This window comes from Corticibacter populi (assembly GCF_004217315.1).
Lineage (GTDB): Bacteria > Pseudomonadota > Gammaproteobacteria > Burkholderiales > Burkholderiaceae_C > Lampropedia > Lampropedia populi.
In genome coordinates, this window is sequence record NZ_SGWR01000001.1 from 1,198,584 (window position 1) to 1,256,254 (window position 57,671).

At 66.0% G+C, this 57,671-nt stretch carries 48 protein-coding genes and 2 tRNA genes (1 of these 50 only partly in view); 30 read left to right on the forward strand and 20 right to left on the reverse strand.

Annotated elements, in window-relative coordinates; translation table 11 throughout:
• Window positions 1-894 (reverse strand): MurR/RpiR family transcriptional regulator, encoded by an 894-nt coding sequence (locus tag EV687_RS05435; protein ID WP_122226792.1) that lies wholly within the window; start codon window positions 892-894, stop codon window positions 1-3.
• Window positions 895-1,242: 348 nt separating this feature from the next.
• Here EV687_RS05435 and EV687_RS05440 point away from each other — a divergent pair, with 348 nt between their 5' ends.
• The 5 genes from EV687_RS05440 (at window position 1,243) to EV687_RS05460 (ending at window position 5,702) form a co-directional block, all read left to right on the forward strand.
• A complete protein-coding gene (locus tag EV687_RS05440) occupies window positions 1,243-2,040 on the forward strand; it encodes a transporter substrate-binding domain-containing protein (protein WP_122226793.1) in 798 nt (265 codons plus the stop codon).
• 176 nt (window positions 2,041-2,216) lie between these two features.
• A complete protein-coding gene (locus EV687_RS05445; protein ID WP_122226794.1) occupies window positions 2,217-2,873 on the forward strand; it encodes an amino acid ABC transporter permease in 657 nt (218 codons plus the stop codon).
• Window positions 2,874-2,897: 24 nt separating this feature from the next.
• A complete protein-coding gene (locus EV687_RS05450; RefSeq protein ID WP_122226795.1) occupies window positions 2,898-3,557 on the forward strand; it encodes an amino acid ABC transporter permease in 660 nt (219 codons plus the stop codon).
• A 177-nt stretch (window positions 3,558-3,734) separates the two neighbouring features.
• Entirely contained in the window at window positions 3,735-4,517 is a 783-nt protein-coding gene (locus EV687_RS05455; RefSeq protein WP_122227249.1) for an amino acid ABC transporter ATP-binding protein, read from the forward strand.
• A gap of 213 nt (window positions 4,518-4,730) precedes the next feature.
• A complete protein-coding gene (locus EV687_RS05460; RefSeq protein ID WP_122226796.1) occupies window positions 4,731-5,702 on the forward strand; it encodes a GMP reductase in 972 nt (323 codons plus the stop codon).
• A gap of 176 nt (window positions 5,703-5,878) precedes the next feature.
• On the opposite strand, the gene EV687_RS05465 is transcribed toward EV687_RS05460, so the two are convergent.
• From EV687_RS05465 to EV687_RS05480, 4 genes are all read right to left on the reverse strand, one after another.
• Window positions 5,879-6,916, reverse strand: a complete 1,038-nt coding sequence (locus tag EV687_RS05465) for a DsbA family protein (protein ID WP_122226797.1) — start codon at window positions 6,914-6,916, stop codon at window positions 5,879-5,881.
• Between the two features lie 17 nt (window positions 6,917-6,933).
• Complete coding sequence (locus EV687_RS05470) at window positions 6,934-7,854, reverse strand: hydroxymethylglutaryl-CoA lyase (RefSeq protein WP_122226798.1); 921 nt, start codon at window positions 7,852-7,854, stop codon at window positions 6,934-6,936.
• Window positions 7,855-8,113: 259 nt separating this feature from the next.
• Window positions 8,114-8,452 (reverse strand): P-II family nitrogen regulator, encoded by a 339-nt coding sequence (locus tag EV687_RS05475; RefSeq protein WP_122227251.1) that lies wholly within the window; start codon window positions 8,450-8,452, stop codon window positions 8,114-8,116.
• A 183-nt stretch (window positions 8,453-8,635) separates the two neighbouring features.
• On the reverse strand, window positions 8,636-10,357 hold the full coding sequence (locus EV687_RS05480) for an NAD+ synthase (protein WP_122226799.1): 1,722 nt from the start codon (window positions 10,355-10,357) through the stop codon (window positions 8,636-8,638).
• Window positions 10,358-10,428: 71 nt separating this feature from the next.
• On the opposite strand from EV687_RS05480, the gene EV687_RS05485 reads away from it, so the two are divergent.
• Together EV687_RS05485 and EV687_RS05490 are read left to right on the forward strand one after the other, a co-directional pair.
• Entirely contained in the window at window positions 10,429-11,640 is a 1,212-nt protein-coding gene (locus tag EV687_RS05485; RefSeq protein WP_122226800.1) for a GNAT family N-acetyltransferase, read from the forward strand.
• Between the two features lie 122 nt (window positions 11,641-11,762).
• Window positions 11,763-11,839, forward strand: a tRNA-Arg gene (locus EV687_RS05490).
• Between the two features lie 158 nt (window positions 11,840-11,997).
• Here EV687_RS05490 and EV687_RS05495 read toward each other — a convergent pair.
• The 5 genes from EV687_RS05495 to EV687_RS05515 are packed head-to-tail and all read right to left on the reverse strand — an operon-like array spanning window position 11,998 to window position 17,672.
• Window positions 11,998-13,680 carry an amidohydrolase gene (locus EV687_RS05495; protein WP_242612473.1) on the reverse strand — a complete coding sequence of 561 codons (1,683 nt, stop codon included), beginning with the start codon at window positions 13,678-13,680 and terminating at the stop codon, window positions 11,998-12,000.
• A gap of 7 nt (window positions 13,681-13,687) precedes the next feature.
• The gene (locus EV687_RS05500) at window positions 13,688-14,518 is read right to left on the reverse strand and encodes an ABC transporter permease (protein ID WP_122226801.1); all 831 of its coding nucleotides are present in this window, start codon (window positions 14,516-14,518) and stop codon (window positions 13,688-13,690) included.
• Window positions 14,515-15,324 (reverse strand): ABC transporter ATP-binding protein, encoded by an 810-nt coding sequence (locus EV687_RS05505; RefSeq protein ID WP_122226802.1) that lies wholly within the window; start codon window positions 15,322-15,324, stop codon window positions 14,515-14,517. Before EV687_RS05505 ends, EV687_RS05500 begins: the two co-directional genes overlap by 4 nt.
• Window positions 15,325-15,329: 5 nt before the next feature.
• The gene (locus EV687_RS05510) at window positions 15,330-16,346 is read right to left on the reverse strand and encodes an ABC transporter substrate-binding protein (protein WP_122226803.1); all 1,017 of its coding nucleotides are present in this window, start codon (window positions 16,344-16,346) and stop codon (window positions 15,330-15,332) included.
• 57 nt (window positions 16,347-16,403) lie between these two features.
• Window positions 16,404-17,672: an acyl-CoA dehydrogenase family protein gene (locus EV687_RS05515; RefSeq protein ID WP_242612474.1), complete on the reverse strand. Its 1,269-nt coding sequence runs from the start codon at window positions 17,670-17,672 to the stop codon at window positions 16,404-16,406.
• 569 nt (window positions 17,673-18,241) lie between these two features.
• Here EV687_RS05515 and EV687_RS05520 point away from each other — a divergent pair.
• The 7 genes from EV687_RS05520 to cobA all read left to right on the forward strand — a co-directional run bounded on the left by EV687_RS05520 (window position 18,242) and on the right by cobA (window position 26,395).
• Entirely contained in the window at window positions 18,242-19,465 is a 1,224-nt protein-coding gene (locus EV687_RS05520; RefSeq protein ID WP_122227255.1) for a metallophosphoesterase family protein, read from the forward strand.
• Window positions 19,462-22,128, forward strand: a complete 2,667-nt coding sequence (locus tag EV687_RS05525; protein ID WP_122226805.1) for an AAA family ATPase — start codon at window positions 19,462-19,464, stop codon at window positions 22,126-22,128. The genes EV687_RS05520 and EV687_RS05525 overlap by 4 nt, the downstream gene beginning before the upstream one ends.
• A 138-nt stretch (window positions 22,129-22,266) precedes the next feature.
• Window positions 22,267-22,343 (forward strand) — tRNA-Pro (locus EV687_RS05530).
• A gap of 524 nt (window positions 22,344-22,867) precedes the next feature.
• Window positions 22,868-24,220 carry an LLM class flavin-dependent oxidoreductase gene (locus EV687_RS05535; RefSeq protein ID WP_122226806.1) on the forward strand — a complete coding sequence of 451 codons (1,353 nt, stop codon included), beginning with the start codon at window positions 22,868-22,870 and terminating at the stop codon, window positions 24,218-24,220.
• A gap of 155 nt (window positions 24,221-24,375) precedes the next feature.
• Window positions 24,376-24,801: a hypothetical protein gene (locus EV687_RS05540; RefSeq protein ID WP_130466461.1), complete on the forward strand. Its 426-nt coding sequence runs from the start codon at window positions 24,376-24,378 to the stop codon at window positions 24,799-24,801.
• Between the two features lie 254 nt (window positions 24,802-25,055).
• Window positions 25,056-25,400: a DUF3088 domain-containing protein gene (locus EV687_RS05545; RefSeq protein WP_122226807.1), complete on the forward strand. Its 345-nt coding sequence runs from the start codon at window positions 25,056-25,058 to the stop codon at window positions 25,398-25,400.
• A gap of 200 nt (window positions 25,401-25,600) precedes the next feature.
• Window positions 25,601-26,395, forward strand: coding sequence for a uroporphyrinogen-III C-methyltransferase (gene cobA, locus EV687_RS05550; protein WP_122226808.1), 795 nt, complete (start codon window positions 25,601-25,603; stop codon window positions 26,393-26,395).
• 25 nt (window positions 26,396-26,420) lie between these two features.
• Here cobA and EV687_RS05555 read toward each other — a convergent pair whose 3' ends face one another.
• The 10 genes from EV687_RS05555 to EV687_RS05600 all read right to left on the reverse strand — a co-directional run bounded on the left by EV687_RS05555 (window position 26,421) and on the right by EV687_RS05600 (window position 36,296).
• Window positions 26,421-26,993, reverse strand: a complete 573-nt coding sequence (locus EV687_RS05555) for a (2Fe-2S)-binding protein (RefSeq protein ID WP_122226809.1) — start codon at window positions 26,991-26,993, stop codon at window positions 26,421-26,423.
• Window positions 26,980-29,262 carry a xanthine dehydrogenase family protein molybdopterin-binding subunit gene (locus tag EV687_RS05560; RefSeq protein ID WP_122226810.1) on the reverse strand — a complete coding sequence of 761 codons (2,283 nt, stop codon included), beginning with the start codon at window positions 29,260-29,262 and terminating at the stop codon, window positions 26,980-26,982. Before EV687_RS05560 ends, EV687_RS05555 begins: the two co-directional genes overlap by 14 nt.
• A gap of 8 nt (window positions 29,263-29,270) precedes the next feature.
• Complete coding sequence (locus EV687_RS05565; RefSeq protein WP_122226811.1) at window positions 29,271-30,074, reverse strand: FAD binding domain-containing protein; 804 nt, start codon at window positions 30,072-30,074, stop codon at window positions 29,271-29,273.
• Window positions 30,075-30,084: 10 nt separating this feature from the next.
• The gene (locus EV687_RS05570) at window positions 30,085-30,603 is read right to left on the reverse strand and encodes a nucleoside deaminase (RefSeq protein WP_122227257.1); all 519 of its coding nucleotides are present in this window, start codon (window positions 30,601-30,603) and stop codon (window positions 30,085-30,087) included.
• A 41-nt stretch (window positions 30,604-30,644) separates the two neighbouring features.
• Window positions 30,645-31,454 (reverse strand): ABC transporter permease, encoded by an 810-nt coding sequence (locus EV687_RS05575; RefSeq protein ID WP_242612475.1) that lies wholly within the window; start codon window positions 31,452-31,454, stop codon window positions 30,645-30,647.
• Between the two features lie 7 nt (window positions 31,455-31,461).
• Complete coding sequence (locus EV687_RS05580; RefSeq protein ID WP_122226813.1) at window positions 31,462-32,235, reverse strand: ABC transporter ATP-binding protein; 774 nt, start codon at window positions 32,233-32,235, stop codon at window positions 31,462-31,464.
• Between the two features lie 142 nt (window positions 32,236-32,377).
• Window positions 32,378-33,361 carry an ABC transporter substrate-binding protein gene (locus EV687_RS05585; RefSeq protein WP_122226814.1) on the reverse strand — a complete coding sequence of 328 codons (984 nt, stop codon included), beginning with the start codon at window positions 33,359-33,361 and terminating at the stop codon, window positions 32,378-32,380.
• A gap of 48 nt (window positions 33,362-33,409) precedes the next feature.
• A complete protein-coding gene (locus tag EV687_RS05590; RefSeq protein WP_242612476.1) occupies window positions 33,410-34,249 on the reverse strand; it encodes an alpha/beta fold hydrolase in 840 nt (279 codons plus the stop codon).
• A 7-nt stretch (window positions 34,250-34,256) separates the two neighbouring features.
• Window positions 34,257-35,210: an isopenicillin N synthase family dioxygenase gene (locus tag EV687_RS05595; RefSeq protein WP_122226815.1), complete on the reverse strand. Its 954-nt coding sequence runs from the start codon at window positions 35,208-35,210 to the stop codon at window positions 34,257-34,259.
• A gap of 162 nt (window positions 35,211-35,372) precedes the next feature.
• The gene (locus tag EV687_RS05600) at window positions 35,373-36,296 is read right to left on the reverse strand and encodes a LysR family transcriptional regulator (protein WP_122226816.1); all 924 of its coding nucleotides are present in this window, start codon (window positions 36,294-36,296) and stop codon (window positions 35,373-35,375) included.
• A 247-nt stretch (window positions 36,297-36,543) separates the two neighbouring features.
• Between EV687_RS05600 and EV687_RS05605 the strand changes: the two genes are divergently transcribed.
• From EV687_RS05605 to ureC, 16 genes are all read left to right on the forward strand, one after another.
• Window positions 36,544-37,944 carry a nitrate regulatory protein gene (locus EV687_RS05605; RefSeq protein WP_122226817.1) on the forward strand — a complete coding sequence of 467 codons (1,401 nt, stop codon included), beginning with the start codon at window positions 36,544-36,546 and terminating at the stop codon, window positions 37,942-37,944.
• A 363-nt stretch (window positions 37,945-38,307) separates the two neighbouring features.
• Window positions 38,308-39,612 carry a CmpA/NrtA family ABC transporter substrate-binding protein gene (locus tag EV687_RS05610; RefSeq protein ID WP_122226818.1) on the forward strand — a complete coding sequence of 435 codons (1,305 nt, stop codon included), beginning with the start codon at window positions 38,308-38,310 and terminating at the stop codon, window positions 39,610-39,612.
• Between the two features lie 46 nt (window positions 39,613-39,658).
• The gene (gene ntrB, locus EV687_RS05615) at window positions 39,659-40,576 is read left to right on the forward strand and encodes a nitrate ABC transporter permease (protein WP_122226819.1); all 918 of its coding nucleotides are present in this window, start codon (window positions 39,659-39,661) and stop codon (window positions 40,574-40,576) included.
• A 20-nt stretch (window positions 40,577-40,596) separates the two neighbouring features.
• Entirely contained in the window at window positions 40,597-41,412 is an 816-nt protein-coding gene (locus EV687_RS05620) for an ABC transporter ATP-binding protein (protein ID WP_122227261.1), read from the forward strand.
• Between the two features lie 129 nt (window positions 41,413-41,541).
• Complete coding sequence (nirB, locus tag EV687_RS05625; protein ID WP_122227264.1) at window positions 41,542-44,091, forward strand: nitrite reductase large subunit NirB; 2,550 nt, start codon at window positions 41,542-41,544, stop codon at window positions 44,089-44,091.
• A 3-nt stretch (window positions 44,092-44,094) separates the two neighbouring features.
• The gene (nirD, locus tag EV687_RS05630; RefSeq protein ID WP_122226820.1) at window positions 44,095-44,481 is read left to right on the forward strand and encodes a nitrite reductase small subunit NirD; all 387 of its coding nucleotides are present in this window, start codon (window positions 44,095-44,097) and stop codon (window positions 44,479-44,481) included.
• An 808-nt stretch (window positions 44,482-45,289) separates the two neighbouring features.
• Window positions 45,290-49,537, forward strand: a complete 4,248-nt coding sequence (locus tag EV687_RS05635; RefSeq protein ID WP_122226821.1) for a sulfite reductase subunit alpha — start codon at window positions 45,290-45,292, stop codon at window positions 49,535-49,537.
• Window positions 49,538-50,257: 720 nt separating this feature from the next.
• Entirely contained in the window at window positions 50,258-50,860 is a 603-nt protein-coding gene (gene msuE / locus EV687_RS05645) for an FMN reductase (RefSeq protein ID WP_122227267.1), read from the forward strand.
• Window positions 50,857-52,104 (forward strand): acyl-CoA dehydrogenase family protein, encoded by a 1,248-nt coding sequence (locus EV687_RS05650; protein WP_122226822.1) that lies wholly within the window; start codon window positions 50,857-50,859, stop codon window positions 52,102-52,104. The genes msuE and EV687_RS05650 overlap by 4 nt, the downstream gene beginning before the upstream one ends.
• A 23-nt stretch (window positions 52,105-52,127) precedes the next feature.
• Window positions 52,128-53,339: a sigma-54 interaction domain-containing protein gene (locus EV687_RS05655; protein WP_122226823.1), complete on the forward strand. Its 1,212-nt coding sequence runs from the start codon at window positions 52,128-52,130 to the stop codon at window positions 53,337-53,339.
• Window positions 53,336-54,496, forward strand: a complete 1,161-nt coding sequence (gene ssuD, locus EV687_RS05660; RefSeq protein ID WP_122226824.1) for an FMNH2-dependent alkanesulfonate monooxygenase — start codon at window positions 53,336-53,338, stop codon at window positions 54,494-54,496. Before EV687_RS05655 ends, ssuD begins: the two co-directional genes overlap by 4 nt.
• Window positions 54,493-55,353, forward strand: coding sequence for an amidohydrolase family protein (locus tag EV687_RS05665; protein WP_122226825.1), 861 nt, complete (start codon window positions 54,493-54,495; stop codon window positions 55,351-55,353). The genes ssuD and EV687_RS05665 overlap by 4 nt, the downstream gene beginning before the upstream one ends.
• A gap of 94 nt (window positions 55,354-55,447) precedes the next feature.
• Window positions 55,448-56,278 carry an urease accessory protein UreD gene (locus EV687_RS05670; protein WP_242612477.1) on the forward strand — a complete coding sequence of 277 codons (831 nt, stop codon included), beginning with the start codon at window positions 55,448-55,450 and terminating at the stop codon, window positions 56,276-56,278.
• Window positions 56,279-56,350: 72 nt separating this feature from the next.
• Window positions 56,351-56,653 carry an urease subunit gamma gene (locus EV687_RS05675; protein ID WP_122226826.1) on the forward strand — a complete coding sequence of 101 codons (303 nt, stop codon included), beginning with the start codon at window positions 56,351-56,353 and terminating at the stop codon, window positions 56,651-56,653.
• A 49-nt stretch (window positions 56,654-56,702) separates the two neighbouring features.
• Complete coding sequence (locus EV687_RS05680; RefSeq protein ID WP_122226827.1) at window positions 56,703-57,038, forward strand: urease subunit beta; 336 nt, start codon at window positions 56,703-56,705, stop codon at window positions 57,036-57,038.
• Window positions 57,035-57,671, forward strand: the 5' end (the start) of a protein-coding gene (gene ureC / locus EV687_RS05685; protein WP_122226828.1) for an urease subunit alpha. 1,079 nt of this gene lie beyond the right edge of the window; only the first 637 of its 1,716 coding nucleotides appear in the window; the start codon lies at window positions 57,035-57,037; the stop codon falls past the right edge of the window. Before EV687_RS05680 ends, ureC begins: the two co-directional genes overlap by 4 nt.

The window sequence follows — 57,671 nt, forward strand, 5'->3', positions numbered from 1 at the left end:
TCAGGGCGCGGCTTCCAGGTCGCCCAGTTGCTGGTGCAGCGCTTCGATGCCCGCCAGACGCTGGCGGGTCGCACGCGGATCGCTCTGCGCCAGTGCCACGGCCATGTAATGGATCAGCGAGAACGCCGCCAGATGCGAGTCGAACAGGTGATGGCGCGGATTCGGGCAGCACAGGCTGGCATCGGCCAGCGTCACCAGGTCGGAGGCGGCGGTGTCGGTGATCAGCAACAGCCTGGCACCCTGCAGGCGCGCCGCCTGCATCCACGGCAGCAACTGGCTGGAGCGGCGCCGGAAGTCCATCACCACCAGCCAGTCACCCTTGCGCAACTGGCCGAGCAGTTCGCTGGGGCGCGCAGCAGCGTCTCCCAGCAGGTACACGTCATTGCGCAGCTGCAGCCACAGCGCCTGCGCATAGGTCGCCAGTACATGGCTGGCGCGCAGACCCAGCACGAAGATGCGTTTGGCCTTGCGCACATGGGCGACCGCGGCATCGATCTGCGTCGGCGCCAATGCCGCCTGCAAGGCGGCGAGTTGCTGGGTTTGCAGGGCGATGTGCGCAGGCCAGGCGGCATCCGGCTGCCCCCCACTGCCGGACTTGCGCGCGGGCTTTTTACCGGACGCTGGCGCGCTGCGCTCCAGCGGAGAATCACCCGGCTGCGCGCGCTGCTCGCGGCGCAATTCATGAAAGCTTTGGTAACCCAGCTTCTGGAAGAAGCGCGCCGCACCGGCTGGCGAGATCCCCGCCAGCGTCGCCAGCTCGCGCGCCGTGAAACCGGCCATCGAAAACCCGGGCTGCGTGAGCACCTGCGCGAGCTTGCGCTCGGAGTCGGACAACTGCGCCCAGTTCGCCTGGATGCGTTGTGGCAAGGCCGCGCTGGCGGACTTCGCGCTCATGCTGCAACACTCCCGGATTCGGCAAACCCTGATTGCCCCATATTGGGGACACTCGCCCTTTTTTTGTGCATCACCTCTGCCAATGCACCGATATCGTCACAAAGCTTGGCGCTCGAAAACTTCATTCGGCTCATCCAATCATGCTTCATCTGAACGCGCTCCATTAGAAATATTTATTCCATTTTGAATGACAAATGGAACACTCATTCCAATGGCAAGCACATTCGATGCCAGGGAAAAGGGAGGGATCGGAGGCAAACCGGGGTGGTGTTGGCACAGGGCTTGCATGAAGGCCCTCGTTCGTCTACCCCCTGTCAATCCCATTACTCCCTGTTGGAAAGCACGACCATGACATTCAAGCTCCCGTCTTCCCTTGCCTCCTTCGCCGCCGGCTGCCTGATGGCCTTGCCTATGGCGGCAGTCCATGCCGACGATTCGCTGGACAAGGTCCTCGCCAAGGGCAGCATCGCGATCGGCATCGCCGGCGACTTTCCTCCGTACGCCTTCGTCGGCCCCGACTTCAAGCCCCAGGGCCTGGAGATCGACCTGGCCAACTACGTGGCCGACAAACTCGGCGTCAAGCCCGATCTGGTGACGGTGACCAACCCCAACCGCATCCCCTACCTGCAGACACGCCGCATCGACGTGATCATCTCCACGCTGGGCAAGAACCCCGAGCGTGAACAGGTGATCGACTTCGGCTCTGCCTATGCACCGTTCTTCCAGGCCGTCTACGGCCCGGCCAGCATGCACATCGCGGCCATCGGCGATCTGGCCGACAAGACCGCCGCCGTGACGCGCGGCACCATCCAGGACGACATCCTCACGCAGACCGCGCCGAAGTCCCTGCGCATCCAGCGCTTCGAGGACGATGCCTCGACCGTGCAGGCCTTCGTCTCCGGCCAGACCCAGCTGCTGGTGACCGGCGTTTCGGTGGCCGACATGGTCATCAAGAACAATCCGCAACTCAAGGCCGAGTACAAGCTGCTGCTCAAGGATTCGCCCAACTTCATCGGCGTGCGCAAGGGCGAGACGGCGCTGAAGGAGCGGCTCAACGCCATCATCCTGGAAGCCAAGGAAAACGGCACGCTGGAGGCGCTGTCGCAAAAATGGCTGGGGCGCGACACGGGCGAACTGCCTCTTTGAGCCCTTCGCTTTCAGCGTCCGGCTTTGAGCGCCTGGATTTCCACGGGCCTTGGAGGCGTTGAACGAGGCGCCTGAAAACCGCGCCCAGTCACGCAGCTCCGGCCAGGGCGGCTGCGGCCACCGCAGTCGCCCCTCCCTTCCCGCGGCCCCCACCCGTCTCGCACACAGTCCATCCCATGACCCTCGACTTCATGCCCGTTCTCGCGCAGTGGCCGATCCTCTTCAAAGGTCTGCTGCTGACCCTGTTGCTGACTGCCGTCGGCACGCCGCTGGGAGTGCTGCTGGGCATTGCCTGCGGCTGGCTGCGCATGCATGGCGTGCGGCCGGTGCGCCTGGTCGTCGGAGCCTTCATCGAGCTGATGCGCAACACACCATTCATCATCCAGCTCTTCTTCATCTTCTTTGGCCTGCCGGCGCTGGGCCTCAAGCTCACGCCGCTCTCCGCCAGTCTGATCGCCATGACGCTGAACCTGGGCGCCTACAGCGCCGAGATCGTGCGTGCCGGCATGCGGGCCATGCCCAAGGGCCATGTGGAAGCGGCGCAAAGCCTGGCCCTGAACCGCTGGCAGGTGTTCCTCCACGTGGTGTTGCCGCCCTCGCTCAAGCGCGTCTGGCCAGCGCTGGTGAGCCAGATCATCCTGGTCATGCTCGGCACCTCGGTGTGCAGCCAGATATCGCTTGAGGAGATGACTTACAGCGCCAACCTGATTTCCAGCCGCACCTTCCGCAATTTCGAGGCGTACATCCTGGTAACGGCCGCCTACCTGGCGCTGGCCGTGCTGCTTCGCCACCTGCTCAACTGGGCCGGGCCGCGCTGGCTCTTTGGCCGCTGAAGCCCGCCTGAAGGAGCACACACCATGATGGACTTCCCCTTCTCCGCCATTGCCTGGCAACTGCTGCTGGCGTTTCGCTGGACCGTCGGCCTCTCGCTGATCGCCTTCTTCGGCGGCGGCCTGGTGGCCGCTCTGCTGCTGGTGGCACGCATCACCAACAAGCCCTGGCTCAACCGGATCATCGCCACCTACGTGCAGATCTTCCAGGGCACGCCGCTGCTGATGCAACTGTTCCTGACCTATTTCGGCCTGGCCATGCTGGGGTTGCAGACCTCGCCGCTGGTGGCCGCCGCCGTGTGCCTGACGCTCTACACCAGCGCCTTCCTGTGCGAGATCTGGCGCGGCTGCGTCGAAGCCATCCCCAAGGGCCAGTGGGAAGCCTCCAGCAGCCTGGCGCTCAACTACCTCGAGCAATTGCGCCACGTCATCCTGCCGCAAGCCGCGCGCATCGCCATGCCGCCCACGGCCGGCTTTCTGGTGCAGGTCATCAAGGGCACGGCGCTGGCCTCGGTGATCGGCTTCGTCGAGATCGCCAAGGCCGGCCAGATGATGTCCAACGTCACGCACAAACCCTTTCTGATCTATGGCTGCGTGGCGCTGCTGTACTTCGCGCTGTGCTACCCGATCTCGCTGTGGTCGCAGCACCTCGAAGCGCGCCTGCACCGCTCCGCCCATGGCCACTGAGAACCTGTTCACGATCTTTCCGAGGGTCACTCGGGAGGTCAAAAACGAAGTGGGCAAGAGGTCCGCCGCAGCCCGGACTGGATGTCTGCGCAAGGCGGGCAATGCAGCCCACGAGAAGAGCATGAACAGGTTCTGAGCCGCCACCACCGAATGATCGCCACCACCCAAGAGACCACCATGACAACCACCGCCCCTGCCGCCTCCCCACACGCCGCCAACGGCCTGGTCTATCCGCTCGTCTCCATCCAGGGCCTGCGCAAGAGCTATGGTGCCAACGAAGTGCTCAAGGGCGTCGATCTCGACGTCAACCGCCGCGAGGTGATTGCCATCATCGGCAAGAGCGGCTCGGGCAAGAGCACGCTGCTGCGCTGCATCAACGGGCTGGAGACCTTCCAGCACGGCAGCCTCACCGTGCACGGCCAACCCCTCAAGGCCGGCGACGCGGCCGCGATGCGCGAGCTGCGCAAGGGCGTGGGCATGATCTTCCAGAGCTTCAACCTGTTCCCGCACCTGAGCGTGGGCCGCAACATCATGCTGGCGCCCTCGCTGGTCATGAACCTGCCCAAGGACGAAGCCCGCAAGCGCGCCGAGAAGCTGCTGTCGCGCGTCGGCCTGGCCGACAAGTTCGACAGCATGCCCGAACAGCTCTCGGGTGGCCAGCAGCAGCGCGTGGCCATCGCCCGCGCACTGGCGATGGAGCCCGAGGTGCTGCTGTGCGACGAAATCACCTCGGCGCTCGACCCGGAGCTGGTCGGCGAGGTACTGCACGTGGTCGAAGGCCTGGCGCTGCAGGGCATGACCATCATCATGGTCACGCACGAAATGAACTTCGCGCGCAAGGTCAGCGACCGCGTGGTCTTCATGCACCAGGGCAAGGTGCATGAGGTGGGCGCGCCCGAGCAGGTCTTCGGCAACCCGGCGACGCCCGAGCTGCAGCAGTTCCTCTCGGCGATGCACTGACCCGCAGTCCCGAGGTTGCAGGGTGGCCGCGCCGTTGCCAAGGCGATGGCGCTGCGCGCCGATTCCCGCTAGAATTGGCCATCGGGCCGTCCCCATGGGACGGGCCGATTTTTTTCGTCCGTTTGCAGCCTCAGGGGCTGCCAAGCCGGGCGGTCCTCAGGCCAGCGCGCCCGCCAGCAAGGCGCCGCGCCGGTCCGCCTCTGGAGTATCCGAATGCAGATTTTCGATTACGACAACATCCTGCTGCTGCCGCGCCAATGCCGCGTGCAAAGCCGCGCCGAGTGCAACACCAGCATCGAGTTGGGCGGGCGGCGCTTCCGCATTCCGGCCGTGCCGGCGAACATGAAGACGGTGGTCAATGAATCCATCTGCGAGTGGCTGGCGGCCAACGGCTACTTCTACGTGATGCACCGCTTCGACATCGACAACCTGCAGTTCACCCGGACCATGCAGGACAAAGGCCTGTTCGCCTCGATCTCGCTGGGTGTCAAGAAGCCCGACTACGCCACCGTCGATGCCATGGCCGAGGCCGGCATCACGCCCGAATACATCACCATCGACATTGCGCACGGCCACGCGGACTCGGTGCGCGACATGCTCGGCTACCTGAAACAGAAACTGCCCGGCGCCTTTCTGATTGCCGGCAATGTCGGCACGCCCGAAGCGGTGATCGACCTGGAGCGCTGGGGTGCCGACGCCACCAAGATCGGCATCGGTCCCGGCAAGGTCTGCATCACCCGCCTCAAGACCGGCTTTGGCACCGGCGGCTGGCAGCTCTCGGCGCTCAAGTGGTGCGCGCGCGTGGCCACCAAGCCCATCATTGCCGATGGCGGCATCCGTTCGCATGGCGACATCGCCAAGAGCATCCGCTTTGGTGCCACCATGGTGATGATCGGCTCGCTGTTCGCCGGGCTGGAAGAATCGCCGGGCAAGACCGTGGAGGTCGATGGCGAACTCTTCAAGGAGTACTACGGCTCGGCCAGCGACTTCAACAAGGGCGAATACAAGCACGTCGAAGGCAAGCGCATCCTCGAGCCGGTACGCGGCTCGCTGGCGGGCACGCTCACCGAAATGGAACAGGACATCCAGAGCTCCATCAGCTATGCCGGCGGCACCGAACTGCTGGACATCCGCAAGGTCAACTACGTGGTGCTCGGCGGAGAGAACACGCAGGACTTGATGTAAAAACCTGTTCACAATCTCTCCCGTGGTCGTGTGAAGTCGGTCTCGGGCGGCCTGCCGCGTTGCCAATCCTCGCGATACCACCCGGTATCGCTGCGGTTTGCGCCTTGCAGCCCATCCCGATCCGCCTTCACACACCTCACGCAGAGATCATAAACAGGTTCTAAGCCGGCGGCGGCTCAGGCAGCCAGCACGGCCTCGCGCAGCATCGGCAGAGCGTCCAGGCCCCAGAGCATCCGGCCGCCGATCACAAAGGCCGGTACGCCAAACACACCAGCGGCCGCCGCGGCATCGGTGTTGTCGCGCAGGCCTTGCTTGGCGGCCTCGCTGCCCAGTGCGAATGGCCCCCTGAATTGCGGCGCCAAGGCCTGCTGCAGCGCAGCCAGGCGCGCCCCGTTCAGGGCCTCGGCACCTGCGCCACACCAGACATGCTCGAAAACCGTCTGCGCCGTGAAGCGATTGATGCTGCCATCCTCGCTGCAGGCCAGCGCCAGGCGCAGCAGCGGCAGGCTGTTGAAGGGGTGTGACGCGGGCCAGGTGAAGGCCGTCTCCTGCTGCCCGGCCAGCCAGAAGGTATGGCGGCGAATCCAGTCGTGCTTGGCCGGCACCGCCGCAGGCGCCGTGATGCCATGGTGCTTGAAAAGCCCGCCCAGTGCCACCGGCCAATAGCTCACGTGGTAGGACGTATCCAGCAAGGCCTGCGGCAAGGCCTTGAAGGCCAGAAAAGCATAAGGAGAAACGAAATCCAGGTAAAAGTCGATGTGCTTCATATCCTCTCCGGTTTCCTCTAACGGTGTGTCGAAGGCCAGTGTCTGGCACACATCGGATATTGCAGGCTGGGCGCCGCCATCGGGCCGCTGCGCAAGGCGCAGGCCGCCGCGCAACAGAATGGCGCGCCAGATGGCCCTTTTGCGCCCGGCATCCGCCTGACCCCACACGGCAATTTCACCGATGCGCCGCAGGCAACCTTGGCACAGCTCGGTGGCCTGCCCTTCTTCATCACGTGCCGGAGCCATGCGGCAAACGCCGATACAAGGCGATGGCAGCGCCTGTTCGCCCCCTTGCCGCAACAGCCCCTGCTGCAGCACGCTGTGTGCCAGCCGCACCAGTCGCACCAGCGGCCTGGGCATGCCGTCCGGACTGGGCTGGGCGGCCGCATTCGCATCCGGCACGCACCCGCCCGTGAGAAGCGGTGCCTGAAGCGGAGTCTGCGCCATCGCCCCGGCTCCCGTGTTCAGGCCGCCTGCGCCTGCGGACGCTTTCTGGCAATGGCCGTGCCCGCCCGTGACTGGGACGGCCGTCCCAGGTAGTCGCTGATGTAGAGGCCCGCATCGACCAGCTTGTCCAGATCGATGCCGGTCTCGATGCCCATGCCGTCGAGCATGAACACCACATCCTCGGTGGCGACGTTGCCGGTAGCGCCCTTGGCATAGGGGCAGCCGCCGAGGCCCGCCACCGAGGTGTCGAACTGCCACACGCCCAGTTCCAGGGCCGCCAGCGTATTGGCCACGGCCTGGCCGTAGGTGTCATGGAAATGGCCTGAAACGTCGTCCAGCGCGTAATGGCGCAGCGCGGCCTCCAGCGCCTTTTGCACCTTGCGGGGCGTGCCCACGCCGATGGTGTCGGCCACGCCGACGTGCTGCACGCCGATCTGGCGCATCAGCCCGGCCAGACGGACCACTTGCTCGGGCGCCACCTCGCCCTCGTAGGGACAGCCCACCGTGCAGGACATGGCGCCGCGCACATGAATGCCTTTTGCGCGCGCCGCCTCCACCACCGGCGCAAAGCGCTCGATGCTCCCGGCGATGGAGCAGTTGATGTTTGCCTGGCTGAAGGATTCGCTGGCAGAGGCGAACACGACGATCTCGTCGGGCCGGCTTGGCAATGCCGCCTCGAAGCCCTTCATGTTGGGCACCAGCACCGAGTAGCGCACGCCCGGACGCCGTTCGATGCCAGCCATGACCTGGGCGTTGTCGGCCATCTGCGGCACCCATTGGGGCGAGACGAAACTGGTGACTTCGATCTCGCGCAGGCCCGCCGCCTGCAGGCGCTGCACGAGGCCGATCTTGACCTCGGCGGGCACGAGCTGCTTCTCGTTCTGCAGGCCGTCGCGCGGGCCCACGTCGACCAGCTTGACCTTGTGGGGAATTGCCATGCTTTTGTCTCCTGGGTATCTGGGCGGCGTGGTGCAATTTGCGGATTTGCGATCCACAACTCACGATCAACCATGCACCCACCATCGGCCAGGCCTGGAACCGCTGCTCAGCCCGGACGCCGCATATGCCAGTGTAGGCATGGCCGCGCCGGGCAACGGAGTGCGCCTGATACATCCTCGCCATGAACCCTGCCAGAACGGTCACCGATGCTGCCGCGCTTCAAGGCGCAGGATCGGCGGGGCAGGCGCGGCGCGCCGGTCAGACTGCTTCTTCATTCTGTTCGCCAGTGCGGATGCGCAGGATCTGCTCCAGCGGCGTGACGAAAATTTTGCCATCGCCGATCTTGCCTGTGCGCGCAGCCCGGACGATGGCCTCGACGCAGCTCTCCACCACGCCCTCGTTGACGGCAATCTCTATCTTGATCTTGGGCAGGAAATCGACCACGTATTCGGCGCCACGGTACAGCTCGGTGTGGCCCTTCTGGCGCCCGAAGCCTTTGACTTCGGTGACCGTCAGGCCCGTGATGCCGGCCTCGGCCAGCGCCTCGCGCACTTCATCGAGCTTGAAGGGCTTGATGACGGCGGTGATCAGTTTCATGCTCATGGGTGTTCTCCTGCCTTTTGAAAGCCAATGGGTGGCGTTTGTCTGGAACCCGTGCGGTGTTCTTGGTGCGGGTGGAATCGGAATGCGAACGGGCTATGGTAACGCCTATTGCAAGGCATGCGGGTCGCCCCGGTTATCCATTGGCGCGCTGGTGGCATGCTCCGTCTGCGGCCCCCCTCAGCCACGATAGCGGTTGGTGATCGGGTAGCGCCAGTCCTTGCCGAAGCTGCGGCTGCCCAGCTTGGGGCCGGGCGCAGCCTGACAGCGCTTGTATTCGTTGATGCGCAACAGGCGCAGCACTTGCTCGACCCGTTCGGCGGGAAAGCCGGCGGCAACGATGGCCTCGGCACTTTGCTCCGCTTCCATGCGCAGCCTCAGGATGGCGTCGAGCATCTCGTAGGGCGGCAGGCTGTCCTGGTCGGTCTGGCCCTCGCGCAGCTCGGCACTGGGCGGGCGGGTGATGATGCGCTCGGGGATCGGGTCCGGCACCGCGCCATCGAGCGCATGTGCATTGCGCCAGTGCGCCAGCGCAAAGGCATCGGACTTGTAGACATCCTTGAGCGGCGCAAAGCCGCCGCACATGTCACCATACAACGTGCAGTAGCCCATCGCCATCTCGCTCTTGTTGCCGGTGGTCAGCAGCAGGCCGCCGAACTTGTTGGAGAGGCCCATCAGCAGCACGCCACGGATGCGTGCCTGCAGGTTTTCCTCGGTCGTGTCCTCCGGCCGCTCGCCGAACAGCGGCTGCAGGCTGCCCTTGAGGGCTTCGAAGGCCGGACGGATGCCGATCTCGTCGTACTGCACCTGCAGGCGCCGCGCCATCTCGCGGGCATCATCGAGGCTGATCGATGCGGTATAGGGCGAAGGCATCATCACCGCGCGCACGCGCTCGGCCCCCAGCGCATCGACGGCGATGGCCAGCACCAGCGCCGAGTCCAACCCTCCCGAGAGGCCCAGCAGCACATGGCGGAATCCGTTCTTTCCGACATAGTCGCGCGTGGCCAGCACCAGGGCACGCCAGATCTGCTCCTCATCGGACTGCTGGTGCGCCAGCTCGGCCTGCAGCACCAGACCTTGCGAACCACGCCGCACCGCCACCGGCCAGAGCTGCTCGGCAAAACCAGCCGCCATGCCCGCCAGCGCCCCGTCGCCAGCCAGCGCAAACGAATGGCCGTCGAACACCAGCTCGTCCTGCCCACCCACCGCATGGGCGTAGATCATCGGCAGGCCCGTCTCCTGCACGCGCTGCTGCAGCACCTGGATGCGCCTCTCGCGCTTGCCCAGCACGAACGGCGAGGCATTGACCACCAGCAGCAGCTCGGCACCAGCGGCCCTGGCCTGCTGCGCGGGCGCGGGAACCCAGGCATCCTCGCAGATCAGCAGGCCGATGCGCGCCCCCGCCACCTCCACCACCGATGCCGGGCCGGTCGCCCTGCCACCGGCAGGGCCCGCCGCTGCCGGCAACGCCGTGCTGCTGGCGAAGTAGCGCTTCTCATCGAACACACCGTAATTGGGAATCGCCTGCTTGCGGTAGGTATGGCGCAGCACGCCATCCTCGATCAGGCTGACCGCATTCCAGGCCGGCGGCAGGTAATCGCTGTCGCGCGGCAGGCTGGCACTGGCATCGAGCGCCACCGGATGGCCGATCACGATGTGCAGGCCGGGCCATTGGCCGCTGGCCGCCACCAGCATCTGCAGCGCCGCCTCGCAATCGCGCAGGAAGTTGGGCCGCAGGTACCAGTCCTCGGCTGCATAGCCAGAGACGAAAAGCTCCGAGAACACCACCAGGGTGTGCCCATCGGCATGCGCCTGGGCGGCCGCCCGAATGGCTTTTTCGATATTGCCCTGCAAATCGCCCACGACAGGGTTAAGCTGCGCAACGCATATGGAAAGACTCATGAAACCGTCTCGTCTGTGCTGGCGCGACCCCGACCGGGTCGCCATCCGTCATTCGTGAAACCACCGCAGCCATGAACGAGTCCCCGCCCAACCACCGGCCGCCGTGCGCTGCGCCGATTATCGCCCGGGTGCACCACCGCCTGCAGGAGCTGGACGCGCCGCAATGGGACGCGCTGCTGGCCACGCAGGCCCGCCCCACGCCGTTCATGCGCCATGCCTACCTGCAGGCCATGGAGCAAAGCGGCAGCGCCTCTTCTGACACCGGCTGGCTGCCCCGGCACGTCGCGCTGTGGCAGGGCGAGCGGCTGTTGGCCGCCTGTCCGCTCTACCTCAAGAGCCACTCCTGGGGTGAATACGTGTTCGACTTTGCCTGGGCCCGCGCCTACCAGCAGCATGGCCTGCGCTACTACCCAAAGGCCGTGATCGGCGTGCCCTTCACGCCAGTGCCGGGCAGCCGCCTGCTGGCACCCGATGCCGTGCTGCGCCGGCAACTGCTGCAGGCCGTGCTGGACTGGTGCCAGTCCGAAAACCTGGGTTCGCTGCACCTGCTGTTTCCAGGCGAGCAAGATCTTGTTGCCGGCGATGCGCTGGGCCTGCTGCTGCGCGAGGGCGTGCAGTTCCACTGGACCAACCCGGCCACGGCGCCGTTTCACGACTTCGAGGACTTTCTGGCCCGGCTGCAACGCGACAAACGCCGCAAGATCCGCCAGGAGATGCGCAAGGTGCGGGACGCGGGCGTCAGCTACCGCCATCTGCTGGCACCGGATATTGCCGAGGCCGACTGGGCGTTCTTTCGCTCCTGCTACCAGCGCACCTACCTGGAGCATGGCAACGCCCCTTACCTGAACGACGCCTTCTGGCAGCACATGCAGACCGACCTGCCCGGGCAATGGCTGCTGATCATCGCCGAGCGCGCCGGCCACCCCGTCGCCAGCAGCCTGATCGGCCTGCACGACAACACCCGACATGGCGGGCCTGAGCGCATTGCCTACGGACGCTACTGGGGCGCGCTCGAGCGCATCGACTGCCTGCACTTCGACCTGTGCTACTACCAGCCGCTGGCCTGGTGCATCGCCAACGGCTATCAGCGCTTCGAAGGCGGCGCCCAGGGCGAACACAAGCTCGCCCGCGCGCTGCTGCCACAGACCACGCACAGCGCCCACTGGATTGCCGATGCGCGCTTTCGCGCCGCCATCGCCGACTTTCTGCAGCAGGAGCGCGAACATGTCGGCCACTATCACGACATGCTCGACGCCCACAGCCCATTGCGACCACGAGACTGAGTGCGTGAGACCGCCCACGGGGCTCCATCGAGGCAAACGACTGCTGGTATGATGCGTGCCCTGCCCCACCCCACGGAGATGGTGTGCAACGCACCATGCCGCCGCGGACCAGCGGGGCCTGACTGCCAGTAGCTCAACTGGATAGAGCAGCTGCCTTCTAAGCAGCAGGTCGGGGGTTCGAGTCCCTCCTGGCAGGCCATGGATAACGAACACAAACCCGCGCCGGCCGCCCGATGACATGGCGTTCGGCCAGCCGATAACAGCCGTGGTGTGCCTGGAGACTGGACAGTCCGGCGCGCCGCGCGGTCTCTGGGGGTTGCGCCTGGCACGGCACGCCAGGCCTGCCCACGCAGGTTCTCAAGCGCGATGCACAATCCGACCGTCAACGAGCGTCAGTTCGGAATGGATATCTGCCAGGCCGTCATCGGCGACCGACAGCGGGTTGGCACTCAAGACCGCGATGTCCGCCAGCTTGCCCGGTGCCAGTGTGCCCTTGAGATGTTCCTCGAAGCTGAGGTAGGCTCCATTGCGTGTGACCATCTGCAGAGCCTGCAGGCGATCGAGGCGCTGGCCCGGACCAATGACTTGGCCGGTGGTGCGCTCGCGGCGCACCACCGATGCCCATACCGCGCTGAATAGGCTGACCGGAATGTTGTCGCTGCCGGCACTGACCGGCAGACCGGCTTCCAGCAGGCTGCGTTGAGGCACGAACGCATGGCCTTGATCCGGCTCGCCCAGCCGGTCGCGGCCGTTCTTCCAGAGCAGGTAGAACGGAATGCTGGTCACCGATATGCCCAGGCGTTTGAGTCTTTCGATGTCTGGGCCACTGACACGCCCGACATGCTCGACCACCCAGCGTCTGGCATGCAGGGGGAAGGACTGGTTGATGCGCTCGAAGACTTCCAGTACCTCGGCCAAGCGATCCACGACCACGCTGTGTACCCGCAAATCATGTTCGGCTGCCAGCCAGGCGTAGGCCTCGAAGTCCCCAATGCTGTTCGACCATTCGACAAAACCGGTCCAGCCGGTATTGGGCAGGGCCTTGCGCACTGCGGTTGCTGTGGCGGCATGGCCGCCCAGACCGATATAGACCCCGCTGATTCGCAGCCAGGGGTCACCCAACCCCCTGCCACGGGCAAATGCCAGCCAGTCACGCATGGCCTCCCCGGCCTCCTTCACATTCGACCAGGTTGGACTGACGCACAGGCGCGTGCGCATGCTCAACTGGCCTTCTTCCCAGAGCCTGCGGTAGACCGCGATGGTTTCGGGCGCCGAGCCATGCCCTTCGTAGATGCTGGTGGTGCCGTATGCGTGGTAGATCGGCAGGCTGCGCCGCAAACCTTCCAGCCGATCCTCGAAGCCAAACGCCGGCACCCGGGTCAGCAGCGCGAATTCCAGCAAGGGGCGTTTGTTGTGCTCGATGATCTGGCCGGTGGCGCGTCCCTGCTCGTCGCGCATCACCTCGATGCCCGTGCAGTCGGGGCACGACGCCTGGTCCATCCCGTTGGCGGCCAGCGCGAGGCTGTTGAGCACGCTGTATCCCGGCGGTACGCCCCAATTGCCGAACAGGCCGGGAATGTAGACGGGGTGGCGGGGCGCCACCGCATCGAGTTCCTCTCGCGTTGGCATGCGCTTTTCAGCCAGGTTGTCCGGCCCGCCAAAATAGAACGGCGGCTGCCCCACCGGCATGGTGATGATCCAGGATCCCTTGGGCTGGATGGCGGCCTGCTGGGCAACCACGTTCAGCACGTCGCCGACGCTGCGCGCATGGGCCAGGCTGGGCCGCAGGGTTTTCAGTCCCTCACGTTCCATGTGGGCGTGCGCATCGATCAGGCCCGGCAAGGCCGTACGGCCTTGCAGGTCGATGGTTTGGCTCGCCGAACCGACATGACGCCGGATCTGGGCATCGCTGCCGACTGCCAGGATGCGGCCCGCGCGGATGGCAATCGCCTGCTGCACCGCTCCTGCCGGCTCCATGGTCAATACGTGGCCGTTGAACAGCACGGTATCGGCCGCGCCCAATGGGTCGGGCTGGTTCACCGGGACCTCAGCGTTTGGCATCTGCGCCATACCATGGGAAGAAGCGGTGCAGCGACCAGGCGAAAAGCTGATCGACCAGAAAACCGATGGCGCCCAGGTAGATCAGGCCGACAAACATGATGTCGACCCGGAACACCAGATGGGCGAAGGAGATCAGATAGCCCAGCCCCTTTTCCGCGCCCACCAACTCTGCCGCCACGAGCACGACGAACGCCACGGCAGTCGCCTGCCGCAAGCCCGCAAAAATGAATGGCAGCGCCGCAGGCAAGGCCACCTGCAGCAGCATGGCGCCAGGCCGCGTGCCCAGCGTGGCGGCAGAGCGCAGGTAGACCTGTGGAATATCCCTGACGCCGATGAAGGTGTTGATCCAGACGGGGAAGAACGTGCCCCATGCAATCAGCATGACCTTGGAGATGTCCCCCAGTCCGAACCAGACGATGGCCAGCGGCACGATCGCGATGGCGGGAATTGCGCGCAAACCGTGCAGCACCGGATCGCTGATCTGGCGCAATACCAGCCATCGTCCGGTGGTAACGCCTACCAGGATGCCCGCGATCGACCCCAACAGAAAGCCCCATAACGCGCGCAACAGGCTGGCGCCAAGATGGGGCCAGATCTCGCCGGTCGTCCAGGTCATCTGCGCGAACACGCCCACGATGTGCGAGGGCGGCGGAAACATCTTGATGTTCACGCCCGGAATCACCCGCGGTGCCACTTCCCATGCCAGAAGAAACAGCAGAATCCCCAGACTGCCCAGCCATATCTGCTGCTGCAGCGCCCGCTGCTTCCTGGACCTGTGCCGTGCCAGGAACTCGCGCTCCAACGCCTGCTGGCTCATGCTGCAAGCCTTTCCTTTTCTGGTTCCACCGGTTTTTCAAAGCTCTGGGCGATCCGCGCATAGATCGCGCCAAAGGCAGGATCATCCCGCCTTCGGGGGTATGGCAGTGGAATGTCGATGATGTCGCGCACGCGGCCCGGATGCGGCGACATCACGACAATGCGCTGCGCCAGAAACACCGCCTCATCGATGTTGTGGGTGATGAAGAACACCGACAAACCCAGTTCCTGCCAGATGCGCAACAGCTCTTCTTGCAAGGTGGCGCGCGTCAAGGCATCGATGGCGGCAAAAGGTTCATCCATCAACAGAATGCCCGGGCGTGTGGCCAGTGCCCGTGCCACCGCCACGCGCTGGCGCATGCCTCCTGACAGTTCGAACGGATAGCGCTGCCCCGCATGCAACAGGCCGGTCAGGCGCAGCAACTCGGTGGCATAAGCTTGGCGCTGCGCCTTGGCAACGCCCTGCTGCTTCAGGCCGAACTCGATGTTCTTCTGGGCGGTCAGCCATGGAAACAACGCATATTCCTGGAACACCACGCCCCGGTCGGGCCCAGGGCCGGTAATGGCCTGCCCCCGGGCATACAACTGCCCCTTGGTAGGCCGGATGAAGCCGGCGATCATGTTCAGCAAGGTCGTCTTGCCACAGCCGCTCGGACCGATGGCGCACACGAATTCCCCTGCGGCGATATCCAGGTCGACATCGGACAGCGCCCAGTTGAGCGACTCGCCCGCCGACATGAAAAGCTGCGAGACACCACGGACCTGAACGGCAGGCACATCGCGTCGCTCGATGGAAGGATGGGGCATGCGTGTCAGACCAGCGTGACGCGTTCGGGAGCCACTGCACGCAAGGCATCCGTGTAGATCAGGCTGCGATACAGCTTGCGCAGGTCTTCGCCGGGTTGCTGCTTGACCAGCCCGGCCTCGATCGCCCATTCGCCATTGAGTACCAAGTCATCGAGCAAGCGCTCGTCCAGGCGAACCCCCACCTTTATCTTGTCCAATCCTTCTTTGGTGGATTCGATCGTGTTCTTGGTCCGCTCGGCGACCAATGCCACCGCCTCGTCCGGGTTGGATAGATAAAAACGCTCCGCATCGAGCAAGGCGCGCACGGCTTTCTCCACCAGCGCCGGGTTCTTCGCCACGGTGTCTTCCGCAGCGGTGAGCGAGTAATGGCTGAGAAACACCGACTCCAGCCCGTCATCGGGCAGGATCCGTACCTTTCCGTCGGCATCGGCAACCGCCTTCTGCGCCGAATCCCAGCCCCAGGCGAATGCGTCGATGTTGCCTTGCGCAATGGCGGTCACCGCATCGGGTCCGCGCAGGTTGACCAGGGTGACATCCCCGGGTGTCAGGCCGAAAAGCGAGAGATAGCGGCTGAGAAAGAAGTGTCCGCTGGTTCCCAGCGGCGTCGCGACACGCTTGCCCTTCAGGTCCGCCGGGGTGTCTATGCCGCGATCGGTGCGGGCAGCGACCGACATGCCGCTGGACAGCCGCGTGAACTCGGCCACGATCACGGCGCGCACGCCGTTCGCACCGGCGAGCCCCACCACGCTGTCGGTCGAGGTGGCGAACTGGGCCTTGCCCGCAATCGCGGCATCGAACGCCAGGCGCCCGGATGTGAACTGCAAGGTGCTGGCCTCGATACCGTGGTTTTGCCAGTAGTTGTTGCTGGACACCAGATACGGAATGGCCCAGCTGAAGCCCTGGCTTTCGGCAACGACGATTCGTTCCTTGTCCTGCGCACGCAAAGGCAGCGCGCTGGCGCCTGCCAGACCGGCCAGCCCCAGGCCGAACTGGCGGCGTGTCAATTGAAATGGATGAGGCATGAGAACTCCTGCGATGAACAATGAAATCAAAATGGATGGACGAATGGCCCTGTGGCGCTAGCTATAGCCGTAGGGATCGGGAATGGAGCCGGTCAAAAGCCAGTCACCAATGCTGCGCCGCCGATAGTCGAGGGGGTCGTGCAAGGTGTGCACGCGCACATTGCGCCAATAGCGATCGAAGCCATACTTGCGTGCCGTAGCGCGAGCGCCGAGCAACTCGAAGATGCGGGCCGTCACATGCAGGGCCACTTCCGCCGCATGTGCGCGTGATGCGCCCACGCTGAGGGTCAGGACGCCTCGCTCCTCTTCAGTCAGTGCAGAGCCACGCTCCCAAGCCTGCTGAAATTCATGGTTGACCTCGTTGGCCAACGCAATCGCAGATCGCAACTGGGTCCAAAGCTCACCGACACGCAACTGCAGGAACCGATCCTCGACCGCACGGTCTGCCCCCGACATCGGCCATGGCTGGACTTCCTCCTGTACGAACTTGATGGCGGCCTGCAAGGCGCCCACGGCATTGCCCAGATAGATATCCGTCAAGATCAATTGACCAATGATGTTGCGCAGCGTTGCGCGCGGGCTGGAGGCCACGCCAGGCGGCCCCAGAACCTCCTTGGGATCAATCCGAACCTGTTCGAAGGAGACGGTGCCGCTATCGGTCTGGCGTTGGCCCAGGCTGTCCCAGTCGTCGTGCACGGTGATGCCGGCGCGCCCGGTGGGCACGACGGCGAAAATGCGATCCTGTGGCCGCTCGCCCAAGGCCACTGAAACCGCCAGCACATCCGAATCCGCCGCGCCAGAGCAGTAGCTCTTGCTGCCTTGCAAAACGATCACGCCCTGCGTATCCCGACTCGCCTGCAGGCGGGTATCGCGTGCGTTCACCGCATTGCCCCAGAACCAGTTGCTCTTGACGGTCGCTGTCAAATATTCGCTCTGTTGTGCCGGGGAGCCAAACAAAAGCACACTGGCGACCTGCAGGTGCTGAAACCCGAACAAATGCGCAATGGAACTGTCCGCTTCGGCCAAGCGCCGTGTGATCGCCAGAATCAACGGCCAGCTTGCACCACCACCACCGTACTCTGCTGGAATGGCCAGATTTAATAAGCCACTTTCCCGCAGCCAGGAGCGTTGCAATCGCGCCGTGCCACCTTGCCGATCCCGATCCACAGCGGTTTCGGCGAGCTGGCCTACCAACCCCTGGACACTCTGCGCATACGGCGACCAATCCGCTGGATCCACGCCGAGAGTCAGTCTGCCGAAAGCGGTATGAGCCATATTGAAATGCGAGCTGCTGCCATATTGATGGTGAACAGCAAAATCATACACATCAAATCATTTAAAATAATGGATAGCTAATACCCTCCGATCATTAGAAAAAAATGAAATTTACTCATTGAATCAAAATCTAATACCTTTGGGAAACAAATAAATAAATGAATGGCATATCGATCCATCCCAAGAGATCGTTTCAATACCCGCAGACGCCACCCTCTTCATCGCCGCCTTCGACGGAACAAGTGCTGCGCACCCTCCCCGCTCGTACAACCCCTTGCCACATGGAGCGATCGTCAACAGGCTCTCGGAGCCTGTCCAGCCAGCCTTGGGGAAACCACGGATCGCTCCATAATGCTCCAGTCAATAGGACGCGCCATCCCGAATCCTGTACTGCCCCCCTCCCCCGCATGGATCGGCACTTTCGTCTCCCTATCGGCCAACGCGACCGCCCGACCCGGTAACGTCCATGCCTGTCATGCCGGCGCCGGTATCAACTTTGAGTCGATGCCGCAGAAGCAGAAGCCTCCTCTGCCACCGTGGCACCGTGGCACCGTGGCACCGTGGCACCGTGGCACCGCAAGCTGCACAATGACATCTTCTTGCCCAGCCAACAGCCTCCGATGATCAGAATCCTGCACACTGCCGATTGGCAGATCGGCCGGCAGTACGGGCGCTTCGCGCCCGAAGATGCCGCCGCGCTGGCCGAAGCACGCCTCGGCACGGTCGAGCGCATTGCCGCACTGGCCGGCGAACAGCAAGTCCGAGCGGTGCTGGTGGCCGGCGACGTGTTCGACGCACAGACCGTCTCGGACCGCACCATCCGCCGCCTCTTCAACGCCATGGAAGGCTTTGCGGGTCCATGGATCCTCATTCCGGGCAACCACGATGCGGCGCTGGCCGAAAGCGTCTGGAGCCGTGCGGCGCGCCTGGGCGCCATTGCACCCCATGTGCGCGTGATCCTGCAGCCGCAAGTGCTGGAACTGCCCGAGCTGGGCCTGGCAGTACTGGCCGCGCCGCTGACGCAGCGCCAAACCCACAGCGACCTGACCGGCTGGTTCGACAGTGCCGAGACCTCGTGCGGACTGCGGCGCATCGGCCTCGCGCATGGCAGCGTGCAAGGCCTGCTGGCCGACGACATCGACTCGCCCAATCCGATCGCCGCCGACCGTGCCGCGCGTGCTCGGCTCGATTACCTGGCACTGGGCGACTGGCACGGCCTCAAGTGCGTCAACGAACGCTGCTGGTACAGCGGCACGCCCGAGCAGGACCGCTTCAAGGACAACGGTGCCGGTCAGGTGCTGCTGGTCGATCTGCCTGAGAATGGTGCACCCCAGGTCGAGGCTCACGCCGTAGGCCAGTTCCAGTGGCAGCGCTGGAGCGAGGCGCTCGCCGTTGCCTCCGACCTGGACCGCCTGATCGAACGCCTCGAACAGGTACCGGCCAGCGCCGTGCTCGAGCTGCAACTGGCCGGTCAGCTCGACCTGGCCAGCCAGGCACGCCTGCAGCAAGCCATCTCCATTGCGCAGGGCCGCTGCCGCAGCCTGCAATGCGACCTGGCCGAACTGCGCCTGACCCCCACCGATGCCGACCTGGCCGCGCTGCAGGCCGACGGTTACCTGGGTGATGCCATTGCCGAGCTGCGCGAACACCAGCAGCTTGACGAAGGTGAAGCCGCCCGCGACGCGCTGGCCATTCTGGCGGGCCTGCTGCGCGAGCGGCAGAGCGGCAAAGGCGACCACGGCAGCCAGGGCCTGCCCGGTGCGCAGGAGGCGCAGGAGGCGCAGGAGAAACAGGCCGAGGCACCAGCAACTGAGCCAACGCCCATGCGGGAGGACCAGGCATGAGACTGCAGCGCCTGCGCATCGAACAGTTTCGCCAGTTCCACGGGCCCATCGAAATCGACGGGCTCGAGCCTGGCATCAACCTCTTCACCGGCCCCAACGAGTCGGGCAAGAGTACGCTGGTGCGCGCCATCCGCGCCGCCTTCTTCGAACGCCATCGCTCCAGCAGCGCCGAGGAGTTGCAACCCTGGGGAGACTCCTCGGCCTCCCCCGCCGTCGAACTCGACTTCGACTGGCAGGGCCAGCGCTGGCAATTGCGCAAGCGCTTTCTCAAGCAGAAGCGCTGCGACTTGCTGGTCGATGGCCAGGCCTTCAATGGCGACGACGCCGAAGAGCGCCTGGCCGAACTGCTGGGCTACCAGTTTCCCAGCCGCGGCGCCAGCAAGGCCGAGCACTGGGGCATTCCCGGCCTCCTGTGGATCGAACAGGGCACCGGCCAGGATCTCCATGCCGCCGTCGGCCATGCCGGCAAACACCTCCAGTCGGCTCTTGGCACCAGTCTGGGAGAAGTGGCCAGCAGCAGCGGCGATGCGCTGATCGCCCAGGTCGAGCGCGAGCGTGCCGCACTGCTCACCGCTACCGGCAGGCCGACCGGTGCCCTCGCCCGAGTCAGTCAGCAATGCGAGGAACAGCAGATGCGCCTGTCGGAACTGGACACCAGCATCGACACCTACCGCCAACAAGTGGACAGACTGGGTGGGCTGCGCCTGCAGCAGCAGGAAGACGCCACCCGCCCCTGGGAGGCCTATCGCCAGCAGGGCCGCCAGGCCGAGGCCCAACTGACCGAAGTTGCGCGCTGGCAGCACGAACAGCAGCGTGCCGAACAGGAGTTGCAAAGCGGCCTGGCCAGCCAGCAGCTCTGCCACGACCAGTTGCAGGCCTTCGAGCGGCAACAGCACGAACTGGCCGAACGCGCCAAGGACCGGCAGGACCAGGCCGCCCGGCTTGCAGAGCTGCAGGCGCGCCAAAGCGCCATCCAGACCCGCCTGGAGCAGGCCAGACTGCATTACCAGCAAAGCCGCGAGTCCCTCCAGCAGGCCCGACACGATGCGCAACGCGCAGGCATTCAAGCCGAACTGACCCAGCTGGAGCAAACCCTGAAGGACAACGAGGCCCGCCTGCAGCAGGCCCGAGCACAGCAAACTGACTTGCTGCAACGGCGCGGGCAGTGGCAGGCACTGCACATCGACGAAGCCAGCCTGCGGCAATTGCAGAAGCTCCACCAGGATTTGAGCGACTTGCGCGTCGCCGAGCAAGCCGTGGCCACCCGCCTGCAGTTCGACCTGCAGGCGGGCCAGAGCCTGCAGCTCGGACATGAAACGATCCGCGGCCAGGGCGAGCGCCGCCTGCTCCAGCCGATCGAGCTGCGTATCGCCGGTATCGGCCTGATGCGCATCCAGCCTGGCGGCGAGGACGTGGCCTCGCTGGTGCGCCGCCAACAGGCCGTGCAGGACCGGATCAACACCCTGCAGACGCACCTGCAGGTCCAGAACCTGTCGGAGGCCGAGGCCCGCGCCGAACAATGCCGCCGCCTGCAGCAGGCCATCGAACAAGACGAACTCCAGCTGCGCCACCTGGCGCCCAACGGAATCGATGCGCTCGAGGGCCAATTGACACTGGCGCGTCAACGCCGGCAGGCACTGTCGACCCAGTTGGCCGCCCTGCCACCCGCCACAGTCAACCAAACCGACTCCGACACCGGCATCCACACCAGCCTGACTGCCGCGCAAACCTTGCTCGACAACGCCACCGACCAGCTTCGAGCCGCCGAACAGGCCGAGGCCCGCTACCAGAAAGACCTGGGCCTGGCCGAACAGGCCAGCCGCATCGCCCAGGCCGAATGGCAGCGGCTGCAGAACGACATCATTGCCCCCGAGCGCCAACAACGCACGCAGCAACTGCAAACGCAACTGCTGGAGTTGCGCGCTACCGAATCGGCCCTGCGGAAGGACATGAACAGCCTCCAACAGCAGATCGAGGCGGCCCGCCCCGACATCCTGCGTCAAGACATCCAGCGCCTGGGCCGCACCGCCGAGGCGCTCGAACACGCCGCCCGCGAGCGCGAACGCGAACTAACCCGCCTGCAAAGCAGCCTCGAGGCACTGGGCGCGCAGGGGCTGGAGGAAAAACGGGCCGAGCTGGCCCAGGAACTGCAATTCAGCCACCGCCGCCGCGACGAACTGGCACGCCGCGCCGCCGCCCTCGACCTGCTGCTGCTGACGCTCAAGGACAAGCGCCAGGCGCTCACACGCCGGCTGCAGGCGCCGCTGCAGCACCACCTGCACCACTACCTGCAGCTGCTGTTCCCGCAAGCCAGTCTCGACATCGACGAGAACCTGATGCCCGCGCAACTGGTGCGCACCGGCGCCGGCGGCCACGAGGAGCGTGGCGAATTCCAGGCCCTGAGCTTTGGCGCGCGCGAACAAATGGGCCTGATCAGCCGCCTCGCCTATGCCGACCTGCTGCAAGCGGCCGGCCGCCCGACGCTGATCATCCTCGACGACGCGCTGGTGCACAGCGATCCTGAGCGCCTCGCACCCATGAAGCGCATCCTCTTCGATGCCGCGCAGCGGCATCAGATCCTGCTCTTCACCTGCCACCCGGCCAACTGGCGCGACCTCGGAGCCCCGCCCCGCGACATGCAGGCCATCAAGACCGGGGCCTGAGTGGCACCGTGTCGTGCAACAATCCATGCATCCAGACGACGGGAGGCACCGATCGCGACTTCCATCCCGGCCTCAAAAAACGGGCTATAATCACCGGCTTGCTACCGGCAATCGTGGAAATACATCGTTTGCCGGCATCGGGGTGTAGCTTAGCCTGGTAGAGCGCTACGTTCGGGACGTAGAGGCCGGAGGTTCGAATCCTCTCACCCCGACCAGGACATCACACAAAAAGCCCAAGCGACTTTGTCGCTTGGGCTTTTTACCTTGGGGCTTCATTCACCCCAATTCGGGGTACCTACTCGGTGCGGTGGTCCGTCAGAGGACAGGTCAACCTCCCTGAAAACGACCCTGGCTGTTGCCGGATGGTTCGCGGGCTTTGCCCAGCCTCCATTTCCATGCAGACAGCGGCGTGTGGCTCAGGACGCGCATGAACAGGGCCCAGGGCTGGTCACGTATTTCCGGGTGCCTTTTGGTCATACCATCTACCACAAACTCGTCAATGGCTTCATGCGTGTAAAGCAAACCGACGCGTTGGCAATGCTTTGCACAGGAAACATGCATTAGACAGCAGGCACATAGCCAAAGGCACACAGGCTGCCAACGCCACTATTGCGAACACCAACGAAGATCCTTCACAGCCATTTGTTATTTACTCATTTTGATATTTCCAAATAACAACAAACCATTAAACGATTGGGCTGCTTCTGCCATAGGATGATCCGGAAGGGATTCAATCAACATGTCCGAAGCACCACGCCAACTCACGCTCAATCTGTTTATCTACCCCAATGGTCACCATGAAGCTGCATGGCGGCATCCGCTGGCCGCGCGCGAGCGCATCCTCGACGTGCGCTATTACCAGTCGCTGGCGCAACAGGCCGAAGCCGCCAAGTTCGATGCGGTGTTCTTTGCCGATGGCCTGGGTATCGGCGACGGCATCCGCTATGCCAGCCGCTTTCACCTGGAGCCGCTGACGCTCATCAACGCGCTGGCGGCGGCTACCGAAAAGATCGGCTTCATCGCCACGGCCTCCACTTCCTTCTACGATCCGTACACGCTGGCGCGCCTGTTCGGTGCCACCGACCACTGGAGCGGTGGGCGCATCGGCTGGAACATCGTGACGTCCTCGCTCAAGAGCGCCGCAGGGAACTACGGGCTGACCAGGCACCCCTCGCATGCCGAACGCTATGAGCGCGCGCACGAATTCGTGCAGGCCGTCACGCGGCTGTGGGACAGCTGGGAGGACGAAGCCTTCGTCAACGACGCCTCCACCGGCCTGTTTGCCGATACCGATCGCATCCATGCGGCCAACTTCACCGGCAAGCACCTGCGCGTGCAGGGCGCGCTCAACCTGCCCCGCTCACCGCAAGGACGGCCCGTGTATGTGCAGGCCGGCTCCTCCGAAGACGGGCGCCAGTTCGCCGCCCAGTATGCAGAAGCAATCTTCACCGCGCATCAGACGCTCGAGAGCGCGCAGAGCTTCTACCGCGACGTCAAGCAACGCGCCGCCCAGTGGGGCCGCAATCCCGCCCACATCAAGATCCTGCCCGGACTCAGCCCCTTCATCGGCTCGACCGAAGCCGAGGCGCGTGCGCTGCAGCGGGAGTTCGACGAGCTGATCCAGACCGACTTCTCCCTGCTCCAGTTGAAGAACCAGCTCGGACTGGACATCGATCTGCGCGGCCAGGACCTGGATGCGCCCTTCCCACGTCACCTGATTCCGCACAGTGCCGACCAGCAGGAACACAGCCGCTTCCAGCTGGTGCTGGACATCGTTGACCGGGAAAAGCCCACGCTGCGCCAGCTCATCGAGCGGCTGGCCGGTGCACGCGGCCACTTCGTGCTGGCCGGCACGCCTGAGCAGATCGCCGACCATATCGAAACCTGGTTCACGCAGGGCGCGGCGGACGGCATCAACGTCATGCCGCCCTGGCTGCCCGGTGGCCTGGAAGTGTTCACCCGGGAGGTCGTGCCGATCCTGCAGCGGCGCGGCCTGTTCCGGCAAGACTACAGCGGCGACACCCTGCGCGACCATCTCGGCCTGCCCCGCCCGCCCAGCCTTTTTGCAAGCGAACAGCAGCAAGCCGCCTGAATCTGCTGACGCTCAGGCCCGCGCGCCTGGCGGCAGATACCCCGAGCGCATCGATCGGCCTCGCCGAACGCGATAAGCGCGGCGAACAGTTCGGCCAGCGCAGGCGGAAGACGCCAGCCCGTCAAGCCAGCTTCGCGCAAGGCCGTGAGATGCGGATGCAACGGTTCGTGATCGCGCTCACGCTGTATGGCGGTTGCACGGATCTCCCGAAACAAGGGCCGCAAAGGCTCGATCCGTTTGGCATGGCGGGCGTCGGGGCCTTGGCCTCAGCCTTCGGATGGATTGGGCATGGGAAATCTCCTGCCAGGAAAAACGCCCAGGAAACGAAGGGGGTAGTGGATGGGTGGCCAGCGACGTTGCCACGCAATCTCGCCCGAGAGACTGAAAAAAATCAGCGGCACATGCGCCGCACCGGAAAAACCGGCGAGCATTCACAGGAATATGCGTTGATTCGTGACCGCCACACCAATAAATGGCATGCCGCCTCGGCATCATCATGCACATGCCCATTATGGCATCGTCCCCATACTGCATTAATGCCCATTCAAATCAACCAATTATCAGCTTATTCAAATCATTGAATGCGCAGCGCTCATTCCATGGAAACAGCGATTCTCCTGTCATTTACTAATGAATTAATAATCTTTGACGCCCCCCCATCCCATTCATACCATGCGCAATGCCCGCGACCGCCACAACGTGGCATTGATTCCCGTCATTCTGGTGATGGAACCGGACGCCCCGCCTGCCCACCGGCGATCGCCACGGTACCGGCCGCACACTTTCCATGACCGATCATCCAACCCATTCTTCATTCACACTCCGAAGGAAACCCATGTCCAAACCCACGCTGTTCCTGCTGCAACCCGGCTTCGACGACGAGAAGCAACCAGGCAAGACATTCTTCTGCCCGGCGGGCACCTTCATTGAAGGCGTGCTGGCAGTCTATCCGCAGCTCAAGGACCAGATCGAGGTCCGGCGCGTGCCCTTCCCCCGGCCGCGCCAGGCCGTCATCGCCGCTGCCGGCGAAGCCAACCAGAGCCTGCCCTTGCTGGTGCTCGACGGCCAAAGCGACTCATCCCAGGTCACCGGTGAACACGAAGGCCACAGCCTTGTGGCAGGCAAGGAAGCGATTGCCGCCTATTTCGCAGAAACCTATGGCATTGACTGGTCGCACTAAAAACCCTGTTCACCACCCAAGACGTGTGATCCATCAGATCAGCCGCGCGCTTTCGCACAGGCAGGCATTGGCCATCACCGTCGTCCATCCCGCCAATGCCAACGAGAAAGATGGGGTGTCGGCTGGCCAGGAATTGGCATGCTATCTGCTTGCCAGAAGATGGGCCTGACCCCAACAACCTGCCCCATGAAGGAAGTGCCATGCCCCACCACCCCGTCTTTCTCGTCGGTGCCGGCCCTGGCGACCCGGAGCTGCTGACTCTCAAGGCCGTGCGCGTACTGGGCGAGGCCGATGTGGTACTGGCCGATGATCTGGTTGACGCCAGCATCCTCGGGTACTGTCCACAGGCACGCATCATCCGCACCGGCAAGCGTGGCGGCTGCCGCTCGACGCCGCAGGCCTTCATCCAGCGCCTGATGCTGCGCTACGCGCGTCAGGGCAAGAAGGTCGTGCGCCTGAAAGGCGGCGACCCTTGCATCTTCGGCCGTGCCGGCGAGGAGGCGCACTGGCTGCGCGAGCGTGGGGTGGCCTGTGAAGTGGTCAATGGCATCACCGCGGGCCTGGCGGCAGCCACCTCCTGCGGCATTCCACTGACCATGCGCGGCATGACACACGGCGTGACGCTGGTCACCGCCCACACCGAAGATGGCCGCGGCCCCAACTGGCCTGCGCTGGTGGCGGGCGGCACCACCCTGGTGATCTACATGAGTGTCTCGACGTTGGCAGCCACCCAGCGCCAGTTGCTCGCCAGCGGCATGCCGGGCGGCATGCCGGTCGCCTTCATCGAGAACGCCAGCCTGGCCACGCAGCGGCAACTGCACACCCGGCTGGCCGATGCAAGCCGCGATGCCGCCGCCTGGGGCTTGCGCAGCCCGGCCATCATTGTCGTTGGCGAGGTTGCGGCGCTGGCGCAATCGCCCCATGGCTTGCTCGATGCATCCAGTGCCATTGGAGCCCTGGAGCGGCAAGAGCCGACGCGCCGGGCCAACCGCTGAACACGGGACACCCGCCGCGCCCTGGTCAGCTTGTGCGCGCAGTCGCTCCCGTCGCTGACCGGTTGTCCTCGAACAGTTCACGCATCGCCCGCCGGATGCCGCCATAACCGGTGCAGCGGCAGAGGTTCCCGCACATCATGGCCTCCGCATCTGCAAAGCTGGGCCGGGGCGATTGCTGGTGCAGCCAGGTCAGGTGCACCACCATGCCGGCGGTGCAATAGCCGCACTGCACGCCACCGCAGGCATCCAGCGCATCCTTGACGGGAGCGCTGGCCGGATCCTCCCGCAACGACTCGATGGTGCGCACGGACTGGCCCTGCAACTGGTAGGCCATCAGCAGGCAGGCATTGGCCGGCGCGCCATTGAACCAGACCATGCAGGCGCCGCAGCGACCGACCTCACAGCCCGGCTTGGCGCCGACCAGGTGCCAGTATTCGCGCAGCAGCGTCAGCAGACGCGTGTCCGGCCGGCAACGGACCGACACGGCCTGGCCATTGAGCTGCATGCGAAGCACCATCTCGGCAGCCTCGGTCAGAGCGTTCGTCTCAATCCCATCGGTCGTTAGGACGCACAGCGCCGCTGGTTCATGGGTGTTCATCGGCAGTCTCCAGCAGGGCGATCACCTGCGCCGGTTGCAGTGGCAAATGGGTGACGGGGCGGCGCAAGGCGTTCGACAGGGCATTGGCGACGGCCGGCACCGCGAAGTTGACGCTGATCTCGCCAGCCCCGCGCGGCCCGACGGGATCGCCCGGCGGCAGGTTCTCGATGGCCAGCAGCTCCATCTCGGGTGCATCGGCAAAAGTGGGGATGAAGTAGGCATCCAGGTTGCGCGCGGTGTAGCGGCCGCCCACACAGGGCAATTCCTCCTGCGTGCACATCGCCATTCCCATCACCGCGCCGCCCTCCATCTGGCCCAGCAGGCCCTGGAACGACACCACCGGCCCCAGCGCCGAGCACATCAGCATCTTCTCGACCTGAATGGTGCCGTTCCAGGTGTCGATGCGCACCTGCGCGATGGCCGCGCAGGCACCAAAGACAAAATGCGTGTCATGGGCGTTCTGTGGTGGATCCTCCGGGTGCAGCTCGACCGTGATGCAGGGCCGCGCCACGCCCATGGATTCGGCCAGGCGTGCATAGTCCAGCACGCGGTCCATGCCCTGGTAGACGCCGCCCGGCCCGAGGCGCAGCGCATCGGCGGGCGTGCCCAGGCACTGCGCCGCAGCGGCGGTCAATGCTTCCGTCCACGCCTGGCGTGCGTCAGTGACGGCGCGCCAGGCCAGCGTGGTGGCGCGCGAGGCGGCGACCGGGCCGGAATCGGGCGTGCAGGCCGTATCGCCCAGCACCGGGCGCACATCCTCCGGCGCGCAGCCCAGATGCATGACACAGACGTTGCGCATGCTGCCGATCAGGTTCTGGCCCAGCTCGGTAAAGCCGCAGCGCAGTTCGATGGCGCCATCGGCGGCCAGCGCCAGCACCATGCGGCTGTGGCTGGGCCCGCCCTTGCCAAAGCCGTCGCTGCGGTGCACCAGCGCCATGCCGATGCCATGCAGATAACGCCCACCGCCAGTGCGCCAGCGCCGCTGGCCCTGCCACAGCGGCTGCTGGCGTGCCACGTCGAGCGCACGGTGCGCGCCGTCGAAGGGCACCACGGTTTGCCCCAGCGGGCCGGGGGCCGACGGGCTGGCAAGGTTCAGCGCGCGAAAGACCGCGGCATCGATGCCCACGGCGGCGGCCAAACGATCGATCTGCTGCTCCAGCGCAAACTGCACCTGCACGGCGCCAAAGCCGCGAAACGCGCCCGCCACGCCATTGTTGGTGTACGCCAGCCGCGCCTGCAGGTCCACCGCCTGGTACTGGTAGGGGCCGGGCGCGTGTTCCAGCGCGGCATCCAGCACTTCAGGACCATGGGTGGCGTAGGCACCGGTGTCGGCCAGGATGTCGGCGCAGTGGAACAGCAGCCGGCCGGCGGCATCGCAGCCGGTGCGCATGCGGATGCGCATCGGGTGGCGCTTGACGCCGAAATCGACCGATTGCGGCCGCGTCAGGTGCAAGCGCACCGGCCGCTGGGCGTGCCAGGCCAGCAAGGCGGCAATCGGCTGGATGGTCAGCTCGTCCTTGCCGCCGTAGGAGCCGCCGACCGGTGTGCCGGTGGCCTGCACCTGCGCGTGGCGCAGCCCGAGCATGTCGGCAATCACCTGGCGCTCGCGCGCCGGGTTGTGCCCGCCGAAGAAGAGCCGCAGGCCGCCTTGTCCATCGGGCTCGGCCACGCCGCCTTCGGTCTCCAGAAAGGCATGCAACTGGCGCGGCGTGGTGTAGACGGCCTCGACCACATGGGCGCAGGCGGCCTGCGCGGCGTCCAGATCGCCATGGCGGTAGGCGGCGCGGTGCAGCAGGTTGCCCCCGGGATGGACCAGCGCCTCGGGCGGAAGATCCTCGGCCAGCGCGGCCTCGGGGTCATCGATCAGCGGCAAAGGCTCGTAGACCACTTCGATGCACTGCAGCGCGGCGTAGGCGGTGGCAAGGTCGTCGGCGGCGACGGCGGCCACCGGGTCGCCGACGTAGCGCACCTTGTCATGGCACAGCATGGGCCGATCGACCTTGCGCAGGCCATACACGGCTACGCCGGGAATATCGGCATGCGTGACGACGGCATGCACACCCGGCATGGCACGCGCCGCCGCCACATCGATGCGCAGAATGCGCGCATGTGGCCAGGGGCTGCCGAGAATCAGGCCGCGCAACTGGCCAGTGGCAATACGGTCGGTCAAATAACCAGGATCGCCCGAGAGCTTGGCTTGGGCATCGGGCCGCCGGTCACATTGTGCCTCGGCAGGCCGGGCGATTTGGTGGGGTGTGTCGAAATGCATCGATGCACCTACCCTTCGGCCGCGTTCGCCAGGCAGCCGGCATGCCCGGCGATCAAACGGCTGGCGATCAACGCCAGCTCGGTAGGCAGGCTGGCCTGGCAAGCGGCGCGGATGCCCTCCAGCGTCGGCAACGCCGATGCTGCGGCCGGATCGAGCAAGGCCTCGACCGCCAGCAGCCGATGCACCGGCGTGCCCGGCGCGCCGGCGGCCACGCGCGCCACGGCCCGGCCATCGGCGCTCCAGCGCAGTGCCAGCCGGATGCGCGCTGGTGAAAAAGCCGCGCGATAGCCCACCTTCTCGAACACGCTGCGGCTCGGAGGGTGCCGGTCGGCGCGGGGCAGCCAGAACGCCGTCATCAATGGACGTACCGGGCGCTGCAGGCAGAGGAACAGGGGCTCGCGCCGACCATCCGCCAGTTCAGCCTCGGCATCGAGCGCGAGCAGCACCGGGCCGGTATCGCCCACGCCCCAGCCAACGTTGCCGCCGATGGTGCCCAGCCGGCGCACACCGGGCGCGCCCAGTTGCGCCAGCGCCGTGCACAGCAGCGGCGCATGCGCATGCACCAAGGCATTCGTGCGCACGGTCTCCAGCCGCGCGGCGGCGCCGATGCGCAGGCCTTCCTCCTCCAGCGTGATCTGCTGGGTCTGCGGCCAGCCCATCAGGTTGATGAAGGTGATGCCATCGGGCGCGAGGCGCGGGTCATCCCATTCCTGCTGCACCACCGTCGCGCCGGACAGGTAGCGCGCCGAGGGCCCCAGCGCATCGGCCAGGCGCTGCGCCTCCCATGGCGTGGCGGGGCTCAGCAGTTGCATCGCCCTTCCCTTATCGCGCGGCCCAGAAGGCCTGCTGCACAGCCAGGATTTCGGCGCGCGCCGCCGGCACCGGACCGATCAGCTCGACCGGCTTCTGACAATGGTCGAACACGTAGCGCGAAGAGACGCTCATCGTCGGGTTCTCGCCATGCGAGCCGGTGCATGCGAGCAAGTCCGCCTCGGTCATGCCGAACACCACGCGGCCGATGTTGGCCCAGTAGGCAGTGCCGGCGCACATGCAGCAGGGCTCGACAGTGGTGTAGAGCGTGCAGTCCCACAGGTAAGCGGGGCTGTAGTTGTGCGCGGCGATGCGCGCCAGCGTCGACTCGGCATGGTTGACGGTGTCGATGTTGCACTGCTCCAGCAGCACGGTCTCGTGGTCGGGCGCGACCAGCACGGCGCCGAACGGGTGCTTGCCCAGCGCCACGGCGCGCTCGGCCACCGCGCCGGCGTGGCGCAGGTGGCGCAGGATCTGCGCTTCACTTGGCCCGCTGCGCGGGAAGGTCTGGGATGGAGTGGTCTGTGTCATGCGATTCTCGAGTTCACGAAGGCTGGCTGGCGGCATGCGCTTCACACGCCGTCCGCGCCCTGGCTCCAGGGGAACAGGCGCTTTTGCAGCCAGCGCACCAGGCCATAGAGGACCAGGCTGCTGACCACCAGCAGGGCCAGCGCGGCAAACGCCACCGGCACCTTGAAAGAGGAAGTGGAAAAGAGGATCAGGTAGCCCAGCCCCTTCTCGGCGGCGACAAACTCGGCCACCACGGCGCCGACGATGGCCAGCGTGATGGACACCTTCAGCGCCGAGAACAAGTAGGGCACGGCATACGGCATGCGGATCTGCCAGTACTGGCGCGAGGTGCTGGCGCGCAGCGAGCGCGACAGCTCGATCAACTCCGCCGGCACGGAGGCCAGCCCCAGCGCGGTCGAGACCACCAGAGGGAAGAAGGCGATCAGCGTGGTGATGACGATGCGCGGCAGCCAGCCTGCCCCCAGCGTCACGACGATGATGGGCGCGATGGCCACGATCGGAGTCGACTGGATCACCACCAGCCAGGGCATGATGATGCGCGAGAGCAGCGCCGAGCGGGTGATGGCGATGGCCAGCGGCAGCGCCAGCGCAATGGCCACCAGATAGCCGGCCAACGCCACCTGCAGCGTCGCCGCGAGGTGGTCCAGCCAGCGCGATGCGCCTACATCGGCCGCGGCACGCGCAATCGCGCTGGGCGCCGGCAGGATGTACTCCGGGATGGCCAGCAACCGGCACGCCAGCTCCCAGCCGATCAGCACCAGCAGAAAGACCAGCAGCGAGGCCTGGCGGCTCAGGAAACGCAGCACCGCAGGGGCCTGGGTTTGTCGGGAAGTCGTGGGTGATGGAGACATGGGCGGCTCACACGGGTGCGCGGCTGAACACCTGCATGCGGATGTCATTGGCCATTTGGGTGAAGACCGGATCGGCCAGCGTCGCCATGTTGCGCGGACGCGGCAGCGGCACGTCGATGATGTCGTCGACCTTGCCCGGACGGGCGCTCATGACCACGATGCGATCCGACAGCAGCAGCGCCTCCTGGATGGAATGGGTCACGAACACCACGGTCTTGGGCCGCTCGTTCCAGATGCGCAGCAGCTCGAAACTCATCTCGTCGCGGGTGAGCGCATCGAGGGCCGAGAATGGTTCGTCCATCAGCAGGATGTCCGGGTCGTGCAGCAGCGAGCGGGCGATCGAGACGCGCTGCTGCATGCCACCCGAGAGCTCGTGCGGACGCTTGTGGCCGAAATCCCCGAGCCCGACCATCGCCAGCAGTTCTCGCGCGCGCTGGTGCTCGGCGTCACTCACGCGCCCGTACTTGTGGCGCATCGGAAAAGTGATGTTGTCGAGCACGCTCAGCCACGGCAGCAGCGTGGGCTTCTGGAATACCATGCCGATCTCGTCGCGCGGCTCGGTGACGGGGTAATCGAAGATCCGCACCAGCCCTTCGGTGGGCCGCAGCAGCCCCGAAATCAGCCGCAGGATGGTGGACTTGCCGCAGCCCGAAGGGCCGATCAGCGAGACGAATTCGTTCCGGCGCAAATGCAGGTCCACGCCCTGCAAGGCGGTGATGCGGGTGCCGTCGCTGGAGGTGAAAACCTGGCCGACGGCGTCGAGATCAATCACATGTTCCATATCGTGGATGCGTGGATGCGAGGGTGCGTGGGGCCCACGCCCTGGTCATGCCGACGGGGGCATGCAAACGGGGTGTGCTAACGGCCTGCCGCCGCCATGGCTTGACGGAGCCGGCAGGGCCGGACGATGTGTCAAGCCCCAGTCAAGGCTTGACGAAGCTGCGGTTCACCAGGGTTTCGGGATCGACCTTGTCTTCGGCATAGTTCATCGACTGCGACACCCAGCCCCAGGTGGCCTTGAGCAGGGCCGGATCGAAGGTGCCAAAGCCATTTGCCTGGCTGACCTCGTTGCGCAGCAGCGGAATCGAGGCCTCGAACTCGGCCTGCACCACCGTTGCATTCGCCTCCGGCACCTGGGCCTTGAGATCGGCTGCGGCCTGCTGCGGGTTGGCGATCGCGAATTCCACCGACTTGGTCAGCGCCCGCAGGTAGCGCTGCAGCACCTCGGGCTTCTCGTTGATGAGCTTGTCGCTGGCCAGCGCCGACCAGCCATAGCCGTCCAGACCGAAGTCGGTCCACGGCAGCACCGCCAGCTCCTGCTTGGCCTGGCCCAGCACGTCCTTGAACGCCGGGCCGACGGTGACCCAGTTGATCGTCGCATCGACGCGGCCCTGCGCCAGCATCGGCGCCATGGTGGAGGGGTCGGTCTTGATGACGCGGATCTTCTCGGCGTCCACCCCGTTCTTCTGCAGCACCACCGGCCACAGGGCGTTCGACGAGGAGAAGGTCGGCATCGCCACCGTCTTGCCTTCCATGTCCTTGAGGGTCTTGATGCCGCTGCTGGCGCGGGTGAAGAGCGCATCGGGCTGCTTGGAGTACAGCGACATCACGGCCTTGACCGGCACATTGCCTTCGGCCGCGGCCATCATCAGCGCCGAGATGCCGCCAAAGCCCACATCGGCGGTGCCGGTGGCGATCTTGGTGACGGCATCGGTCGAGCCGCGGCCCGTCAGCACCTGCACTTCCAGGCCTTCCTCCTTGAAGAAGCCCTGCTCGATGCCGGAGTAGACGAACGACTTGTCGCCGCCGGGCAGCCAGTCGAGCTGCACGGTCAGCTTGTCGGCCGCCTGGGCGGCAACGCTGGCGCAGGCCAGCACGATGGAAGTGAGCAAGGGGCGGATCGTCATGGGGCTTTTTCCTCGGTCGAAGTGGATGGGAGCAAAAGGGGAAACGGTTCAGGCAAGAGGCAAAAGACCGGTGCGGCCAGAAGCAACCGCAAGGTCCGTGCCAGCGCCGGAGGGCAGCATCTGCGCCAATGCCGGCAGCAGCCGCTCGGTCAGCAGCGCCGGACAGGCGAGCTGGGGAACATGCCCGCAGTCGAGCGTGATGCGCAAGGCGCCCGGCGAGAGGTTCTGCATGCAGCGCTGCAGTTCGTGCAGCACCGAGCGATCGCGCAGGCATTCCACGTAGATGCGCGGCACACGCCCATAGCGCTGCGCCGTCAACCGGCAGCGCATGGCCCGCCCGCCTTCGGGCTGCCAGCACAGCCTGCGGGTTGCGGCCGCGGCCTGCTCCGGCGTGCAGTCATGCAGGAAGATGCGGCCCGCCGCAGCCGGCGGCACACGGCTGGCCTGGTGCATGGCATCCCACTCCAGATGGGGCCCGATGCCCGCGTAGACGAAACCCGGCTGCTCGCGCCGGCATGCCTCGATGAGGGCGCCGAAATCCATGCCGTCCGGCAGCATCATGCCAGCCAGGTACACCAGGGCCAGCACACGCTCGGGGCAATGCTCGGCCACCTGCGAGGCCGTGATGCCGCCGCCGCTGTGGCCCAGCACCACCGCCGGTCCGTCCAGCCCGGCCAGCAGTTCGGCGACATGCGCCACATACGCATCCAGGTCAACGCGAACCGGCTGCGCCGGTGGCCAGGCATCCTGCCTGATGCCGTTGCCGGGCAGGTCGACGGCATGCACCTGCCAGCCGGCGGCCTGCAGCATCGGCATCCAGGCCTCGAAGGCCCAGCTGCCCTGCCAGGCGCCGTGGATCAGCACCATGTGCCGTGCCGCGCTTGCCATGGCGACCTCACGCGCCATAGGTGCGCTGGTAGCAGGCGATCTGGTGTTCTTCCACCGTGACCGGGGCATACCTGGGCGTCATCCCTTCTTCCAGGCATGAGGGAATGCAGGCGATCTGGTGCGCCGGATTGCCGGTGAAGAAGAACGGCACCGAATAGCGTTCGCCGCCCGAGCGGTTGATGACCCGGTGCAGCGTGGAGACGTAGCGGTCATTGGTCCAGCGCGCCATCAAGTCGCCGATGTTGACCACATACGCGCCGGGCACCGGTGGCGCATCGATCCAGTGGCCGGCCTGCGCATCCCAGACCTGCAGGCCGCCCGCATCGTCCTGCAGCAACAGCGTCAGGCCACCGAAATCGGTGTGCGCGCCACAGCCCTTCTCGCCCGGTGCGGGGTTGGCCGGCTGCGGCGGGTAGTGCAGCAGCCGCAAGGTGGCGGCGGCATCGCTCACATAGGCGGAAAAATAGTCCTCTGGCAGGTGCAGCGACAGCGCCATGCCGCGCATCAGCGTTGCGCCCAGCGCATAGGCCTGTTCGTAATAGGCCTGCATCACGGCGCGGAACTCGGGCAACTGCGCCGGCCACTGGTTGGGGCCGGTGTTGAAGCGGCCAGCCTTCACGCGCGGGTCATCCGGCGGCACCTCGGCGCCGATGTAGAAGCTCTCCTTCAGGTCGGGCGCGGCGCCGCTTTCGAGCGTTTGCGCACGCAGCGGCTCGTAGCCCCGGTTGCAACGCGAGTGGCGCTTGTCGACCTGCTGCTTGCTGGCCTCGTCCAGCGCGAAGAAGCGGCGCCCCATGTCGAACACGGAGCGGATCAGCGCGGCATCCACACCATGGTTGATCACGTAGAAGAAGCCGCGTTGCGTGCAGGCCTGCTCCAGGCGCCGGGCAACGGCGAGCCGATCGGCGGGACCGGCGCTGTACAGACCGGCGATGTCGATGAGCGGTAGGTTGGTGGACATTCTCGAAAACGTGGGATGGCAGTGGCTTGAACAAGCTTGAAAAAAGGCCTGAACGTGCAGGGGATGCGCCGGAGTGTAGGAAGCCGCGCCCGATCCCGATAGCACTGTTTTTCGCTCTGGGTGGTGCATAAATTCGCTCACACCTGCTGGGCATCTCGTGCATCACCCACTCGTCACCTCGCTGCGCTGGCGCTCTTCGATGAGCCGCGTGACGATCTGCAGGAAGGCATCCAGCGCCGACGGCAGGGTGCGGCCGGCGCGCACATACACGCCGAGTTCCGAGTACATCGCCTGCGGGGTGTTCAGCGGAATGTGCACCAGCGTGCCCTTTTGCTGCTCCTGCTCGACACCGATGCGGCTTTGAAAGAACAGCCCGACGCCAGCCTCCGCCAGCTTCTTGCCCAACTCCACCGAGGACACTTCGATGCACACGTTCAATGCACCTTTATGGTGCGACACCACCGGCTGCAGCAGGCCGTGCATCGACAGCTCCCGGGACGGCATGATCAGCGGATACTGTGCGCATCGCGCGAAATCCACCCGCTTGCAGGACGCAATGGGGTGGCCGGCCGGCGCGATCACCCCCAGCTCGAAGCGCGCCACGCTGCACTGGCGCAGCTGTTCGCTGCGCTCGATCGCAAAGCCGATGCCGACATCGGCCTCACCCTCCATCACCGCTCTGGCCGCCTGTGCGGAGCCGCAGATCCGCACCTGGATCGTGATGCCAGGATGCCGCTGGCGCATCGCGGCGATCACGGTCGGCAGGATATCCGCCGTCAGGCCCTCGACGGCGGCGATCTGTACCGTGCCGCGGTGCACGCCACGCAGCAAGCCCAGCTCCGAGACCAGGCGGTTCTGGTCCTGCAGCACGGTGAGCACATGGCGCGAGAAGATCTCGCCGGTGGGGGTGAGCCGCAAGCCGCCCGAGAGGCGCTCGAACAACGGCCCGCCCACCTCCTCCTCGAGTTGCAGCAGCTGCCGGTTGACGGCCGAGGAGGCCACGTGCAGATGCCGGGCTGCCTCGCGGATCGAGCCACAGCGGCGAATCATGTCGAAATAAAGAATGGCGCGGGAGTGAATGTGCATGGGCACCCTGCAGCACGTGCCGTGCCATCTTGCCGGCGGGATGCATCAGCCGCCCCTGGCTCCTGCCTTACCATGTGCCACGCAGCTACCCCGCACGCACCACGGCGCCATGCATGGCATGGATGTTGCACCTGCAACACAAGGCCTGCGCCTGGGCTCTTTTGCAACCCAGGCAGCCATCCCGACCGAACAAGACCACCTGGCCACATAGCCACATGGCAAAGCAACACAAGCCGCTGACAGCACGATGAAATCCGGTCTGAATTTCCTGGCCGCAGCCAGGCAGTATGAAATCGAGGAACTCGAGCAGTTCGCCGATTCCAGTGGCCTGGCGCACGTGATCGGCCAGTTGGTGCACGAACTGCAGCGCGAGCGCGGCGCCTCCAACGTCTTCCTGGCCTCGCAAGGTACCCTGTTCGCCGAGCAGCGCCGGCAACTGGTGCAGGCCAGCGATGGCTGCATCCGCGCCACCCGCGACTTCCTGGAGCGGCTCGAACCCCAGCCAGGCTTTCCCGGCAGCCGCGCCAGGCTGTTCAGCTGCATCGCGCACGCGGTGCACGGGCTGGACACCTTGCCGCCGCTGCGCCGGCGCATCGAGGCGCTGGACATCTCCGCGCCCGAACTCATCGGCGCCTACAACCAGCGCATCGCCCACTTGCTGGCCGTGGTGTTCGAGGCCGCCGACAGCGCCACCGACCCCGACCTCTCGCGCCTGCTGGTGGCCTACTTCAACCTGATGCAGGGCAAGGAAAACGCCGGCCAGGAGCGCGCCGCCGGCGCGGCCATCCTCGGCTACGGGCACGCCACCACCAGCCAGCAGCAACAGATGCTGGACCTGATCGACGGCCAGGAGCGCTGCCTGCGGGTGTTCGTGCACTTCGCCGCACCCGCCGCCCAGCAGCGCTGGCAAGACCTGCAGTCGAGCGACAACACCGCCGAGCTGGAGCGGCTGCGCCGCATCATCTGCACCACGCTCGTTCCCGGCAAGGGCGCGCCGCCGGGCGCGTCCGCATCGAGCCTGAGCATGATCTGGTACGAATGCTGCACGCGCCGCATCGACGCCATGAAGGAGGTGGAAGACCTGCTGGCCGGGCAACTCGCATCGCTGTGCCGGCAGAAGATCGACCAGGCCCGGCAAGAGCTGGCGCGCTACGCGCACATGCTGCAGGCGCTGTCGCAGCAATGGCCTGCCACCGCCCCGGTCGCGCTCCCCGCCAGCGCAGCAGCGGCCGCGCCGGCACCAGAGCACAGCCTCCCGCAGGCCGGCACTACCGCCAGCGCGCAATCCGACCAGACGCTGCTGGCAGCACTGTTCGACGGCAGCAGCGCGCCCCTGGGCAGTGGTCCACAGGCGCAGGCCACGCGGCAGCTCCATGGCTATGGCCCGCACATCGAGCGGGCCATCATGGACATCATGCACGAGCAATCCGAGCGGCTGCAAAGCATGGCCGACGAACTCAGCAAGGCGCGCGAGGCGCTGCATGAGCGCAAGCTCATCGAGCGGGCCAAGGGCCTGCTGATGGCTCACCGCCAGCTCACCGAGGAGGCCGCCTACCGTGCCATGCGGCAAATGGCCATGGAGCAAAACCGCCGCCTGATCGATGTGGCCCAATCGGTCCTTTCGCTCGAAAGCTATCTGAGCCGCTGAGCCGCCGGGCCGGACTGCACCACCCCACTCTGGTGCATGAAGTGCCGGACACCCCGAGGGCTTGCCCCCGTTTTGTGCAATGGCAATACCCTCTGCCGCCATGCCGGCGCCCCGGGCAGCATGATGCTGCAATGCAACAGAGCTGGCACGGGATTTGCATGATGATTGCCGACCCTGGCCAACGACGGCTTGCGGTCATGCAGATGGCCAGCCGCCACTCGCGGCGTCGCGAGTGGCTTGCCATCCACCGGACAACGGCGTCCATTGCCCTCCCGCATGTGTCATGGCGGACAGGCAGTGGACGCCGTTTTTTGTTTTTCCACGCCATGCATCCCGACCCGCCCACGCCAGGAGAAAGCGACCATGACCAGCCGTCCCCACCTTCCACAAGCTCCGCAGCCCGCCGCCGACGCTGACGCCAGCACCAACGGCGGCACGCAGCCCGACCGCCGCCGTTTCCTGCGCGTGGCCGCCGCGGCCGGGAGCGCCTACCTGTTCTCCAGCCTGGGGCACCCCGGCGCCTGGGCCGCCGGCTCCGATGCGCCCGAGAAAAAGGAAGTGAAGATCGGCTTCATCCCGCTGACGGACTGCGCCAGCGTGGTGATGGCCTCGGTGCTGGGGCTGGATGAGAAATACGGTGTCAAGATCGTGCCCAGCAAGGAGGCGAACTGGGCCACCATCCGCGACAAGCTGGTCAATGGCGAAAACGACTTCAGCCACATACTTTATGGACAACTGGTGGGCCTGCAGGTCGGCATTGGCGGACCTCAGACCAACGTCGCCAGCGTGATGACGCTCAACCGCAATGGCCAGGGCATTTCGCTGTCCAAGAAGATCGCCGAGGCCGGCGCGACCGACTTGGTCTCGCTGGTGGCGCTGATGAAGCAGCAGCCGCGCGAGTACACCTTCGCGCAGACCTTCCCGACCGGCACCCACGCCATGTGGCTGTACTACTGGCTGGGCAGTGCCGGGGTCAACCCGATGAAGGACGTCAAGGTCATCACCGTGCCGCCGCCGCAGATGGTGGCGAATGCGCGCGTGGGCAACATGGACGGCTTCTCCGTCGGCGAGCCGTGGAACCAGCGCGGCATCCTCGATGGCGTCTCCGTACACGCCGCCTCGTCGCAGGACGTCTGGAAGGACCACCCGGAGAAGGTGCTGGGCACCACCGCCGCGTTCGCCGATGCCAACCCCAACACTTGCCGCGCGGTCGCTGCAGCCATCATCGAGGCGGGCCGCTGGATCGATGCGTCCGACGCCAACAAGGAAAAGATGGCCGAGACGATTGCCGCGCGCTCCTACGTGAACACCGACAAGTCCGCCATCATCGACCGCATCCTGGGCAAATACGACAACGGCCTGGGCAAGAAATGGAACGACCCCGACCACATGAAGTTCTACGACGATGGCCAGGTCAACTACCCGTACCTGTCGGACGCCTCATGGTTCCTCACCCAGCACAAGCGCTGGGGCCTGCTCGATGCCCACCCCGACTACGAGGGCGTGGCCAAGGCGGTCAACCGCATCGAACTCTACAAGCAGGCTGCCACGGCCGCCGGCGCGCCCGTGCCAGGCAGCGACCTGCGCAGCAGCACGCTGATGGACGGCAAGGTCTGGGATGGCAGCGACCCAAAGGCCTATGCCGATTCGTTCGATGTCAAGGCGTGACGCCGCACCACGCACGCCCCTTCTTCGAGACCCAGGAGCCAGCCCCATGACGCAGACCGCACTCAATACCACGCTCGGCACCACGGCCGTGGCCGGCGACGAGCCCAAGCCATCCGCAACAGCCAGGGCCGCTACAACCACCACCGCCACGAGCAGCCCGGCCACAGCAGTGCGGCTGCAGGCCTGGCTGCGCAGGCTCGCGCAAACCGCGCTGCCACCGCTGCTGGGCCTGGGGCTGATGCTGGTGCTGTGGGAGATCATCGCGCAAACCGGTGACGGCATCCCCGGCCCGATCCCGACCTGGCATGCGGCGGTGGAGCTGTTCTCCGACCCGTTCTACCGCGCCGGCCCCAACGACCAGGGCATCGGCTGGAACGTGCTGGCTTCGCTGCAGCGTGTGGCGTTGGGCTTCGGGCTGGCGGCGCTGGTGGGCATTCCGCTGGGCTTTGCGATTGGCCGTTTCAGCTTTCTGAACCGCATGGTCAACCCCATCATCAGCCTGCTGCGCCCGGTCTCGCCGCTGGCCTGGCTGCCGATCGGCCTGCTGGTCTTCAAGTCCGCCAACCCGGCGGCGATCTGGACCATCTTCATCTGCTCGATCTGGCCGATGGTCATCAACACCGCCGTCGGCGTGCAGCGCGTGCCGCAGGATTACATGAACGTCGCGCGCGTGCTGAACCTGTCCGAATGGAAGATCGCCACCCGCATCCTGCTGCCGGCCGTGCTGCCCTACATGGTCACCGGCGTGCGCCTGGCCGTCGGCACCGCCTGGCTGGTGATCGTCGCCGCCGAGATGCTCACCGGCGGCGTCGGCATCGGCTTCTGGGTCTGGGACGAATGGAACAACCTCAACGTCGCCCACATCATCATCGCCATCTTCGTGATCGGCATCGTCGGTCTGGTGCTGGAGTGGCTGCTGGTCAGGCTCGCCTCGGCCGTGACCTTTGAAGACACCAAGTCGTGAACCCCGCACCGGAGATTGCCATGACCGAAGCCAAAGCAGACAGCAAATACATCGAAATCCACAACGTCGCGCAAACCTTCAAGACGCCCAAGGGCAGCTTTCCGGCACTGCGGGGCATCACCCTCAATGTGGCCAAGGGCGACTTCGTCGCGCTGATCGGCCACTCGGGCTGCGGCAAATCCACGCTGCTGAACCTGATCGCCGGGCTGACGCTGCCGACCGAAGGCAGCCTGATCGCCGCCGGCCGTGAAATCAGCGGCCCCGGCCCGGACCGCGCGATGGTGTTCCAGAACCATTCGCTGCTGCCGTGGATGACCTGCGAGGCCAACATCATGCTGGCAGTTGAGCGCGTGTTCGGCAAGCAGGAGACGAAAGCGCAGCTTAAGGCCCGCACCGCCGCCGCGCTGGAGCTGGTCGGCCTGACGCACGCTGCGCACAAGCGCCCTGGCGAAATCTCCGGCGGCATGAAGCAGCGCGTCGGCATCGCCCGGGCGCTGTCGATGGAGCCCAAGGTGCTGCTGATGGACGAGCCCTTCGGCGCGCTCGATGCGCTCACGCGCGCCAAGCTGCAGGACGAGCTGCTGGCCATCGTCGCCAAGACCAAAAGCACGGTGGTGATGGTCACGCACGACGTCGACGAAGCGGTGCTGCTGTCCGACCAGATCGTGATGATGACCAACGGCCCGGCCGCCACCATCGGCGAGGTGCTGCACGTCGAACTGCCGCGCCCGCGCGAGCGCGTCACGCTGGCCGACGACCCGCGCTACCAACACTACCGCAAGGCGGTGATCGACTTCCTCTACACGCGGCAAGGCCACGTCGAGAAAGCAGCTTGATGGGGAGGTTGCGCGTTTGGCGTTGGGCGTAGAGCAGCGGCTGTTCACGCCCAACGCCAAGCCCAAAACGCGCAACCTCCCACAAACAAAGGAGATCCCCCGATGACTTCCCCCTCCCTCCTCTCACCCATCCACATCCTGGTGGTCGGCAACGGCATGGTCGGCCACTACTTCGTGCAGGAGATGGTGCGCCGCCACCCTGATCTGCCGGCCGCAGGTTTGCGCATCACCGTACTGGGCGAAGAGCCGCGCCCGGCCTACGACCGCGTGCACCTCTCCAGCTTCTTCAGCGGCACCTCGGCCGATGAACTGTCGATGGTCGAGCCCGGCTTCTACGACCGGCCCGGCCTGACGCTGCGCCTGAACGCGCGCGTCGCCAAAATCGAGCGCCGCAGCCACACCGCCACGCTGACGGACGGCCAAGAACTCGCTTACGACAAACTGGTGCTGGCCACCGGTTCGGTGCCCTTCGTGCCCGGCGTGCCGGGCAAGGACCGCGCGAACTGCTTCGTCTACCGCACCATCGAAGACCTCGAAGCCATGCAGGCCGCCGGCGCAAAATCGAAAAGCGGCGTGGTCGTCGGCGGTGGCCTGCTGGGGCTGGAATGCGCCAAGGCGCTGCGCGACATGGGGCTGCAGACGCATGTGGTCGAGTTCGCGCCGCGCCTGATGGCCGTGCAGGTCGACGAAGGCGGCGGCAAGGTGCTGCGCAGCAAGATCGAAGACCTGGGCCTGCAGGTGCACACGCAGCGCAACACCGTCGAGATCACCGATGGCGCCACGGCGCGGCATCGCATGGTGTTTGCCGACGACACCTGGCTGGAGACCGACATGATCGTCTTCTCCGCTGGCATCCGCCCGCGCGACGAGTTGGCGCGCGAAGCCGTGCTGGCGATCGGCCCGCGCGGCGGCGTGGCGATCGACGACCACTGCCGCAGCAGCGATGCCGCCATCTACGCCATCGGCGAATGCGCGAGCTGGAACGAACAGGTGTTCGGCCTGGTCGCACCCGGCTACGACATGGCGCGCGTGGTCGCCGCGCACATCAGCGGCGAGGCAGAGGCCGCCTTCCACGGCGCCGACCTCTCCACCAAGCTCAAGCTGATGGGCGTGGACGTGGCCAGCGTGGGTGACGCACACGGCAAGACGCCCGGCTGCCGCAGCTTTCACTACGCCGACGAACTGCGCCAGATCTACAAGAAGATCGTCGTCAGCACTGATGGCAAGGCGTTGATCGGCGCCGTGCTGGTCGGCGATGCGCAGGAGTTCGGCACGCTGCAGCAAATGGCGCTGAACGCCATGGCACTGCCGGCCGATCCCGAATTCCTGATCCTGCCCGCCAGCGACGGCCAGGCCAAGCCCGGCCTGGGCGTCGATGCGCTGCCAGAGGGCGCGGTGCTGTGCTCGTGCAACAACGTCACCAAGGGCCAGATCGCGCTGGCGGTCGAAGGCGGTGCCTGCAGCATCGGCGCGCTCAAGAGCTGCACCAAGGCCGGCACCACCTGCGGCGGCTGCGTGCCGCTGGTCACGCAGGTCATGAAGGCCGAAATGGCCAAGCGCGGCATGGCCGTCAACAACCATTTGTGCGAGCACTTCCCGTATTCGCGCCAGGAGCTGTTCCACCTCATCCGCGTCGGCGAAATCAAGACCTTCGACGACCTGCTGGCCAAGCACGGCCAAGGCCTGGGCTGCGACATCTGCAAGCCGACGGCCGCCAGCATCTTCGCCTCGTGCTGGAACGAGTTCGTGCTGAAGAAGGAACACGCCGGCCTGCAGGACAGCAACGACTACTTCCTCGGCAACATCCAGAAGGACGGCAGCTACTCGGTGGTACCACGCATGCCCGGCGGCGAAGTCACGCCCGAGGGCCTGATCGCGGTCGGCCAGGTGGCCAAGAAATACGGCCTCTACACCAAGATCACCGGCGGCCAGCGCGTGGACATGTTTGGCGCCCGCGTCGAACAATTGCCGCTGATCTGGGAGGAGCTGATCGCCGCCGGCTTCGAATCCGGCCACGCCTACGGCAAGTCGCTGCGCACGGTGAAGAGCTGCGTCGGCTCGACCTGGTGCCGCTATGGCGTGGACGACAGCGTCGGCCTGGCCGTTGCATTGGAGAACCGCTACAAGGGCCTGCGCGCGCCGCACAAGATCAAGTTCGGCGTCTCCGGCTGCACGCGCGAGTGCGCCGAGGCACAGGGCAAGGACGTCGGCATCATCGCCACCGAGCGCGGCTGGAACCTGTATGTGTGCGGCAACGGCGGCATGAAGCCGCGCCATGCCGAACTGCTCGCCAGCGATCTGAGCAAGGACGAACTCATCGCGCTGATCGACCGCTTCCTGATGTTCTACGTGCGCACCGCCGACCGCCTGCAGCGCACCAGCACCTGGCGCGACAACCTCGAAGGTGGGCTGGACTACCTCAAGGACGTGCTCTTGAACGACAGCCTGGGCCTGGGCGCCGAGCTGGAGGCGCAGATGCAGCACGTGGTCGATACCTACCAGGACGAGTGGCAAACCGCCATCAGCAACCCGGATATCCGCAAGCGCTTTCGCACCTTCGTCAACAGCGATGCGCCGGACGAGCACATCCAGTTCGTGCCCGAGCGCAGCCAGATCCGCCCGGCCACGCCGCAGGAAAAGCATGCCGCAGCGCCCGCGCAGCCCGCGGTGGTGGAGTAAGCCATGACCGCCATTGCCACTTCTGCCACTTCTGCCGTACCCGCCACCTTGGCCGCTCCGGCCCACGAAGCCACCTGGCAGCCGGTCTGCCCGCTGGCCGACATCTGGCCGAGCACCGGCGTCTGCGCGCTGGTGCAAGGCCGCCAGGTCGCCATCTTCCACCTGGCCGATGGGCGCCTGTTCGCCCTCGACAACCACGACCCCAAGAGCGACGCCAACGTGCTCTCGCGCGGCATCGTCGGCGACATCGCCGGCGAGCCGGTGGTGGCCTCGCCGATCTACAAGCAGCACTACCGGCTGCGCACCGGCGAGTGCGTGGAAGAGCCTGAAATCACACTGCGCACCTATGCTGTGGAGGTGCGCGATGGCATGGTGTGGGTGCAGGCATGAAGGCTGCCAATCGCCTCAATCCCGACACTCGCGGCTCAGCGCCACGAGCCCCTCTCCCCTCGTGGGAGAGGGGTTGGGGAGAGGGGGCGCGCATCCGCCTGGATGCGCTTGCAGTAGCTGGTGTTGTGCAGCAAACAGCCGCTTGCTGCTTACACAGGGCAGAGGCCGGGATGTGCGCCCGGCGGCGCACCTACTTTCTTTGGTTCGCCAAAGAAAGTAGGCAAAGAAAACGACCCCTGCCTTGCGGTTTTTGCTTCGCAAAAATCCCTTGCGCTTCTCACACCGGGCGGGAGACCTCGGAAACTCGCTGCGCTGCGCTCCGCTCAGACAGCCGAGGTCTCTTTTTCCGCCCGGCGCTGCGATGCTCAGCCGCAAAAAGGGGGTGGGATACCCCAGGTAAAAAAAGCCAGCGACTCCGACTCCCCTACCAAGACTCGCTGCCGGTAACAAGTCATCAGTCTTGGTGCGCCGGTCTCCCAACCCCTTCTGCCGGGCTGAGCACCACAGGGCTTGGCGGAAAAAGAACCTTCGGCTGTCTGAGCGGAGCGCCAGCGCAGCGAGTTTCCGAAGGTTCCCGCCGAGTCCGAGGAGCACAAGGCATCCCGCGCAGCGGGACCCGGCAGCAGGGGTCGTTTTCTTTGGTTCCTTTCTTTGTCGACACAAAGAAAGGAACTGCGCCGCCGGGCGCACATCCCGGCCTCAGCCCTGTCCAGGCGACGAACGCCAATGACTGGCAACCACGCGAACGGCGGGTTACGCCTTCAGCTAACCCACCCTACGGCGGGACCAGAAAACACTGGATCCGCCCATGACCGAAGTCCCATCCGTCTGCCCCTACTGCGGCGTTGGCTGCGGCATGACCCTCCACGTCGATCAAGGCAAGGTGGTCAAGGTCTCCGGCCTCAAAACCCATCCAACCAATTTCGGACGCCTGTGCACCAAGGGCGCCACCAGCGCCCAGGCACTGCAAGGCTCCGGTCGCATGGAATCCGCGTTCTTGCGCACCGACCGGCAGCGCGAGCCGGTGCAGATCCAGATGGACGAGGCCATCACCCAGACCGCCCGGCGCCTCAAGACCATCCTCGACGAACACGGCCCCGACGCCCTCTCCTTCTACGTCTCCGGCCAAATGTCGCTGGAAGCGCAATACCTCGCCAACAAGCTGGCCAAGGGCTACATCGGCACCAATCAGATCGAATCGAACTCGCGCCTGTGCATGGCCAGCGCCGGCAGCGGCTACAAGCTCTCGCTGGGCTCCGACGGCCCGCCGGGCTCCTACCAGGACTTCGATCAGGCCGATGTGTTCTTCGTGATCGGCGCCAACATGGCCGATTGCCATCCGATCCTGTTCCTGCGCATGATGGACCGGGTCAAGGCCGGCGCCAAGCTGATCGTGGTGGACCCGCGCCGCAACACCACGGCGGACAAGGCCCATCTGTTCCTGCAGATCCAACCGGGCACCGACCTCGCCCTGCTCAACGGCTTGCTGCACCTGCTGCATGCGGGCGGCCACACCGACGCCGAGTTCATCGACCAGTTCACCGAGGGTTGGGAAGCCATACCGGCCTTCCTGGCCGACTACACGCCCGACAAGGTAAGCGCCATCACCGGTATCCCAGAGGCGGACATTCGCCAGGCCGCCACCATGATCGGCGAGGCCAAGGCCTGGATGAGCTGCTGGACCATGGGCCTGAACCAAAGCACCCACGGCACCTGGCACACCAACGCCCTCTGCAACTTACACCTGGCCACCGGCGCGATCTGCCAACCCGGCAGCGGCCCGTTCTCGCTGACGGGCCAGCCCAACGCCATGGGCGGGCGCGAGATGGGCTACATGGGGCCGGGCCTGCCGGGCCAGCGCGCGGTGCTGGTCGAAGAAGACCGCCACTTCGTCGAAGACGCCTGGGGCGTGCCGCGCGGCACCCTGCACACGCGCCTGGTCGGCGGCACCGTGGCGCTGTTCGAGCGCATGGCCGCCGGCGACATCAAGGCCTGCTGGATCATCTGCACCAACCCGGTGGCCTCGGTGGCCAACCGCCAGAACGTCATCGCCGGCCTGCGGCAGGCCGAAATGGTCATCACGCAGGACGCCTTTCTCGACACCGAAACCAACCGTTACGCCGACATACTGCTGCCCGGTGCCTTGTGGGCCGAAGCCGAAGGCGTGATGATCAACTCCGAGCGCAACCTCACGTTGATGCAAAAGGCCGTCGACCCGCCCGGCCAGGCACTGCCGGACTGGCAGATCATCGCCCGCGTGGCCTGTGAGATGGGCTATGCCGAGGCCTTCAGCTACGCCAGCGCCGAGGAGGTGTTCGAGGAAATCAAGCGCTTCTGGAACCCGAAGACCGGCTATGACATCCGCGGCGCCAGCTACAGCCGCCTGCGCGCAACCCCGCTGCAGTGGCCCTGCCCGCCCGATGATGCCGAAGACCGCCACCCGATCCGCTACCTCAACGATGGCGTCAGCCAGACGCTGAAGACCCAGGACGACGGCACGCCACCACGCATCGCCTTCGCCACGCCCAGCGGCAAGGGCGTGTTCTTCGCCCGCCCGCACGGTGAGCCGGCCGAGATGCCGGATGCCGACTTTCCCTTCGTGCTCAACACCGGCCGCCTGCAGCACCAATGGCACACGCTGACCAAGACCGGCAAGATCCCGGCGCTGAACAAGCTCAACCCCGGCCCCTTCGTGGAAATCCACCCCGAAGACGCGGCGGCGCTGGGCATCCGGGACAAGGATCGCGTGGAAATCCGCTCCCGGCGCGGCCGCGCCGTACTGCCCGCCGTAGTGATCGACCGGGTGCGCGCCGGCAACTGCTTCGCGCCCTTTCACTGGAACGACGCGTACGGGGAGCATCTGGCCATCAATGCCGTCACCAGCGACGCCATCGATCCGCTGTCGCAGCAACCGGAATTCAAGTTCAGCGCCGTTGCGCTGTGCCGCCTCGCACCGGAGCCCTCGCTCACGCCCGACACACCTGACGCCCAGACCGCCCCGGCGGTGGGCGACGCCGTTGCGATGGACACCATGCCGTGCGCCGTCACAACCGCGGCGAACATCCACTCGAGGGAGCACCACACCATGCCCATCCATGCACTGGCCCGATTGCTGGGCATCGAGACCTCCCCCATGCCTGCTCTGGAGCCCCACGAGCAACTGTATCTGCAAGGTTTTCTCACCGGCCTGCACAGCGAGGAAGCCCGCAAGCTGGGCGGTGTGCCCACCTTGCCGGCCACCGCGCCACTGTCGCCCGCCAAGCGGGCACTGGTCGATGGCATGCTGGCAGGCCTGTTCTCGCGCACCTGGCTGCCATCCGGTGCGGCAATGACGTGTGATACGGCGCAGGACGGCGCGCTCGCAGCCGCGCTGCCCGCCACGGCGAGCCCGGCCGAGGTGCCCACAGTGACCGTGCTATGGGCGTCACAGACCGGCAATGCCGAAGACTTTGCCGCCCGTTGCGCCGCGCGCCTGCGGGAGCAGGGCTGCAAGGTCACGCTGACGGGCATGGGCGCCTGCAAACTGGGAGACATTCCCGCGCAAGGGCCTCTGCTGCTGATCACCAGCACCTTCGGCGACGGTGATCCCCCCGACAACGGCACCACGTTCTGGCAAGCGCTGCAAAGCGATGCGGCGACGCGCCTCAAGGACGCCAGTTTCTCGGTGCTGGCCTTCGGCGACTCCAGCTATGACCAGTTCTGCGGCTTCGGGCGCCAACTCGACGCACGCCTGGAGGCACTGGGCGCGCGCCGCCTCGCGCCCCGCATCGACTGCGAACCCGACTACCAGGATACGGCCGAGGGCTGGCTCACGGCGGTCTGCCAGGCGCTGGCCGCCCAGGCTCAGCCAACCGCTGCGGCTCAACCGGTGTTGGGGAGCCAGGGCGACAGCGCCCCCCTCTCGGCGAGCGCCAAGCCGCAGGATGAAAAATCCATGGCCTTCAGCAAGCAACAGCCCCTGCGCACCCGGCTGCTGGTGAACCGGCTGCTCAATACCGAAAGCACCGGCAAGGAAACCCGCCAGTTCGCCTTCGACCTGAAAGAATCCGGCCTGCACTACGAGGCCGGCGATGCGCTGGGCGTGTGGCCCACCAACTGCCCCGAGTTGGTGGCCGACATGTTGACGGCCTTGCAGCTGCCGGCGTCGGCGCCCGTATCGGTTCAGGGCGTGGGCGAGCTGCCGATCGCCGAAGCATTGCGGTGCCACCATGACATCGCGAAGATCACCAGCGACATCCTCGGCTTCATCGGTCAACGCTCCGGTAGCCAGATGCTGGCCGACCTGCTCAAACCCGAGCACGCCCAAGACCTCAAGCAATGGCTGTGGGGCCGCCAGATCATCGACCTGCTGGAGGAATTCCCGATCCAGGTCAACGCGCAAGAATGGCTCACCGCGCTCAAGCGCCTGCAGCCGCGCCTGTATTCCATCTCCTCCAGCCCCAAGGCGCAGGAGGGTGAAGTCCACCTCACCGTCTCCACCGTACGCTATGCCCACCATGGCAAAGCCCGGCGGGGCGTGTGCTCGACCTTCCTGGCCGATCGCGCGGACGGGATCGACGTGCCCATCTTCGTGCAGAAATCGGCGCACTTCCGCCCGCCCGCTGACGGTGACACCCCCATGATCATGGTCGGCCCCGGCACCGGCATCGCACCGTTCCGCGCCTTTCTGCACGAGCGCCAGGCCATCGGCGCCACCGGCCGCAACTGGCTGTTCTTCGGCGAGCAGCACGCCGCCACCGATTTCTACTACCGCGACGAGATCGAAGGCATGCTCAAGGGTGGCACGCTGCACCGCCTCGACACCGCGTTCTCGCGCGACCAGCAGGACAAGCTCTACGTGCAGCACCGCATGCGCGAACAGGGCCGGCCGCTGTGGGAGTGGCTGCAGCAAGGCGCCCACTTCTATGTCTGCGGCGACGCCAGCCGCATGGCCAAGGACGTGCATCAGGCGCTCGTCGAGATCGCCTGCCAGCATGGCGGCCTGGCACCCCAAGACGCCGAAGCCTATGTGACACGCATGGCGCAGGAACGGCGCTATGTCAGGGACGTGTACTAGTGTCTCGTCACCCATCAAATGCCGGTCTGTGCTTGCCCTCGAATCACATCGCCGCGTTGCAGTCCTTGCCCAGACGGCCAGTCTGGGCTGCGGCCTGCGCCTTGCGCTGCGATCCGATGGCCGCGCACAGCCTGCGACATCGGATGCGTGACGCGACACTAGGACGTTTGAGGCGTGTTCAAACACGATCGAAGAAGGTCACGCTGGATGGTGTCGACAACCTCTGGAGTGCGTCATCAAACCACCGCCATCGCGCAAGCCCCCTCCGGCGGCGCATCGTCTGCTTGCTTTTTGCGGTCAACCGTCCAACTGCTGACCACAAGAAACGGGCTGATGGATGGCCCGATCCGAACAGCGCACGGCACAGGCCAAACGACCAAGAACAGGGGAATCCCGCCCATGCCGGGAAGAACTTGTTCAAAGGCGTGCCATCGCCGGGAAGCGGGGAACAGTGCTCGGATTCGCCGCAGTTCCTGCAATCCTTATGAAAACGGGTAATCTGCTTATTCACTGAACACAAAAAATCCATTCAAAATCAAATGGCTATAAAAATCCCGCACATCATAAGCTAATGCCATAAATATCGTTGTCCACCGTCATCGATGGTTCTCTAATTCAGCGACCGGCCGGCCGGCCGCGCCTGTGCGGCTGGCCACCCGATCCCTGAAGCCCGCCCAGCGCTCCAGCCCCCGGCTGCCGCGCCTTCGCACAGAAACCATCATGAGCCGCACACTGAAAACCGTCATCGTCAATGGCAGCCTGAGCCGCCCATCCCGCACGCGGGTTCTGCTCGACACGCTGCAGGAACAACTGGCCGAGGCCGTCGCACTGGACATTGAATGGGTCGAGCTGGTCGACCTGATCCCGCACATCGGCACCACGCTCTACAAGAGTGCACTGCCCGATGAGGCCCGTCGGGCCATCGACGCCATCGAGAGCGCGGACTTCCTGATCGTGGGCACGCCGGTGTTCCGCGGCAGCCTGCCAGGCCTGCTCAAGCACCTGTTCGACCTGGTCGAACTGCAAGCGCTCGACGGCAAGCCGGTGCTGCTCGCTGCCACCGGCGGCAGCGCCCGTCATTCGCTGGTGATCGACCACCAGTTGCGGCCGCTGTTCGGCTTCTTCCAGGCCCTGACGCTGCCGATCGGCGTCTATGGCACGCCCGAGGACATTCAGGATGGCCAGGTCTCCAGCGAGGCGCTGCGCCAGCGCATCGCCCTGACAGTGCAGCTGGCAGCCCCCGTGCTGCACGGGGTGCAGCAGCGCCTGACGGCCGCCGCGCCCCAGCGGCCCCACGTCGCGCTGGAGGTGCAGGCCGCATGAGCGTCGCGCCAGACCAGCTCCTCACCGCACTGCGGCCAGGCAGCACCGCGGCGGCGCCTGCGGCATCCGCACACGCCATCGCCGCGGGGAATCCCGCCGACGTGGCCCGGCAGCTGGCCCGCCAGTTCGCTGCCACGGCCCCCGCTCGCGATGCCGCCGGCGGCACGCCGAAGGCCGAGCGCGATGCGCTGCGCGCCAGCGGCCTGCTGGCGCTGAGCATTCCGACCGAATATGGCGGCCTTGGCGCGAACTGGGTCGACACCCTCGATGCCGTGCGCACCCTGGCCACGGCGGACAGCTCGCTCGCCCATGTTTTCGGCTTCCAGCACCTGCACCTGGCCACCGTGCAACTCTTTGGCCAGCCGGCGCAGTGGCGGCCCTGGCTGGTGCAGACCGCCCGCAACCACTGGTTCTGGGGCAACACCCTCAATCCGCTCGACACCCGCACGGTGGCCACGCGGCAGGACGGCTATTGGGAATTCTCGGGCAAGAAGAGCTTCACCTCCGGTGCGCTCGATTCGCAGATGCTGGTGGCCTCGGCCATCGACGCACAAAGCGGCAAGCTGCTGATCGCGGTGATCCCGACCGAACGCGCCGGCATCACACTGCAGCACGACTGGAACAACATCGGCCAGCGCCAGACCGACAGCGGATCGGCATTGTTCGAGCGCGTGCGGGTGGAGCAGGCCGAGTTGCTGCTCGATCCCGGTCCGCTCTCGACTCCCTATGCCAGCCTGCGCCCGCTGCTGGCGCAACTGATCTTCGCACACCTGTTCCTCGGCATTGCCCAGGGGGCGCTGGCCGAGGCGCGCCAGTACACGCTGCACGAGGCCAAACCCTGGTTCCGCTCCGAAGCCGAGGCGGCCAGCAAGGACGTGCACGTACTGGTGCACTACGGTGAATTCTGGACTGCGCTCGAAGGCGCGCGGCTGCTGACCCGGCAGGCCGCCCAGGTTTTCGAGCAGGCCTGGCAAAAAGGCCCGGCACTCACCACCGAGGAGCGCGGCGAAGTGGCCGTGGCGGTGACGGTGGCCAAGATCGCCACCTCCAAGGTCGGCCTGGACCTGACCAGCCGGATCTTCGAAGTCACCGGCGCACGCGCCACGCATGCGGCGCTGCGGCTGGACCGCTTCTGGCGCAACCTGCGCACACAGACCCTGCACGATCCACTGCACTACAAGCTGCAGGAGCTCGGCGACTGGGCCCTCAATGGCGACTACCCCGCGCCCAGCTTCTACTCGTGAGGCACGCCGCACACGCAACCGCCATGGCCACCTCCCTGCCCACCTGGCCGCTGCCGGCCCCCGCCTCTGCACCCGCGACCACGCCTGAGGCCAGCGCGCCGACCGATGCCGCCGTGCTGCCCGAATGGATCTTCGAGGACCCTGCCTCCCAGGCCCTGCTCAAGACCCTGCAGCAGATCGCCCCAAGCGATGCCGGCGTGCTGATCCAGGGCGAGAGCGGCGCCGACAAGGAACAGGTGGCGCGCCACCTGCACGCGCTCAGTCCGCGCCGCAACGGCCCGTTCGTCACCGTCAACTGCGGCGCGCTCTCCGAAGGCCTCATCAACGCCGAACTGTTCGGCCACGAAAGCGGCGCTTTCACCGGCGCCTTCGGCAACCTGCCCGGCCGCTTCGAGGACGCCCACCTGGGCACACTGCTGCTTGACGAGATCGACGACCTGCCGCTGCACATGCAAAGCAAGCTCCTGCGCGTGCTGCAGGACAAAAGCGTCACGCGCCTGGGCGCGAGCCGCCGCACCCCGGTGGACGTGCGCGTACTGGCCTCCAGCAGCCGGCCGCTGGAGCAAAGCGTGGCGGCGCGGCGCTTCCGCGAGGACCTGTATTACCTGCTGGGCGTGGTCACGCTCGATGTGCTGCCGCTGCGCCAGCGCCCGGGCGACATCCTGCCACTGGCGCGGCACTTCATCGCCACCTACTGCCAGCGCCTGCACTATGCGCCGCTGGAACTGAGCGCCGCCGCCGAGCAAAAACTGCTGGCGCACAACTGGCCCGGCAACAGCCGTGAGCTGGAAAACGTCATCCACCGCACGCTGCTGCTGACCCAGGGGCTGCGCATCGGCGCCGACGACCTGAGCATTCCCGCCACCGACGAGGCGCCCGTGACCCCGTCATCCGCCGACGAGAGCCAAGGGCAGCAAGCCGCCGTCAGCCACCTGGCGCTGGACGATGCGCTCGAGAGCCTGTGCGACCTGCATGCCGAAGGGCTGGAGCAACTCGTGCAGAACGCGCTGCTGCGCAAGGTCTGGCAGCGCAACCGCTTCAACCAGGTGCACACCGCGCGACAGCTGGGCATCAGCCGCAGCGTGGTGCGGGCGCGCCTGAACCGCCTGGGCCTGCTGGGCAACGGTTCCCCCGGCGCCCAGGACAACGTCCATGACAGCGCCAGCGTCGGCGACGTTGCCGATGCGGATTCCGGCGCATCCCTCTCCCTTCCTTCACAGGACGACCAACCATGAGCCACCACCACCCCACCCCCGAGATCTTCTGGTTTCTGCCCACCTCTGGCGACACCCGCTACCTGGGCCAGTCCGACTTTGGCCGCGCGCCCACCAACGAGTACCTGCGCAGCATCGCCACCACGAGTGAAAACCTGGGCTATGACGGCCTGCTGATCCCCACCGGCAGTTCCTGCCTGGACCCGTGGGTGGTGGCCTCCAGCCTGGTGCCCGTGACCAGCCGCATCAAGCTGCTGGTGGCCCTGCGCACCTCGCTGGGTGCGCCGGTCTCGAGCGCACGCCAGGCCGCCTCGCTGGACCAGGCCCTGGGCGGGCGACTGCTGCTCAATGTGGTGCCCGGCGGCGACGCGACCGAACTGGCGGCCGACGGCATCTTCCTCGACCACGACGAGCGCTACGAGTATGCCGATGAGTTCCTCACCATCTGGCGCCGCTTGCTCGCGGGCGAGACGGTCAACTTCAAGGGCAAGCATTTCCATGTCGAGAACGGCCGGAACTTCTTCCCGCCCGTGCATAAGCCTTACCCGCCGCTGTATTTCGGCGGCTCCTCCGACGCCGCCCACGAACTGGCAGCCAAGCAGGTCGATGCCTACCTGACCTGGGGCGAGCCGCCCGCCGCGGTGGCCGAGAAGTTTGCCGACATCCGTCGCCGCGCCGAAAAACACGGCCGCCAGCTCAAGCTGGGCGTGCGCCTGCACGTCATCGTGCGCGAGACCAACGAGGAGGCCTGGACCGATGCCGAACGCCTCATCAGCAAACTCACCGACGAGGACATCGCCAAGGCCCAGCAGAACTACGCCCGGATGGATTCGGTCGGCCAGGCCCGCATGGCGGCGCTGCATGGCGGCCGCCGCGACCGGCTGGAAGTCTCGCCCAACCTGTGGGCCGGCGTCGGCCTGGTGCGCGGCGGCGCCGGCACCGCGCTGGTGGGCGATGCCGCCACCGTGGCCGAGCGCCTGCGCGAATACCAGGACGCCGGTGCCGACAGCTTCGTGCTCTCGGGCTACCCGCACCTGGAAGAATCGATCCGCTTTGCCGAGCTGGTGTTTCCGCTGCTGGGCAAGAAGGCCGTCACCGTGGCCGACCGCGCCCAGACCGGTGGCGCCTTCGACGTGCGCGGTGTGCAGGCCGAGCAACTGCAGGAGGCGGCATCATGAGCGAGCAGCGCGTCATCGACCTGCGCTGCCGCCCGGCCTTCCTGCACGATTTCTTCGGCGCCACGCCGGGATCGCCCGAGTACGCCACGGCGCGCTGGCTGAACCGCCGGGTGGGCACGCGCGGCAGCGACACGCATTTCGAGAAATCGCTCACCCAGGAAGGCTTCCTCGATGAAGTTCGCAGCGCCGGCCTGAGCAAGGCCGTGGTGGTCGGCCGCCACACCCCCTCGCAGCACCTGCCGATCGACACCATCCACCAGATCATTGACGGCCATGACGAGCTGATCGGCATCGCCGGCGTCGACCCGGTGCTGCAGGGCGAGCTGGTGGCGCTCGCCGAGATCGAGCGCGCCATCAAGACCCTGGGCTTTGCCGGCGTGGACATCGAGCCGGGCTTTGGCGAGCCGGCGCGCCACCCGGACGACCGGGCTTACTGGCCGGTCTATGAACTGGCGCGCGACCTGGGCGTGCCGGTGTTCCTGATGAGCGGACCAACCACGCCCGACCCGCGCTTCAACGACCCGGCCGGCCTCGCGAAAGTGGCACAAGCCTTTCCCGATCTGCCGCTGGTGATCTACCACGGCTGGTGGCCCAACGTACAGCAAGCCATCGGCCTGGCGTTCCGCTACGAGAACGTGCACCTGGTGCCGGACATGTACCTCTTCCAGCCCGGCAGCGAAGCCTACGTGCAGGCGGCCAACCAGTTCCTCGCCGACCAGCTGCTGTTCGGCTCGTCATACACCTTCCGGCCGATCCGCCAGAGCATCGACGACTTCCTGCAACTGGGCTTCGAGGAGGCTATTCTGGACAAGCTCCTCTACGGCAACGCCGCCCGGCTCTTCAAGCTGCCGGATTGAGAACTGCCTGCCGGGCGTCGCGCGGCTTCACCTGATTGGTGCAAAACTGGTCCAGCTCTTGCTTGCTGGATGGCATTTGCTTCGCACCATCTTCGTGACCGCCCCCCCTGTTCCCGCCCCGCAAAGCTGGCGCGCCGAGCTGCAACTGCAGTTCGAGGCGCAAGCCGGGCGCACCGTACTCGCCAGCAAACGCCACCATGGCCCCATGTTGGTGCAACGACCATTCCATCCGGAAGGCGCGCCCTGCCATACCTACCTGCTGCATCCGCCCGGCGGCGTGGTCGGCGGCGACAGCCTGGCGCTGGACGTGCAGTTGGCCCCCGGAGCCCACGCGCTGCTGACCATGCCGGGTGCCACCAAGTTCTACCGCAGCGCTGACGCCACGTCCTTGCTGCACCAGCACTTTGCGCTGGCAGCCGGCAGCACGCTCGAATGGCTGCCGCAGGACAATATTTTCTTTCCCGGCGCCAAGGCCCGGCTCGACACCCGCTTCGACATGGCCGATGGTGCACGCCTGCTGGCCTGGGAGGGCCTGTGCCTGGGCCGGCCGGTGATGGGCGAGGCGTTCTCCAGCGGCCAGCTGGGCACCCGGCTGCAGGTGTGGCGCAACGGCCGGCCCCTGCTCCATGAGCGCCTGCGCATCAAGGATGGGGCGCTGGCCAAGCTGGGCGGGCATCCGCTGCTGGCCACGCTGGTGGCCGCGCCAGCCAGCGCCATGCACCTGGAACTGGCGCGGGATGTGCTTGCCAGTGGCCTGCCAGGCCATGCCCCGGCGGGAGCAACGCTGCTGGACGAGGTGCTGGTGGTGCGCCTGCTGCACCACGATAACATCGCCCTGCAGGCCGTGCTGCAGCAGCTCTGGATGGCGCTGCGCCCGGCTCTGCTGGGCCTGGCGCCCTGCCCGCCGCGCATCTGGGCCACCTGAACCACCAGTACGACCAGAGTCCCCAGCACCTCCGCAACAGAACACCGCAAACCAAGCAAAGGATGACGAGCCATGGAGCTGACGCCCCGAGAGAAAGACAAACTGATGCTGTTCACCGCCGCGTTGCTGGCCGAGCGGCGCCTGGCGCGCGGGCTGCGCCTGAACTACCCGGAAGCGGTGGCGTTGATCTCCGCCAGCATTCTTGAAGGCGCGCGCGACGGCCGCAGCGTGGCCGAGCTGATGGAAGCAGGCCGTCACGTGCTCACGCGCGAACAGGTCATGGAAGGTGTTCCCGAGATGATTGCCGACGTGCAGGTCGAGGCCACCTTCCCGGATGGCACCAAATTGGTGACAGTTCACAACCCCATCATCTGACTGCACCACTATCGTGCATCCATTGCATCCACTCCCAGGAGCCACTGCCATGATTCCAGGCGAAATCCAGGTTCAGCCGGGCGACATCGTCCTCAATGAAGGGCGCGAGACCCTCACTCTCACCGTGGCCAACCACGGCGACCGACCCGTGCAGGTCGGCTCGCACTACCATTTCTACGAGGTCAACCCGGCTCTGAAGTTCGAACGCGAGCTCGCCCGCGGTTTCCGGCTCGACATTGCCGCCGGCACCGCCGTGCGCTTCGAGCCGGGCCAGGCCCGCCAGGTCACGCTGGTGGCACTGGCCGGTGATCGCAAGGTCTATGGTTTTCGCGGCGAAGTGATGGGTGCATTGGACACGGCAAGCAACAAGGAGGACCAGGCATGAGCCGCATTTCCAGACAGGCCTATGCCGACATGTTCGGCCCCACCACCGGCGACCGCCTGCGCCTGGCCGATACCGCGCTGTGGATCGAGGTGGAGAAGGACTTCACCGTCTATGGCGAGGAAGTGAAGTTCGGCGGCGGCAAGGTGATCCGCGACGGCATGGGCCAGGGCCAGATGCTGGCGGCCGAAACCGTCGACCTGGTGCTGACCAACGCCCTCATCATCGACCACTGGGGCATCGTGAAGGCCGACATCGGCGTCAAGAACGGCCGCATCGCCGCCATCGGTAAGGCCGGCAATCCGGACATCCAGCCGGGTGTGACGATTCCCATCGGCGCGGCCACCGAAGTCATCGCCGCCGAAGGCAAGATCGTCACCGCCGGCGGCATCGACTCGCACATCCACTTCATCTGCCCGCAGCAGGCCGAGGAAGCACTGACCTCAGGCGTCACCACCATGATCGGCGGCGGCACCGGCCCGGCTGCCGGCACCAGCGCCACCACCTGCACGCCGGGACCGTGGAACATCGCCCGCATGCTGCAGGCGGCAGACGCACTGCCGGTCAACATCGGCCTGCTGGGCAAGGGCAACGTCTCGCAGCCCGGGCCGCTGCGCGAGCAGATCGAAGCCGGCG

What these genes read in the sequence shown, in the direction of transcription:
- EV687_RS05485 (WP_122226800.1), top strand. Translation starts at nt 10,429, where the DNA reads ATGAACGAGTCCCCGCCCAACCACCGGCCGCCGTGCGCTGCGCCGATT.
- EV687_RS05500 (WP_122226801.1), bottom strand. Translation starts at nt 14,518, where the DNA reads ATGAGCCAGCAGGCGTTGGAGCGCGAGTTCCTGGCACGGCACAGGTCC.
- nirD (WP_122226820.1), top strand. Translation starts at nt 44,095, where the DNA reads ATGACCGCCATTGCCACTTCTGCCACTTCTGCCGTACCCGCCACCTTG.
- EV687_RS05475 (WP_122227251.1), bottom strand. Translation starts at nt 8,452, where the DNA reads ATGAAACTGATCACCGCCGTCATCAAGCCCTTCAAGCTCGATGAAGTG.
- EV687_RS05565 (WP_122226811.1), bottom strand. Translation starts at nt 30,074, where the DNA reads ATGCAACTGCTGAGCCCCGCCACGCCATGGGAGGCGCAGCGCCTGGCC.
- EV687_RS05455 (WP_122227249.1), top strand. Translation starts at nt 3,735, where the DNA reads ATGACAACCACCGCCCCTGCCGCCTCCCCACACGCCGCCAACGGCCTG.
- EV687_RS05480 (WP_122226799.1), bottom strand. Translation starts at nt 10,357, where the DNA reads ATGAGTCTTTCCATATGCGTTGCGCAGCTTAACCCTGTCGTGGGCGAT.
- ntrB (WP_122226819.1), top strand. Translation starts at nt 39,659, where the DNA reads ATGACGCAGACCGCACTCAATACCACGCTCGGCACCACGGCCGTGGCC.
- EV687_RS05465 (WP_122226797.1), bottom strand. Translation starts at nt 6,916, where the DNA reads ATGGCGCAGACTCCGCTTCAGGCACCGCTTCTCACGGGCGGGTGCGTG.
- EV687_RS05620 (WP_122227261.1), top strand. Translation starts at nt 40,597, where the DNA reads ATGACCGAAGCCAAAGCAGACAGCAAATACATCGAAATCCACAACGTC.
- EV687_RS05560 (WP_122226810.1), bottom strand. Translation starts at nt 29,262, where the DNA reads ATGCATTTCGACACACCCCACCAAATCGCCCGGCCTGCCGAGGCACAA.
- EV687_RS05600 (WP_122226816.1), bottom strand. Translation starts at nt 36,296, where the DNA reads ATGCACATTCACTCCCGCGCCATTCTTTATTTCGACATGATTCGCCGC.
- EV687_RS05525 (WP_122226805.1), top strand. Translation starts at nt 19,462, where the DNA reads ATGAGACTGCAGCGCCTGCGCATCGAACAGTTTCGCCAGTTCCACGGG.
- EV687_RS05440 (WP_122226793.1), top strand. Translation starts at nt 1,243, where the DNA reads ATGACATTCAAGCTCCCGTCTTCCCTTGCCTCCTTCGCCGCCGGCTGC.
- EV687_RS05675 (WP_122226826.1), top strand. Translation starts at nt 56,351, where the DNA reads ATGGAGCTGACGCCCCGAGAGAAAGACAAACTGATGCTGTTCACCGCC.
- EV687_RS05665 (WP_122226825.1), top strand. Translation starts at nt 54,493, where the DNA reads ATGAGCGAGCAGCGCGTCATCGACCTGCGCTGCCGCCCGGCCTTCCTG.
- EV687_RS05535 (WP_122226806.1), top strand. Translation starts at nt 22,868, where the DNA reads ATGTCCGAAGCACCACGCCAACTCACGCTCAATCTGTTTATCTACCCC.
- EV687_RS05575 (WP_242612475.1), bottom strand. Translation starts at nt 31,454, where the DNA reads ATGTCTCCATCACCCACGACTTCCCGACAAACCCAGGCCCCTGCGGTG.
- EV687_RS05445 (WP_122226794.1), top strand. Translation starts at nt 2,217, where the DNA reads ATGACCCTCGACTTCATGCCCGTTCTCGCGCAGTGGCCGATCCTCTTC.
- EV687_RS05520 (WP_122227255.1), top strand. Translation starts at nt 18,242, where the DNA reads ATGATCAGAATCCTGCACACTGCCGATTGGCAGATCGGCCGGCAGTAC.
- EV687_RS05595 (WP_122226815.1), bottom strand. Translation starts at nt 35,210, where the DNA reads ATGTCCACCAACCTACCGCTCATCGACATCGCCGGTCTGTACAGCGCC.
- EV687_RS05450 (WP_122226795.1), top strand. Translation starts at nt 2,898, where the DNA reads ATGATGGACTTCCCCTTCTCCGCCATTGCCTGGCAACTGCTGCTGGCG.
- EV687_RS05460 (WP_122226796.1), top strand. Translation starts at nt 4,731, where the DNA reads ATGCAGATTTTCGATTACGACAACATCCTGCTGCTGCCGCGCCAATGC.
- EV687_RS05545 (WP_122226807.1), top strand. Translation starts at nt 25,056, where the DNA reads ATGTCCAAACCCACGCTGTTCCTGCTGCAACCCGGCTTCGACGACGAG.
- ssuD (WP_122226824.1), top strand. Translation starts at nt 53,336, where the DNA reads ATGAGCCACCACCACCCCACCCCCGAGATCTTCTGGTTTCTGCCCACC.
- EV687_RS05470 (WP_122226798.1), bottom strand. Translation starts at nt 7,854, where the DNA reads ATGGCAATTCCCCACAAGGTCAAGCTGGTCGACGTGGGCCCGCGCGAC.
- cobA (WP_122226808.1), top strand. Translation starts at nt 25,601, where the DNA reads ATGCCCCACCACCCCGTCTTTCTCGTCGGTGCCGGCCCTGGCGACCCG.
- EV687_RS05680 (WP_122226827.1), top strand. Translation starts at nt 56,703, where the DNA reads ATGATTCCAGGCGAAATCCAGGTTCAGCCGGGCGACATCGTCCTCAAT.
- EV687_RS05655 (WP_122226823.1), top strand. Translation starts at nt 52,128, where the DNA reads ATGGCCACCTCCCTGCCCACCTGGCCGCTGCCGGCCCCCGCCTCTGCA.
- EV687_RS05580 (WP_122226813.1), bottom strand. Translation starts at nt 32,235, where the DNA reads ATGGAACATGTGATTGATCTCGACGCCGTCGGCCAGGTTTTCACCTCC.
- EV687_RS05650 (WP_122226822.1), top strand. Translation starts at nt 50,857, where the DNA reads ATGAGCGTCGCGCCAGACCAGCTCCTCACCGCACTGCGGCCAGGCAGC.
- EV687_RS05585 (WP_122226814.1), bottom strand. Translation starts at nt 33,361, where the DNA reads ATGACGATCCGCCCCTTGCTCACTTCCATCGTGCTGGCCTGCGCCAGC.
- EV687_RS05635 (WP_122226821.1), top strand. Translation starts at nt 45,290, where the DNA reads ATGACCGAAGTCCCATCCGTCTGCCCCTACTGCGGCGTTGGCTGCGGC.
- EV687_RS05590 (WP_242612476.1), bottom strand. Translation starts at nt 34,249, where the DNA reads ATGGCAAGCGCGGCACGGCACATGGTGCTGATCCACGGCGCCTGGCAG.
- EV687_RS05570 (WP_122227257.1), bottom strand. Translation starts at nt 30,603, where the DNA reads ATGACACAGACCACTCCATCCCAGACCTTCCCGCGCAGCGGGCCAAGT.
- EV687_RS05540 (WP_130466461.1), top strand. Translation starts at nt 24,376, where the DNA reads ATGCAACGGTTCGTGATCGCGCTCACGCTGTATGGCGGTTGCACGGAT.
- EV687_RS05435 (WP_122226792.1), bottom strand. Translation starts at nt 894, where the DNA reads ATGAGCGCGAAGTCCGCCAGCGCGGCCTTGCCACAACGCATCCAGGCG.
- msuE (WP_122227267.1), top strand. Translation starts at nt 50,258, where the DNA reads ATGAGCCGCACACTGAAAACCGTCATCGTCAATGGCAGCCTGAGCCGC.
- EV687_RS05555 (WP_122226809.1), bottom strand. Translation starts at nt 26,993, where the DNA reads ATGAACACCCATGAACCAGCGGCGCTGTGCGTCCTAACGACCGATGGG.
- EV687_RS05505 (WP_122226802.1), bottom strand. Translation starts at nt 15,324, where the DNA reads ATGCCCCATCCTTCCATCGAGCGACGCGATGTGCCTGCCGTTCAGGTC.
- EV687_RS05610 (WP_122226818.1), top strand. Translation starts at nt 38,308, where the DNA reads ATGACCAGCCGTCCCCACCTTCCACAAGCTCCGCAGCCCGCCGCCGAC.
- EV687_RS05605 (WP_122226817.1), top strand. Translation starts at nt 36,544, where the DNA reads ATGAAATCCGGTCTGAATTTCCTGGCCGCAGCCAGGCAGTATGAAATC.
- EV687_RS05510 (WP_122226803.1), bottom strand. Translation starts at nt 16,346, where the DNA reads ATGCCTCATCCATTTCAATTGACACGCCGCCAGTTCGGCCTGGGGCTG.